Source organism: Candidatus Dormiibacterota bacterium, from assembly GCA_035635555.1.
In the GTDB taxonomy this organism is placed as follows: Bacteria; Acidobacteriota; Polarisedimenticolia; order Gp22-AA2; family Gp22-AA2; genus Gp22-AA3.
This window is the reverse complement of the sequence record DASQAT010000029.1, coordinates 1-55,319: the sequence shown is the minus strand read 5'-3', so window position 1 is coordinate 55,319 and position 55,319 is coordinate 1. Positions and strand designations below refer to the sequence as shown.

Below are 55,319 nucleotides of genomic sequence, written 5' to 3'. Positions count from 1 at the left end.
GAGAACGTGGCAGGCCAGCTCCAGGCCCTTGGCGTGGGCGCGCACCGCGAGGATCCGCATCGTGTCGTCCAGGCAGTCGCGCAGACCGAACTCGATCGGCTCGATCTCGAAGCGCCCCGCCTCGATCTTCGAGAAGTCGAGGATGTCGTTGATCAGGGTCAAGAGGGCGTCCGCGGAGCTCTTGACCATGTCCAGGTACTCGCGCTGCTCGGGCCGGATGCGGCCGTCGAGGAGGAGCTCGGTCATGCCGATGATGCCGTTCATCGGCGTGCGGATCTCGTGGCTCATGTTGGCCAGGAACTCGCTCTTGGCCCGGCTCGCCTGCTCGGCCGCTTCCTTCGCCTTCTGCAGATCCAGCTCGGCCTGTTTGCGCGCCGTGATGTCGGTGAAGCTGCCGTCGGCGTAAGTGTCCGCCCCTTTCCTGTACGTGCCGAGGGTCCTGTCGTACAGCCAGATCCAGGCGCCGTCCTTGCGCCGGATGCGGTACTCGACCTCGAACTTCCGGTTGGCCTCGAACAGCCCGCGGTACGCCTCCTTCACCATGACGACGTCATCGGGGTGGATGCGGGCGAACCACAGGCCGGCGTCGGCGTAGATCTCCTCCGGCGTGAACCCGTACACCGTTTCCACGTTGGGGCTGATGAACACCGTGTGGCCACTCGAGTCGGAGGTCCAGGTGACGTCCGGAATGTTGGCGACCAGCGAGCGGTATTTCTCCTCGCTGCGGCGCAGCGACACCTCGGCCCGCCGGCGCTGGATGATCGGTCCCAGCTGCGTGCCGATCTGGGTCATCACCAGGAGGAGCTTGTCGTCCCGGTCGATCTCCCGGGTCGTGAAGAACTCCAGGACCGCCTCGACCTCCCCGCCGACGATGACCGGGATCGCGAACCCGGCCCGTATCGAGGCCTCCCGCGCCGCCTGCGCCCGGGGAAAGTCCGACTCCAGGGGGAAGTCCCTGACCCAGGCCGGCACCCCGGTCGCCATGACCGCGCCCGGCAGCCCCTCGCCGCGTCTCAGGATCGTCCTCTCGGTCGTCTCACGAAACACGGAGAACCGCGCCGGGTCCTCCAGGTGCCAGATCGGCATCGGAACCAGCTGGTCCGGCCCCTCCTGCGAGCGCATGTACACGTGCCCGACGGGCCATCCGATCAGGCCGCCGACGGCATTCAGGCAGCCCTGCAGCTGCTCCTCGATGGTGGTCGTCTCGTTCGCCAGCTCCGCCACCGTGCGCAGGAGCTGGATGTAGGCGAGCTGCTGCTGCAGCTCGCGCGTCCGCTCCTGGACCCTCTGCTCCAGCGCTTCGCGCGCCCCCTCGAGCGCGCGATCGCGCTCCTGGATCTGGCTGAGCATGTCGTTGAAGCCGTCGATCAAGAGCCCCACTTCGTCGCGACTGTGGCGGGGCGCGCGCACGGCGTAGTTCTTCTCCATCGCGACCAGACGCGTCGCTCCGACGAGGTCCAGGATCGGCTCCGAGATGACCCCCTGCAGCCTGGACGCCAGAAGGAGCGCCAGGATCCCGGAGGCCGCCATCACCACCAGGACGATGACGAGGTAGCGCTGGATGCGCAGCACCATGAGGCTGAGGTCGGACACCAGATAGACGGTGCCGATGCGCTCGTTGTCCATGAGAACGGGTCCGAACAGAAGCAGCCGCCGGGACTCGAAGCGGTACCCGCCGGCTTCGGGTGACCTCGGGATGGCCTCGGCGCCCGCCCCGGGGCGCAGGTAACGCGCGAACAGGACGTCGTCCGGCCCGAAGATCGCGGCGGCGACGATCTGCTGCTTCGCCCCGAGGGTGGCCAGGGTCTCCTCCGCCGCCTTGGAATCCTTGAACGACAGGGCGGCGGTGCTGTTGTCGGCGATGATTCCCGCGAGGGTGGACAGCTCCTGCGCCATCGTCTGCCGCATGGTGACCAGCTCGTACGTCATGAATCCGAGGCAGGCCAGAAGCAGCGCCGCGCAGCTGGTCAGCATCATCAGGAGCGTCAGCTTGCGTTTGATCGAAAGGTCCTTGAACGCGATCACGGCGCCCCCAGCAGGTGCTTCCTGTCCCGGACGAGTCTCCCCAGCTTCAGGATCTTGGAGCTGATCTGGAGATGGGCCCGCGCGGCGGCATCCACGTTGATCTCGAAGCGGACCATGTTCTCGTCCAGCGCGAGCCGCATCACGCCGCCGCTCTGGGCGAAATGGTCGAAGTCGGAGACGGTCAGGACGCTGGCGCCGTGCAATCGCTTCAGCACGTCGTCCACATTGGGGGCCTCGGAGCGCCCGAGGTAAAGCACGTGACACGCGACCAGGTCTTTCGCGTCCTTCACGCCGACGACCTCGACCGGGTGGCCGCTCACGGTCTTGCCGGCCACGGTGTGGACCAGCGAATCCTCGAATTGATCGTCTCCGAGGACCACGAAGACGAAGGGGGCGGCCGGGTCGACGAAGGCCTCGGGAGGCCAGTCGACGAACTTGGCGACGGTGTAGACGAAGCTCGCCTTGACTTCGTGCTCGAAATTCGCGGGCGGGGTGTTCTGGGCCCGCGGGGCTCCGATGAGGGCGGCGCACAGGACGAGACAGGCGGCGGCTCGGCCGGGCGCGCGGATGGGTCCGGGACGGCGGCGTGCCGCCTGAGGCCTCATGATCTCTCCAGGGAGACAGACGCCGACCGCCAACGACAGCGCGCGCCGTCCCCGTGCCGGGCTCGAAGCTCCCGGCTGGCGGCTCGAAATATATGTTCGCGCTCCGGGACCCGCAACGCACGGGGGGAGCGGAAACGTCGGATCTCCGAGGGGTTGCGGTCGCGACACCCCCGGCGTCCGCCGGTGGGAGGCGATCCGATCGCAGTCCTGGGCTATACTGCCCGTCAAAATTCTGGCCGCTGCCCCCTGAACAGGATCAGGAAGCGAGGGACGCGGCGCGGGGGGGGTATGGCCAAGCCCGAGTTCGTCACCCGGAACAGTCCGCGCCTCACGCTCCAGGGGGCCCGCCTCATCCTGGCGGCGGCGGCGCGCCGGGCCGCGGCCATCGGTGTGCCCATGGACATCGCGGTGGTCGACGACGCGGGCCACCTGCTGGCGTTCAACCGGATGGACGGCGCCAAGCTCAGCAGCATCGACATCGCGGTCTCGAAAGCCTGGACCGCGGCCTGCGCGCGCCGGGCCACCCACGAGTACGCCGAGATGGCGGCTCCGGGCCGGCCGGCGTTCGGCATCAACATCGGCAACCAGGGCCGGTTCATGATCGTGGGCGGCGGGCTGCCGATCTTCGTGGACGGCCGCATCGTCGGCGGCATCGGCTGCAGCAGCGGCACGACCCAGCAGGACCGGGACGCCGCGACCGCCGGAATAGGTGCGCTGTCGGCCCGCACGCGACCCGCGCGGCGCAGACCCGGGGCGCGCCGCACCCGATGATCCGGCGCTCCGATCCTCAACCCGGCCGCTTGACCGTCCGAGCGTCGATCGCTAGACTGTAGACTCTTCTCAACGCACGAACGAACGTGGCCGCGGGAGCCGGCATCCCGGACCTCCCCGGGGCGTTTCTTCCGCCGGCCGGAATGGAGACACCGCATGTCCACGATGCCCCAGCCAGGGACGCAGACGACCGGAGCGGCGGTACCCGCACCGGAAGCCGGGTCGATCCCGAGGATCGGCGACGTCGCCCCCGATTTCACCGCGATCACCACGCAGGGCGAGCTCACCTTGTCGAAGTGGCAGGACGGACAGTGGGTGGTGCTGTTCAGCCATCCTGCCGACTTCACCCCCGTCTGCTCCACGGAGCTGACGGAGCTGGCGCGGCGCAACGCCGAGTTCGAGAAGCGCAAGACGCGGCTCATCGGCCTGTCGATCGACTCGATCCACAGCCACCTCGCGTGGCGGCAGAACCTCAAGCAGATCTTCGACGTCCTGATCCCCTACCCGATGATCGCCGACAACAACGCGGCGGTGGCCGTGAAGTACGGAATGATCCATCCGGGAGCGTCCGCCACGGCGACGGTGCGCGCCGTGTTTTTCATCGACCCGAAGCGCGTGGTGCGGGCTCTCGTCTACTATCCGCTCAACGTCGGAAGGAACGTGGACGAGATGGTGCGCATCCTGGACGCGCTGCAGACCGTGGACCAGAACTCCGTGGCCTGCCCGGTCAACTGGAAACCGGGGGACGAGGTGATCGTTCCGCCCCCCAAGACCGAGAAGGAGGTCGAGCAGCGCCTGGCCTCGAACTTCAAGAAGCTCGACTTCTATCTGATGAAGAGACCGCTGTAGGACGGGACGCGGCCCGATCCCGACGGGGGCGCGGAGCCGATGCCGCGCCCCCGTCGCGCGGGGCGTCGTTTCACGCGGAGCCGGTCCCCGTCGACGAGGCCTCCTGCCACATCTCCCGGAACATCTCGATCGATCCCACGGCGTATCCCGCGTAGTGGTTGTTGAAGTAGCCGTAGACCGTCGTCCCGCGACCGAGGAGGCCGCGGAGCGCCGGGATCCAGCGTCGCAGGTCGCGCCGGCGGTCCACGACCAACCTGTCCCGGCGCGTCGTCCTCGCCTCGATCTCCTTGCGGTCTCCGAGCCAGCGGACGTAGGTGAAATCGGCCGTCAGGACGTTCCCCTTCTTCTTCAGGACCTGATCGACTCCGAAGAACCACGGATGGTCGATGAGGGCCAGCGCCGCGCCGTTGAGTCGCAGGACGTCGAGGAACCGGGCGGTCACGAACGTCTTGTTCCGCACCTCGACGGCGTACCGCCGGCCGCGCGGCAGCGAAGGGAGGAAGCGCTCCAGCCGATCGATGAAGGGGTTCGGATCGGGGAACTCCTCCTTGCGGAAATAGCGGAATTGCAGGAGCAGCGGGCCGAGCTTGTCGCCCAGCCGATCCATCACGCGCACGAAGGCGAGGGTTTCCCCGGCGCATCCGTCGAGGAGCTTCTCGTGCGTGATGATCTGCGGGAACTTGGCGGCGAACACGAACCCCGCCGGCGTGCGCTCGCGCCAGGCGTCGACCATCCTCTCGCCGGGGATGCCGTAGAACGTGGCGTCCACCTCGACGGTGTCGTAGCGCGAGGCGTAGTGGGCCAGGTAATCGGAAGGAGGCGTGCCGGGCGGGTAGAACACGCCTTCCCACGACGGGGCGCTCCAGGAGGAGGCGCCGATGCGCAGCCGGCTGTCACCGGGTCCCAAGGCGGCGCGCTCAGACTTCCCGGAGGGCCTTCACGATCTCGCGGCAGAAGGCCGGGAGATCGTCCGGTTTCCTGGAGGTGATCAGGTTCCCGTCCCGCACCACCTCCTGATCGACCACCTCGGCGCCGGCGTGCCGCAGATCGTCGCGGATCGCCGCGTAGCAGGTCAGACGCCGTCCCCTGACGATGCCGGCGGAGGCCAGGACCCATCCGGCGTGGCAGATCGCCGCGACCATCCTCGTCTTCTCGTTCAGCCGGCGCACGAGCGCCAGGACCGCCTCGTCCTGGCGCAGGCGGTCGGGAGCCCAGCCACCCGGCACGACGACGCCGATGAAGTCGTCGCCTTTCGCGTCCGCCGCCGCGACTTCGGCGCGGATCGGATAGCCGTGCTTGGAGACATACTCCTTCGCCTGGGGCCCGACCACGACCGCCCGATAGCCCTCCTCGCGCAGGCGGTACAGCGGCACCCACACTTCCATGTCCTGATAGTCGTTCTCCACGAGAACCGCCACGCTTCCCTTGGCCACGCGCACCTCCCTCGATCGCCGCGCGGGCGCGCGGCCGCTCAAGACCGGGACGGGACGCTCCGTCCCTCGAACTGCTCGATCGCCGCCTTCAGATCGGGGTCGAGGGGGCGGCTCCGGCGGACCGCGTAGTCGTACATCACCTGCACGGTGCGTCCCTCCGCCACGTTCCGCCCCGACCGCTCGTCGCGCAGGAGGTACTCGAATGCGAACGAGGACCGTCCGAACCACGCGACGCGCACGTGGCAGCAGAGGTCGTCCTCGTTCGTGGTGGGACTGCGGAAGTCGCACTCGGCCCGCGCCAGGATATAGTCCAGGTTGCGGCGCGATCGAATCCCCGGAACGGCGCGCCAGTAGGCGATGCGGGCGTTCTCGAAATAGGTGAAGTACACCGCGTTGTTCACGTGACCCATGCTGTCCATGTCCCGGAAGCGCACGTCGACCGGGACCGCCAGCGCGTACCCCTCGGCCTTCGCCGCCCGGCTCACCACATCGCGGCCCCGCCGTCGATGTTGATCGCCTGCCCCGTGATCCCGGCGCCGGTGTCGGAGGCCAGGAACAGGGCCAGGCGCGCCACCTCCTGCGGCGTGATGAAGCGGCCGAGAGGAACCCGCTGCTCCGCGCGCGCGCGGAACTCCGCCGGCGCGATGCCGTCCCGCAAGGCCCCTTCCTCGATCCCGGCCCGCGACATCTCCGTGTCGACCCAGCCGGGGCAGAGCGCGTTGACCGTGATCTTCCGCGGGGCGACCTCGAGGGCGAGGGCCCTCGTGTAGCCGACGACGCCGTGCTTGCTGGCGCAGTAGGCGGTGTACCCGGGCACCCCGAACTTGCCGAGGACCGACGACAGGTTGAGGACGCGGCCGCTGCCCCCCGAGGGCATGTGGCGCAACGCCTCGCGCGTGCAGTAATGAAGACCGGTGAGGTTGGTGGAGAGGATCTCCAGCCACTTCGCGTCGACCTTCTCGTCCTGTCCCGGCGCGTCGCCCGCTGCGATAGGCGTCATCCCGGAGGCGCCGGCGTTGTTGACCAGGATGTCGATCCGGTCCCACACCTCCACGACGTTGCCGATCATGACCTCCACCTCGTCCCTGTCCGTGACGTCGCAGCGGAACGGCACGATGCGGTGGTCCCCCGAGTTCAGCTCCATCGTGAACGACTGGAGGGCCTTGGTGTTGCGCGAGGCGACGGCGACCCTCGCCCCCTCCTTGTAGAACAGCTCGGCGATGCTCCGCCCGATGCCGCGGCCGCCTCCGGTCACCACCGCCACCCGTCCTTCCAGAAGCATCAGCCCCTCCTCTGTTGATGTTCGAATGAGCCGGGCGCGATGCCGGTGCGCAGGCATTCCTGGAGGGCCTCGCGCGTGCTCCGGAAGGCCAGATCGTCCCAGGGAATGCCCCCGGGATCGAAGGCGCGCACCTCCAGCGCCTCCACCCCGCCGCGGATCTCGCCCCCCACGATGTCGGCGTCGTAGACCACGACGATCACCGGCCTTCCGGTGTACGAGTAGACGTTGACGAGACGCGTCAGGCGGATCACCGCACCGATCTCCTCCCTCGCCTCGCGCAGCGCCGCCTCCTCCAGCGACTCGCCTCGATCGACGTAGCCGCCGGGGAACACCCACCTGCCGTAGGACGGCTCGATGGCGCGGCGCAGCATCACGATCTTCCCGTCCGCCCGGCAGATCGTCCCTACGGCGACCTTGGGATCCAGGTAGAAGACGAACCGGCACGCGGCGCACACCAGCCGGGGCGGGTCGTGGCTGAAGACAACCCGCCTCTCGAGCCGGCCGCCGCAACGCGGGCAGTGCGTGTAGGGTCCCGCTCCGTCATCGTGGACGAAATCGTCGGTCATGCCGTCCGCGCCCCCTTGAACAGGAGGCTCTGCCTCTCGAACTTCAACCGGTCCCCTTCCTTCCACACCCTCAGACCGCACAGGTCCCGTTCGACACACGCCTCGAGCATGAGACGCGCCCGCTCCCGGCGATCGGGTGGCGGGTATGCCCGGTCGACCCACTCGTCGAAATCGATGACCAGCGTGATCGGGAGCTCCTCGAAGTCCACGAGACCTGCCGCCGCCGCCATCGATCTGAGATCGCCGCGCGTGAGCGTGCGCGCGTGCGACACGTCGCGCAGACTCTCGATGGTCTCGTGGTAGGTGCGCTTCGACTCGTCGTCGGGCGCGCGCATGTCCTCCACCACGAGGTGACCGCCCGCACGCAGGACCCGGGCCATCTCACGGATGGCACCCGACGGGTCGCTGACGTGATGCAGCGAGTTGCGGCAGACCACCACCTCGAAGGTCGACTCCCGGAACGGCAGCCGGCCGGTATCTCCCTGCACGAAGCGCCCTCCCCTCGACGCGGCCTCCCGGAGCATCGCCAGCGTCAGGTCGATGCCCACCGCCAGAAGGCCCGCCCGCTGGAGCGCCGCCATGACGATGCCGGGTCCGCACGCCACGTCGAGCGCGCGCTCCCCCGCTCGCGCTCCGGTGAACTCGATCAGCCGCCGCAGGCGCCGGGGATCGGTCTGCAGGGGGCTCCGGGCGAAGTCGCGGGCCTGCCGCGCGAATGCCTCCTGGACGATCGACTCGCGGCTTCTCGCCGGGACCTCGTCCTCCATGCCGACCTCTCGCCGAAGGACCCTCATTCTACCTCGACTCCCCCTCCGACCCCGCGCCCGGTGGCATCGGGCAGCGTGCTATAATTCGCGCCTCATGCGGGGCCGCACCTCCGGCGAATCGCGGCGGGGCGGCCCTTTTCCGGAGAGACCCCCGGTGCGACCACGCCAGGACCGGCAGACGGCCATGCTCCTCCTTCTTCTGGCGCTGTTCCACCCTGTCTTCGGCGCGCCACCCCCGCCCGGCAAGAAGGACACCGGCGCGGGCACGAAGCCGCCGATCGAGCTGCACGTGGGCATCCGCGACCTCGTCTACATCGGCCAGCCCCTCGACGAGCTGATCAAGAAATTCCCCGGCGCCAAGGTGCACCCCTTCTCGGGCCAGGACGACGCGACGAACGTACGGATCGCCGAGGCGGGGATCTCGTGCATCGCCGTGGGGAACCCCGGAGAGCTGAAGCTGGCCTCGATCGGCTTCAATCTGGACGGAGTGTACGATGGCATGGCCGAGACGCCCTACCGGACCGGCAAGGGGATCGGCAAGGGATCCACGGTCAACGATCTTCTGGAGGCCTACGGACAGCCGTTCGAAGTGCTCGGGCAGGAGGCGCGAGGCGCCCTGCGCAAGCGTCCCCCGGTCGAATCCTCTGCGGCGCCCAAGATGTACCAGTACAAGAACGAGGACGGAGGCATCCAGACCTTCTTCCTGGTGCAGGACCACCTGGTGCGGCGCGTCGTCGTGAACGATCTGAAGCCGCTCGACCAGCACGTGGTCAAGGGGCGTCCGAAGAAGTGACCCCCCCGGCGGTCTCCCCGCCCGCCGCGCGCTGCCGCACCGTCTTCCTCGCCCAGAGCGCCGCACCGACCGTGGCCATGATCGCCGCGGACGCGATGTACGGGTAGGTGCGGCCGGGACCGTACAGCGCCCCGGCGGCCATCGGTCCGAGGATCCTGCCGGCCGAGTCGAACGAATCCATGATCCCGATCGCGGCCCCCTGACCGCGTTTCGTTCTCTTGCTGATCAGGGAGGCGTTGGTCGGCCGCATGATCTGGTTCCCCACGCCGCCGACGACCAGCGCCGCGGTGAGCGCAACGCGGCCGTTCGCGGCGATCACCAAGAGGAATCCGAGCGCGTTGATCAGGAGCCCGCTCACCAGGACGTTCTCCTCCCCGAAGGCGGCGATCCAGCGACCGAGGAGGAACCCCTGCACCAGGAAGACGGCGATCCCCATGAACAGGAACATGAGGCCCATGTCGCCCGCGCCGAAGCCGAAGCGATCCTGGATGAACCAGGGAAAGATCGATTCGAGGGAGGCCATGGAGAAGGTGACGAAGAAGGCCACGAGGTAGAACGTCAGGAGCGGGCTCGCCACGGCCCTCCACGGTCGGGGGATGACCGGCGGCTCGGGCGACGGCACCTCCGACGAGACCGGCGCCTCCGTCGGATGAATCGCGGCCACGTCCTCTCCCTCGGCCGGACGCGGCCTCGTCCCCAGACTCTCGCGCAGAAGCAGCGCGGCGAGGACGCAGGTCACGAGGTTCAGTCCCGACGCCGCCAGAAACGGGACCCCGTGTCCGAAGCGAGACAGCGACCCGCCGATTCCGGGACCGAATATGAAGCCCAGCCCCATGGCCGCTCCCATCAGACCCATACCGCGCCCGCGGCTCTTTTCGTCCGTGACGTCGGCGACGTAGGCCATGGCCGTCGGCAGCGCCGCGGACGACATGAGTCCCGAGAGAGCGCGCGCGACGTACAGCAGCGTCAGCCGGGACGAGATCCCGAACAGCGCCAGACCGACGGCGTTCCCGAGCAGGCCGGCGACCAGGATCGGCTTGCGCCCCAGGCGATCCGAGAGGTGTCCCCACACGGGCGCGAACAGGAACTGCATCAGGGAGTACAGGGTGAAGAGAAAGGTCGCCTGGGGCACGGTGGCGTGGCTGGCCTCGGCCTGGTAGACGATGTTGGGGATGATGATCCCCACGCCCAGCATCAGCAGGAAGAGCGTCAGGAAAAGGATCGCGAGCGCCCGCCTGTCCAGCACCACTCCTCCGGTTCCCACGCAGGGGGTCCCGATTCTAGGAACCGATTCCCGCGAAGTCAATCACTTCCCGGACGACCGCATCTTCGCCTCCACGCAGGCGGGCCGGGGCGCGCGGCAGGGGCGTGGCTCATGTTCGCTCGCGCGGCGCACGCGGTGCCCCGGTCGCGCGCATGGCGCGGCTCAAAATCGCCACGCCCCTGCCGCGCGCTCCGGCCCGCCTCGCAGGGCTGACGATGACCTCACCGTCCCGTAAAGGACTACTCGCACGACCGCGGGTGCACGAAGTGAGCACCGCGAAGCACTGGGATCCGGATGGGGAGCGGCGGGCCTGCCGCCGGGTCGCGCCGATTTTGAGCCGCGCCATGCGCGTGAGCAAGGCTTGAGTACCCCGCGCGAGTGACATGAGGCGCGACCCGGCGGCAGGCCCGCCGCGCCGACTCGGGATAGCTCGGTCAGCCCCGGTGCTCGCGTTGACGCACCTGCGAGCGGGCGATAGACTGCCTCTCACATGGATCAGGAACGGATCGACGACGTCCTCGTCGTGGGCGGCGGGATCATCGGTCTCTCGATCGCGCGCGAGGCGGCGCTCCTGGGCCTGCGCGTGCGCCTCCTGGATCGGGGAAAGATCGGCGGAGAGGCCAGCGGCGCGGCGGCCGGGCTTCTCAGCCCGCAGGCCGAGGCGGACCGCGCGGGTCCTCTCTTCACCCTTGGCCTCGCGAGCCGCGATCTCTTCCCCGAGTTCGCGGCCGGTGTCGAGGAGGAGAGCGGTCTGGACCCCGCTCTGTGGCGCCGCGGCACTCTCGTCGCCGCGCGCTCCGGCCGGGAGACGGAGGAGCTGGACCGACGCTTCGCCTTCCAGCGGGCGCTCGGTCTGCCCGCGGAGCGGATCGGCGGCGAGGCGCTGCGCCGCATGGAGCCGGCGCTCCATCCCGACTGGTGCGAGGCGCTGTACCTGCCGCGCGACCTGTCGGTGGACAACGTCGTCCTGGTCGAGGGTCTCAGGCTTTCGGCTTCGCGTCTCGGGGTCCGCCTGCAGGAGGATGCGCGCGCCGACAGGCTCCTGGTGGAAGAGGGCCGCGTGGTCGGGGTGGGCATCGGCGGCGGGCGTGCGCGCGCCGGCGCCGTCGTGATCGCCGCCGGCGCATGGTCGGCGGAGATCGCCGGGATCGATCCCCCGCTGCCGTTGCGCCCGGTCCGTGGCCAGATCGTCTGTCTCGGTCCCGCCGCCGCTCCCGTCTTCCCGATCTTCGGCCCCGACTGCTATCTCGTGCCGCGACGCGACGGGCGCGTTCTGGCGGGCAGCACGATGGAGGATGCGGGCTTCGACAAGTCCGTGACGGGAGCGGCTCTCAGGGACCTCAGCGCCGGCGCCCTGGCCCTCGTCCCCGGGCTCGCGACGGCGCCGTTCCATTCTGCCTGGGCCGGTCTGAGGCCCGCTCTTCCCGACGGCCTTCCCGCCATCGGCCGGGCCGCCCCGGGTCTCCTGCACGCCTGCGGACACCTGCGCAATGGAATCCTGCTCGCGCCGGTCACCGCGCGTCTCGTCGCGCGACTGCTCGCGGACCAGGATCCCGGCATGGATCTGTCTCCCTTCGATCCAGGTCGGTTCCAGGACTGGAACGGGGGGGTGGTCGACGCGGAGGTGCCGGGGCCGGTCAGCGGCCCTGCTGGGCCTTCACCGTCTCGCGCGTGCGCCTCTCGTGCTCGACGAGGAAGTCCTTCTTGAGCCTTTCGACCAGGTCGTCGCGTCGATCGTAGAGTCTCTTCAGCCGGCGCGGCTTGGCCCGCGACACGGCGTACGCGACGATGAGCGGGACGGCGATCGTGCTGTCGGCGTACACCACCACCGAGTCGGTGAGCTTGTCCGGGTCGACCTTTCCCCAGGAGACCGCCTCCGCGGGGGTCGCCCCCGACAGGCCGCCGGTGTCCGGCCGGGCGTCGGTGACCTGGATGTAGTAGTCGTGGCCGCGGTCCGCGAGACCGAGGATTTCCTGGATCTGCGGCTCGGTCTGCAGGACGAAATTCTTGGGGGAGCCGCCGCCCAGCATGAGCACGCCGCTCTTGCCCTCCCGCTGCTTGGCCGCGTAGACGATGCCGGCGGTCTCGTTGACGTCCCGCGACACGTCGATGCGCGGACCGACGCCCCGCATGGCCAGCTCGGCGACGTTCATGCCGATCGAGGAGTCGCCGGGCGACGACACGTAGCACGGGACTCCGGCGCGGTACGCCACCGTGAGGACGCAGGTGTCCACGACACCGATCTCCTTCTCACGGGCCGCCAGGTACTTCCCGAGCAGGTAGTGCAGCTCGGCGGTCCCCATCTCCTTGTCGAAGGCCTTCTCCGCCATGACGGCGCGCAGGTAGTTGTCGGTGTCGAGCAGGACGTTGTAGTCGAACAGGACGTCGTAGATGCGGATGACGCCCTCGCGCCGCAGGAGCGTGTCATCCACCTCGTGCGAGCCCCGGTGCAGCGACATGCCGAGCCCGTAGTGCGTGTCGTGGTAGAGGTTCGCGCCCGTCGACGCGATCCAGTCGACGAATCCCGACTGGATGAGCGGGATGATGCACGACCGTCCGACGCCGGCCGGCGTCAGGGCGCCGGAGAGGCTCAGCCCGACGGTGACGTCCTCCTGGAGCATCTTCTCCGTCAACAGACGGCAGGCCTTCTGCAGACGTCCGCCGTTGTAGGCGAGGAAGGTGTCGTCGATCAGCCGATCGACGGTCATGCCGCCGCGGATGGGATCGGGATAAATCCTCTGGCCCGAAAGAAGATTTTTCTTGTGAGCCATCTCCGCCCTTGCTGTTCGGTGATCGCGAGCGAACTTCGTGGAACTGCAACCGATGATAGCACGCGCGATCCGCGCCGCGCAATATCGCGGGCCGTTTCCAGCGCGTTCCATCTCGCGGAGCGCGCGCGCCGGCGCGCGCCGTCAGGTCGGCCGGATCGGGAAGGAGGCGGGCGGGACCCGGAACGATCTCAGGCGGAGAACGACGTGCCGCAACCACACGTCGATTTGGCGTTCGGGTTGGTGAAGCTGAACCCGGTGCCGTTCAAGCCGTCCGAGAAATCGAGCGTCGTCCCGTTCAGGACGAGATAGCTCTTGGTGTCGACGAAGATGCGCACGCCGTTCTCCTCGTAGACCTTGTCGCCCTCGACGGGCTCCTTCTCGAAGGCCAGCTTGTACGACATGCCGGAGCAGCCGCCTCCGACGACCGCGACCCTGAGGCCGTGGCCCTCCAGACTTTCCTTGTGCAGAATGGTCTTGATCTGTTCGGCCGCCTTGTCCGTGACGTGAATCATCGTTCCTCCTGGTAGTCGTTCATCGCGCTGATATCCCGGCCCCGCCGCGCGCCGCCGCGTACAACGGGGAGATGGCCCGCAGCCTCTTGACCGCCGCGTCGACGCGATCGACGACCTCGTCGACCTCGTCCCGTGTGTTGAAGCGGCCCAGACCGAAGCGGATCGATGTGACCGCCTCCGCGTCGCTGAGCCCCATGGCGCGCAGGACGTGCGACGGCTCCTTCTTCGCCGAGGTGCAGGCGGATCCGGACGACACGGCGACATCGTCGAGCGCCATCAGGAGCGCCTCCCCCTCCACGTACGCGAAGCTGAGATTGAGGTTGTGCGGCAGTCTCTCGACGGGGTGGCCGTTGAGCCGCACGTCGTCGATCCGTTCCGTGATGCGGCCGTGCAGGCGGTCGCGCAGGGCGCGCAGACGCACCGACTCCCCGGGCATCTCGGACGCGGCGATCTCGAGTGCTTGACCCATGCCGACGATGCCCGGCACGTTCAGCGTGCCGGAGCGCAGGCCGCGCTCGTGACCCCCTCCGTGCAGGATCGGGTCGAGCACCACACGCGGGTCCCGGCGCCTCACGTACAGAGCCCCGGTCCCCTTCGGCCCGTAGACCTTGTGGGCCGACATCGACAGGAGGTCGACCCCCAGAGCCCGCACGTCCACCGGGACCTTGCCGATCGCCTGCGCCGCGTCGCTGTGGAACAGCACGCCCCTGTCCTTGCAGATGCGGCCGATCTCGGCCGCCGGATGCAGCGTGCCGACCTCGTTGTTCGCGAGCATGAGCGAGACGAGAACGGTGCGGTCGGTGATCGCCCGGCGCACGTCGCCGGGATCGACGCGCCCCTGGGGGTCCACCGGCAGGACGGTCACGCGCGCGCCGCGCGCCCGCAGCGCCTCGACCGGGTCGAGGACTGCGGCGTGCTCGGTGGCCCCGGTCACCAGGTGGTCCCCCTTCGACCGGCAGGCCTCGAACGCGCCGAGGATCGCCAGGTTGTTCGATTCCGTGGCGCCGGAGGTGAAGACGATCTCCTTGGGATCGGCGCCGATCAGCCGGGCCACCTGGATGCGCGCCCGCGTGACCGCCTCCTCCGCCCGCCAGCCGAAGACGTGCGTGCGCGACGCGGCGTTGCCGTAGTCGCTGTCGAAGTACGGCAGCATCGCCTCGACCACGCGCGGATCGACCCGCGTGGTCGCGTGGTTGTCCATGTAGACCGGGACCCCCTTCACTCCGGCACCTCCTGCAGCAGCGCCAGGTCCCTGAGCGTCGTGCGCTCCAGGATCTCCGCGATCTTTTTCTGCACCGCCCGCCCCGGACGGCAGCCGTCGCACGACCCGGACCTGCGGCATTCATCAGGCGTAGCATGCCGGCAGTCGGAGGTCTTCACGGGTCCCTCGAGGGCCTCGATGATCTGCATCAGATTGATTTCGGAGGCCGGCCGGGCGATCTGGTAGCCCCCCTTGATGCCGTGGTGCGAGGCGACCAGACCCTTGCGGGCCAGACGCTGGAGGAGCTTGGCCATCAGGGCCGGAGGTATGTTGTGCCGCGCCGCGATTTCGCGCGCGCTCCGGTACTCCCCGCTCGGCACCGACATCAGGAGTTGGATCGCCAGGAAGCCGTAGTCGGTCCTCTTGGACAGGCGGATCATCCCGGGCCTCCGGTTTTTCTGCTCTAAATGCGACCGTAACGGTCCTATATTACGGTCGGGGCGCGGGAGAGTCAAGTCCGGGATCGGCGGAGCGCGCCGTGGGGCTCGAGACGGCCGATTCGGTGTGACGCCTGGCGTGATACGAGCTGCGCACGAGCGGTCCCGCCTCCACGTGCCGGAACCCCAGGGACATCGCCTGCGCGCGCAGGGCCGCGAATTCATCGGGATGGTAGTAACGGACCACGGGCAGGTGCTGCAGCGTGGGCCGGAGATACTGGCCGATCGTCAGGATCTCCACGCCCGATTCCGCCAGGCGCGCGAAGGTGTCCAGGAGCTCATCGCGGCTCTCGCCGAGTCCCGCCATCAGCCCCGTCTTCACCAGCGGGCGCGCGGCCTCTCCGCGCCAGGCGACTGCGCCGCGCAGAAGGTCGAGGGAGCGCTCGAATTTCGAGCCGCTCCTGACCACGGGGTAGAGCCGCGGCACGGTCTCGATGTTGTGGCTGAACGTGACCGGACCCTCCTGCAGGATCGCGTCGAGCGGAGACGCCACGTCCCGGAAGTCGGAGGTGAGGATCTCCACCTCGCAGTCCGGGTTGCGGTATCGCACCGCGCGGATCACGGCGGCCAGGTGGGCGGCGCCGCCGTCCGGCAGATCGTCGCGGTCGACCATGGTGATCACCGCATGCCGGAGCGACAGGTGCGCCACCGCCTCGGCCACGTGCTCCGGCTCGGCCGGGTCGACGAGCCGCGGGCGGCCGGTGGCCACGGCGCAGAAGCCGCAGCGTCGCGTGCAGACGTCTCCCAGGACCATGAACGTGGCCGTGCGATCCCCCCAGCACTCGTAGATGTTGGGGCAGCGGGCCTCCTGGCAGACGGTGTGCAGCTGCAGCCCTTCCACCATGCCGCGCACCATGCGATAGCCGGGCCCGGTATCGAGACGCACCTTGAGCCAGGGCGGCTTCGGTCCCGACTGCCGGGCGGCCGCGCCGTCGGACATCACGAGGCCTCCTGTATCGACCGCCGTCCTTCGCCCGCGGCCGGACGGCGGCCCGCCACCCGTTCCCGGTCACGCGGCACCATCTCTCTCCCGAAGACGACCGCGAATTCGCCGACCAGCGCCGCCGCCACCTCCTCGAGGGACACGGTCCGATGGATGACGCGCTCCATGGAGGTGATGGCACCGGCGCTCAGGCCGCACGGGACGATCCAGGAGTACGGCTCGAGGTCGGTGCTGACGTTGAGCGCGAAACCATGCGTCGTGACCCAGCGCGACAGGTGCACCCCGATGCTGGCGATCTTCCTGTCACCGGCCCACACCCCAGTCAGACCGGCGATCCGCGACGCGCGCAGGCCGTAGCGGGCGAGTGTCCGGATCAGGACCTCCTCCAGGTCCCGGAGGTAGCGCGCCACGTCACGCCGGTCCGGGCTCAGGTCCAGAATCGGATACCCGACCAGCTGGCCGGGCCCGTGATAGGTGACCTGACCGCCCCGATTCGTGTGGGCGATCGACACACCCCGCTCCCGGAGCGCCGCCTCGCCAGACAGGACGTCCTCGCCGCGGGCATTCCGGCCCAGCGTGATCACCGGCGGGTGCTCGAGGAGGAGGAGGTGCTCCTCCCCGCCCCCCTTCACGAGGCGGGCGTGCTCGTCCTGGATCGCCGACGCTTCGGCGTAATCGACGCGCCCGAGGAACTCGTGGTGGCAGCGACGCATCAGACGATCTCGGTAAACTTCCCATCCTGCAGGATGGTCTTGATGTGCGCCACGAACTGGTCGGCCACGGCTCCGTCGATGAGCCTATGGTCGAACGACAGCGCGAGGTAGACCATGGGCCGGATGGCGATGGCGTCGTCCACCACGACGACCCTCTTCTGGATGGCGCCGACCCCCAGGATCGCCACCTGCGGCTGGTTGATGATGGGCGTGCCGAACAGGCTGCCGAAGCTTCCCGGATTGGTGATGGTGAACGTCCCGCCCTGCACCTCGTCCGGCGTCAGTCGCTTGCCCCGGGCCCGTTCGGCCAGGTCGGTCACCGTCTTGGCGATCCCGGACAGGCTGAGATCGTCGGCGTGCTTCACGACCGGCACGATCAATCCCCAGTCGAGGGCCACGGCGATGCCGATGTTGATGTCCTTCTTGTAGGCGATGGCGTCGCCGTCGATCGAGGCGTTCAGATCGGGGAAGGCCTTGAGCGCCTCGACCGCGGCCTTCACCATGAACGGCGTCGGTGTCAGCTTCACCCCGTGACGCCCCTGGAACGCCTGCTGGTGCTCGGCGCGCAGCTTCATGACGCGGCTCATGTCGACCTCGAACACGGTGGTCACGTGCGCCGAGGTGCGGCGGCTCATCACCATGTGCTCGGCGATCTTCTTGCGCATCGCGCTCATGGGGACGACGGTGACCCGCTCGCCGGGAGCGAACACCGGCGCCGCAGCGCGCGACACGCCCGCGGCCGCGCCGGTCGCTCCGGCCCCCGGTCCGCCCCCTTCGATCGCCTTCAGGATGTCGTTCTTCGTCACCCGGCGGCTCGCGCCCGTCCCCGGGATCCGGGAGATGTCGATGTCGTGCTCCTGGGCGATCTTGCGCACGACGGGGGAGGAGCGCACCCGGCGCAGGTCCTCGACCGAGGCGCCCGAGGCGATGAGAGACGCGGCCTTGGGGACGTCCCGAGCGCCCGCGGGCGGCGCGACCTGCGCCGGCGGGGGCGGGGCGGGCGCGGGCCTCGCCGAGCGCTCCTGGCCGTCGCCGGGCGGCGCGGACGCGCTCTGCCGCGCGGGCGCCGGGGGGGCCGCGGCCTGCGCCGGCGGCGCCGGCTTCCCGGCGGCGGCGACAGCGCCGGCCTCGGTCTCGATCTGCGCCACGACGGTGTTGATCGGGACGGTCTGTCCTTCCTGGACCTTGATCTCGGCGAGCGTGCCGGCCGCCGGCGAGGGGATCTCGGCGTCCACCTTGTCCGTCGAGATCTCGAAGATCGGCTCGTCGCGCGCCACCTTGTCTCCCGGCTTCTTGAGCCAGCGCGTGAGGGTCCCCTCCGCGATGCTCTCCCCCATCTGAGGCATGATCACGTCGACCCGCATGGTCTGCTCCTTTAGTAGGCCGCGAGCTGACGCGCGGCCTTCAGAATCTTCTCTTTGTTCGGAAGAAAGAATTCCTCCAGGGGCGGGCTGTAAGGCACCGGCGTGTCCGGCGCGGTCACCCGGAGCACGGGACCGTCGAGGTACTCGAACACCTCTTCGTTGATGATCGCGGCGATCTCCCCCGCGATCCCGCCTGTGCGCGTGTCCTCGTGGACGACGAGGACCTTGCCGGTCTTCCTGGCCGCGTTCAGGATGGCGTCCTTGTCGAGAGGCAGGAGCGAGCGCAGGTCGACGACCTCGGTCTGGATCCCCGGCTCGCGCGCCAGGGTCTCCGCCGCCTCCAGCGCCTGGTACAGCATGGCGCCGTAGGTGAGGATCGTCAGGTCCCGCCCCTCGCGCCGCACCGCCGCCTGCCCGATCGGCACGATGTAGTCCTCCTTGGGGATCTCCTCCTTGATCCGGCGGTACAGGTACTTGTGCTCCAGGTAGATGACCGGATCCTCGTCGCGGATCGCCGCCTTGATGAGCCCCTTGGCGTCGTAGGCGGTCGCCGGCGCGACGACCTTGAGCCCCGGCGTGTGCACGAAATACATCTCGGGGTTCTGCGAGTGATACGGACCGCCGTGCACGCCGCCGCCGCTGGGACCCCGGATGACCATCGGCACACCCGCTCCCCAGCGGTAACGGTTCTTGGCCGCGAAGTTGGTGATCTGGTCGAAGGCGCAGGAGATGAAGTCGATGAACTGCATCTCGGCGATCGGACGCATGCCCATGAGCGCCGCGCCGATCGCGGCCCCGACGATCGCCGACTCGGAGATCGGCGTGTCGATCACACGCATCTCCCCGAACCTGTCGAGCATCCCCTCGGTGACCTTGAAGGCGCCGCCGTACACGCCCACGTCCTCGCCCAGGATGAACACGCGGTCGTCGCGCTCCATCTCCTCCCAGATCCCCTGCTTGATCGCCTCGACGTAGGTCGTCAGCGCCACGGTCCTCTCCTCCCGTCCTCACCGACGCCCGCGGCGTCAGGCCTGCTCATGATAGACCCCGATCAGGCATTCCTCCGGGTCGGGGTACGGCTGCGATTCGGCCCAGGCGACCGCCTCGTCCAGCTCCGCTTCGATGCGCGACTCCATCGCCTGCAGCGCACCCGCGTCGAGGAGACCGCGCCCCTTCAGGTCGTCCTCGAAAAGCCGGATGGGGTCCTTCCGCTCCCATTCCTCGAACAGGGCCTTGGGCACGTAGCCGGCATCGTCGTGCGCCGAATGGCCGGTCATGCGGAAGGTGACGAACTCCAGGAGCGTCGGCCCCTCGCCGCGGCGGGCCCGCGCGACCGCCCGGCCGACGGCCTCGTAGACCACGCGGACGTCGTTGCCGTCCTGCGACTCCCCCGGCATGCCGTAGCCGCGCGCCCGGTCGGACACGCGCTCGACCTTCATCTGGCGCGACACGTGCGTCGAGTAGGCGTACTGGTTGTTGTTGCAGATGAACACGACCGGGAGCTTCAGGACCGCCGCGAAGTTCAGCCCCTCGTGCCAGTCGCCGCGGCTCGTGGCGCCTTCGCCGAAGAAACAGAACGACACCTGGTCGGTGCCGCGCATCCTGAAGGTCAGGGCACAGCCGGCCGCCACCGGAATGCTGTCGCCGAGGTGCGACACGAAGGCGACCAGACGGTGGCGCAGGTCCCCCATGTGCATGTTGCCGTCGCGGCCGCGCGTCAGCCCGGTCCTGCGCCCCATGTACTGCGCCAGGATCCGCTCCGGCGGCACCCCCTGCATCAGGAACACCGCCATGTCCCGGTGGGACGGCGAGACGATGTCGTCGTGATCCTCGCCCCCGCCGCGCCGCATGTGCATCGCCGCGCCGACCGAGATCGCCTCCTGTCCGCGCCCGACGTACACGCCGCCGACAATCTTTCCCTGCCGGTACAGCTTGCGCTCGATGCGCGTCTCGATCGCCCGCGTCAGCTTCATGGAATAGAGCATCTTCAGGAGGGACGCGTCGTCGGGGACGCCGGTCGCCCCGGTCGCCGGCCGGGCGGGCGCCGCAACGGCCCCGGGGCCGCGCGCCGACGATTTCCTGTCCCTGGCCAGCATCGGTCTCTACTCCGTCCCGTGATAGACGCCCCGCAGCGTTTCTTCGGGCGGCGGGTAGGGGCGTTCGAGCGCCGAGCGCGCGGCCTCGTCGAGCGCAGGGCCGATCTCCTCCCGGGCCGCCCTGAGCTCCTTCTTCGTCGCCTCCCCCTCGTGCAGCAGGAACCCCTCGAGGCGATCGAGCGGATCCCTCTTCTCCCACGCCTGGAGGAGAGCCTTGGGCACGTATCGCATGTCGTCGTGCTCGGCGTGGCCGCGGCGCCTGAAGGCGCGGCACTCCAGGAGCGTCGGCCCGCCCCCCCTGCGGCCTCTCTCGACCGCGCGGCGGGTCGCGGCATACACCGCCAGGACATCGGTCCCGTCGATGCTCTCGGAGGCGACGCCGTAGGCCGGCCCGCGCTCGGCCAGGCTGTGCACGGCGAACTGTCTGTGCGTCGGTGTCGAATACGCGTAGCCGTTGTTCTCGACCACCAGGATCAGGGGGAGGTTCAGGACGGCCGCCAGGTTCAGCCCTTCGTGAAAGTCGCCGGTCGAGGTGCCGCCGTCGCCGATGTAGGTCAGTGCGACGCGGTTCTCGCCGCGCATGCGCGCCGCCAGGGCCGCGCCCGTCATCACCGGGATGAGCGTCCCCAGGACGCTGATCGGCCCGACGATCGACTTGTCCAGGTCGTCGAAATGCAGCGTGCCGTCCTTGCCGCCCGTCGGGGCGTCCGCCCGCGCCAGAAACTGCAGGAACAGGGTCAGCGGCGCGACACCGCGGACCAGGAGCGATCCGATGTTCCGGATCATCGGCGCCAGCAGATCGTCCGGGGCCAGGGCGTACGCCGTCCCGACCGAAATCCCTTCCTGTCCCAGGCTGCTGTAAAGGCCACCGTGGATCTGCCCCTGGCGGTACAGGGCCGACAGCCTGTCCTCGACCAGCCGGTTGAGACAGAGGAAGCGATGGATCTCGCGAAGCTGCTGGCGCGACAGACCCGGGTTCTGCATCGGCCGCGGCGGATCCGGCAACAGGCCGCGAGGGGGCGGCTCGCGCTCGCCACGGGAGGCGGGCGTCTTGCGGCTCCTTCTCAGGACGGTGCTCATGGCACGGCTCCGCGCGGTCCCGGTCAGAGGTTGATGCCCCGCGCATGCAGGTTGAGCGCCGCCTCCGCCATCGCCTCGGAGAGCGTCGGGTGGGCGTGGATGGCCTGGAACAGATCCTCGACCGTGGACTCGAGCCGGAGCGCCAGCCCTCCTTCCCCGATGAGCTCGGTCGCCTTCGGGCCGACGATGTGGATGCCCAGCAGCTCGTCGTATTTTTCCGCCCCCACCAGCTTGACGAAACCCTCCGGCGTCCCCTGGATACCCGCCTTGGCGGAGGCGCTGAACGGGAATTTCCCCACCCGCACCTTGTGACCGCGGGCCCGGGCCGCCTGTTCCGTCAATCCGATGCTCGCGACCTCCGGCTCGGAGTAGGTGCAGCTCGGCACCTGGTCGTAGTTGATCGGCGCGGGGTTCTTGCCCGCGATCGCCTCCGCCGCCACGATCCCCTCGTGAGAGGCGACGTGGGCCAGGGCCGGTGTCGGCAGAAGATCGCCGATCGCGAACACCGAAGGCTCGCCGGTGCGCATCTGCCTGTCGACCTTCACGAAGCCGCGGTCCAGCTCGACCTTCGTCCCCTCGAGGCCCAGGTCCTCGGTCACGGGCCTGCGCCCGACCGCGACCAGCAGCACGTCGGCCTTGAGCGTCTCCTTGCCGTTCTTCTCGGAGTGCACCTGCACCTCGACTCCCTTGTCGAGCACCTTGACGCTCTCGACCTTCGTGGAGACGCGCACGTCGATGCCGCGCTTGCGGAACGCCTTGTGGAGCTCGGCCGAGGCATCCTCGTCCTCCAGGGGCAGGACCCTCGGGAGCATCTCCACGAGCGTCACGGTGCTGCCGAAGCGCGTGTAGATCGAGGCGAACTCCACGCCGACGGCTCCCGCGCCGAGGATCAGGAATGTCTTCGGGACGAACTCCAGGGCCAGCGCCTCCGTGCTCGTGACGACGCGCGTGCTGTCGACCTTGAGACCCGGCAGGAGCTTCGGCACCGACCCGGTCGCGAGGATCACACTCTTGGTCGCCACGACCTGCTTCGAGCCGTCCTTGGCCGCGACCTCCACCTGTCCTGTCCCCTTCAGCCGCCCATGCCCCGCGAGCACCGTGATGCCGTTCTTCTTCATGAGGTACTCGACCCCGCGCGCCTGGCGCCGCACGACGTCGGACTTGTGCTTGTGCGCCGCCTCGAGGTCGAGCTTGACATCGCCGGTCTTGACCCCGAAGCGCGCGGAGTCGCGGGCCAGCTCCAGCACCTCGGCGCTGTAGAGCAGCGCCTTGGTCGGGATACAGCCGATGTGCAGGCAGGTGCCGCCCAGAGCGGGCCACTTCTCGACCAGGGCCGTCTTCAGCCCGAGCTGCGCCGCCCGGATGGCGGCGACGTACCCGCCCGGACCACTGCCGATGACGGTGACGTCGAAACTCATCTGCGATTCGGCCACGTGTGCCTCCCCCCGCGCGCGCCTCGCGCAGCGCCCCCCGCGGCGGCGGGCGCGCGCCTCAGGAAACGGGTTCACGCCGGACGGCGGGAATTATAACCACAAGTGCCCGTGACAACGGGGAAAAGGCCCTCGGCGGGCGTACCGGCCCCGGCCGCGTTGATCGCTCCGGCGGGGGGCCGGTATAATCGCGGCATGACCTTCACCGTGGCGCGTCCCGAGACCTCATCGAGCTCCGAGGACGCAGGGCCCCGCTTCCTGTCGCCCGCCCCTGAGGTGCGCATCACGAACGCCTTCGTCCGCGCCTTCGACAACGTCGTGGCGACGGCGCGCACCTGCTACTCGGGAAGCGGCATCGTGCGCGATGAGCAGGTGCTGGGGGACGCGCAGGCCCCTCCCGAAAAGAAGGAGGAGCGCAGGCGGCGACGCGACTCCCTCGCCCGCGATCTCTACCAGGCGGGGCACCACACGACGCTGCAGCACGCCCACTTCCAGTTCGCGCTCGACAACGTCAGCCGCCAGTTCCTCTGGTCATTCCTGCACAGCCACCCCTTCTACAACTCCGAGCAGGTCAGCCAGAGATATGTCACCGTGAAGCCGGGGCACTACGCCGTGCCGCCCCTGCAGCGCCAGGCGCTCGAGGTGTACGAGGAGACGGTGGCCCGCCAGCAGCGGGCCTACGACGATCTCTGCCGCCTGCTCCTCGGCCCCGCCTCCTCCGCCTATTACGGCCGCTACCCCGCGCGACGCCACTATGGGGCGAAGTACGACAAGGAGGTGCAGAAGAAGGCGCAGGAGGTGGCGCGCTACGTCCTGCCGGTCGCCACCTTCGCCTACCTCTATCACACGGTCAGCGGCCTGACGCTCCTGCGCTACCACCGCATCTGCAGGGAGCCGGACACGCCGCTCGAGCAGCGCCTCGTGGTCGGGCGCATGGTGGAGGAGCTCCTGGCGCGGGAGCCGGCATACGCCGCCATCCTCGAAGGCCCGATCCCGGAGGAGGAGACGGCCGAATGGGAGGCGCTGCGCGCCTCTGGACCGCGGAGGGACGCCCAGCGCCTGGAGTTCCTGCGGGAGTTCGATCGCGACCTGGGAGGACGCGTTTCGGTCCTGGCCGATTACCCGGCGAAGAACGAAGAGACCCTGGCGCGGGCCGTGCGCGAGGTGCTGGGATTGACGCGGGATCGCCTGACGGACGACGACGCGATCGCCGCGGTGATGGACCCGGCCCGGAACCGATACCTGGGCGAGGCTCTGAACCTGACGAGCCTCAGCAAGCTCTCCCGCGCCATGGTCCATTGCCACTACACCTTCCGCAAGAAGATGAGCCACACCGCCGACTCGCAGAACCAGCGGCACAGGATGACGCCGGCGTCGCGGCCGATCCTGCACACGCAGCTGACGCCCGAGCCCGACTACATCACTCCGCTCCTGGTGCGGGAGGACGAGGCCTGTCTCGCGCGCTACCGCGAGGTCATGGAGTCGAGCTGGGAGGGTTTCTCCCGTCTGCGGGCGCTCGGCGTGCAGGACGAGTTCGCCGCCTACGTCCTGCCCAACGCCCTGGCCCTCCGCTTCACGGAGTCGGCCAACCTGCTCGACCTGCACCACAAGCTCGCCATGCGGCTGTGCTACAACGCGCAGGAGGAGATCTGGCGCGCGTCCGTCGACGAGGCCCAGCAGATAGGCTCGGTGAATCCCCGCATCGGGCGCTACCTGCTGCCGCCCTGCAGCCTGCGGCAGATGGCCAAGGCCCGCCCGATCTGCCCCGAGGGGAAGCGCTACTGCGGCGAGCGCGTGTGGACCTACCGCCTCGATGATTACCGCCGCGTCATCTGAATCGCCCGCCCTGGAGATCCTCCCCGGGAGCGTGAGCGGTCCGTTCGATTTCCCGTCCCTGTTCGGAAACGCCGGGACGGTCGAGATCGAGATCGGCACGGGCAAGGGACGGTTCCTGCTGGCGCAGGCCGCGGCGCGCCCGGAGGTCAACTTCCTCGGCGTCGAGTGGTCGCTCAAGTACCTGCGCGTGACCAAGGATCGGGCGGAACGCCAGGGTCTGCGGAACGTGCGCCTGTTCCGGGCCGACGCGCGCCATGTCCTGCAGGCGCTCGTCCCCGACGCCTCGATCACAAGGGTGCACGTCTACTGTCCCGACCCCTGGCCGAAGAAGAGGCATCGCAAACGCCGCTTCTTCTCGCCCGCGGCGCTCCTGCACATCGAGCGCATCCTGGTCCCCGGCGGCTACCTCGACCTGTCCACCGACGTGCGCGAGTACTTCGATGAGATCCGGGTGATGGCGGGGAACAGCGCGGTCCTGCGCGAGGCCGAGGACCCCCTGTTCCCGCCGGAAGGCGCGTCGGGCAGGACGAGCTACGAGGCGAAGTATCTCGATGCGGGGCGGCCCATCAATCGCGCCTGCTACGCTCGGTCGCCGGGTCCCGTCAGGGGATCTCCACGATGATCTCCCCCGATTCGATCCGGACGGCGTAGCAGGCGACCTTCATCTCCGGATCGATGGGCGACACCCCGGTGCGCACGTCGAAGGTCCAGCCGTGCCAGGGACACGAGATGACGGCGTTGTCCTCGAGGTATCCCTCCCCCAGCGGCCCTCCCTGGTGCGGGCAGGTGTTGTCGATCGCGTGCAGGCGGCCGTCCACGTTGAAGATCGCCACCATGTGCTCCTTGACCTGCACCACCTTGCTGGAGCCGGGCGGGAGATCCTCCGCTCGGCCGCAGCGCGCCTTGATCGCCATGGCGTTCCCCTCAGCGGACCAGGTGCTCCTCGATGTTGGTGCTGCCGTACGACGCCCCCGTCGCCGCACGGAGCCGGTGCGCCACCTGGGCGATGGCGCTCTTGACCGCCGGGCTCTTCTCGGGGTCGGTCAGTGGCTCGAGGCGGACGGTCAGACCGGTGTCGCGCGGTGACAGCTGGATGAAGAACTTCTGGGTGTGGCCCGCCTCGACCACCACCATCTCGATGAGAGCCGCGCGGGCGTCCCTCTCGCGGTAGAACCGCTCGGCCTTGATGATCCGTTCTCCGTGACGGGTCACGAACGGCTCGAACACCCGGGCCGCGTCGTCCACGCTGATGCGACCTTCCAGGACGACGTGCGGCACGGCGGGCTCAGGCGAGCTCGCTCTTGATGAAGCGCAGCACGTCCTGCGCGTGCTCGCGCACCTTCACCTTGGGGAACACCCCGCGAATCGTGCCGCTGCTGTCGATGACGAAGGTGGTGCGGTGGATCCCGAGGAACTCGCGGCCGAGGAAGCTCTTGGTGCCGAAGACTCCGTAGGCGGTGCAGACCTCGGCGCCGGGATCGCTCAGAAGGAGGAACGGCAGCCGGTGCTTGGAGGAGAACGTCTCGTGCGCAGCGAGCGGATCACGGCTGACGCCGAGAATGACCGTGTCGCTCTCCTCGAAGTGCGGGTAGGCGTCGCGGAAACCGCACGCCTCCATGGTGCAGCCGGGTGTCGCGTCCTTGGGGTAAAAATAGAGGACGAGATTCTTCTTGCCGACGAAATCCCTCAGGCCGACCCTCTTGCCCCCGGTGCCCACGAGAGTGAAGTCGGGGGCCTTCGAGCCGACCTGGGGTCTCGCGTCCATCTCCATGCGGTGCCTCCTGTCGTTCGCCCGGCCCCGGCGTCAGTCCACCCGGGTCCCGGATGTCGCGGTCCGTGTGTGGGCTGAATTCTATCACAGCGCACGCGGCGAACCGGCCGGCATTGTCCGTGGAGCGGGCGTTTTGCTAGCATGTCGATCGATGGGACCGAAGCGCCGCGGCGAGGCCATGCGTATCGAGCGCGATCCGCTCGGGTCCCTGCCCGTGCCGGCCCGGGTCTACTACGGCATTCAGACGCGGCGCGCGATGCTGAACTTTCCGATCAGTGGCCGGCGACTGCCGCCCGTGTTCATCCGCGCGTACGCCCACGTCAAGCTCGCCGCCGCCACGGTGAATCGCTCGCTCGGTCTTCTCGACGGACGGCGCGCCGCCGCCATAAGGCGCGCCGCCGCGGAGATCGTGGCCGGGCGCCACCTCGACCAGTTCGTGGTGGACGTGTACCAGGCGGGGGCCGGCACATCCCAGAACATGAACCTGAACGAGGTGATCGCCAACCGCGCCATCGAGATCCTGGGCGGGCGGCGCGGGGACTACGCCCGGGTCCATCCGAACGATCACGTCAACATGTCGCAGTCGACGAACGACACCTTCCCCTCCGCCCTGCGCCTCGCCCTCCTCTTCTCCCTCCCCGGCCTGCGGCGTTCGCTTCTCGAATGCGAGACCGCGTTGCGGATCCTGGGACGAAAGCTCGGGCGCACCGTCAAATCGGCGCGCACGCATCTTCAGGACGCCGTGCCGATCATGCTCGGTCAGGAGTTCGGCGCCTACGCCTCGATCCTGCGGCGCGCCCGGACCCGGGTCGAGGAGTCGGCTGCGCCGCTGCGCCGCCTGAATCTGGGGGCGACGGCCGCGGGGACCGGGCTGAACGCGCACCCGCGCTACGCCGGACGCGTGGCGCGGCAGCTGTCCCGGCAGACAGGCCTGCGGCTCCGTCCGGCCACGGACCTGGTGGAGATCGCGATGAGCACCGCCGATTTCGCGCACGTGTCCGCCGCGCTGCGCAACCTCGCGCTCGACCTCGGGAAGATCGCGAACGACCTGCGCCTCCTGGCGTCGGGCCCGGCCACGGGGATCGCGGAGATCGAGCTGCCCGCCGTGCAACCCGGGTCGTCGATCATGCCGGGGAAGGTCAATCCGGTGATGTGCGAGATGCTCAACATGGTCTGCTTCCAGGTCCTGGGGTGCGATCAGACGGTTGCCTGGGCGTCGGGAGCGGGACAGCTCGAGCTGAACGTGATGATGCCCGTGATGGCGCACGCCCTGCTGGAGGCGATCGGTCTCCTCGAGACGTCCGTCGCCGCGTTCACCCGCCTGTGTCTGGCGGGTCTGCGCGCCGACGCCGGGCGCTGCCGCATCCACTTCGAGAGAAGCCCGTCGCTCGCCACGGCCCTCACACCGATGATCGGCTACGCGCGTGCGGCGGAGCTCGCGAAGGAGTCGGTCCGAACCGGCCGCACGATCGTCGAGCTGATCCGTCGGCGGGGGCTCCTCGACGAGGACACAATCCGGCGGGCGCTCGACCCCCGGCGCCTCACCCGCCCCGGCATCCTCGCGGCCGGAGCCCGAGGCGGTCTCAGGCTCCGGAGGGGCCGCGACGGGCGGTCCGGACGAGAGCGGCCAGGCTGATCGCGGTCCACGCCCCCTCCAGGACGATGAACCCGGCCTGGGACGCGTCGACGGCCACGACGCACAGGACCAGGCCGCCGAGCGCGTTCAGCGCGTGATAGACCAGGGAATCGGGCCGCATGCGGCCGGCCTGGTGGGCCGCGTACGCCGCCAGGATCAGCGCCGCACCCAGAAGGGACGCGAACTGCATCATCGGGCAGACCCTCGGCCGTCCATCATCCGGCAGGGGAATCCGTTTCAGGGAGTCGTCCTGGAGCCGCGCTCCACGCGCGCCTGCTCCTTGAGGTCGTCGACGTACGCGCGGATCTTTCCGGCGCGCTCCCGCGCCACCAGCTTGGCCCGGATCGTCTCCTTCAGCTCATCGTAAGGAATCGGGCCCTCGGCCCTCTTCTGAAGGACCTTGACGATGTGAAGGCCGAGACGCGACTCGATCACGTCGCTGGTCTGACCCGGCTGCAGCGCGAAGGCGGTCTTCTCGATCGCGGGCGGTCCATTGCCCCGGACGATCCAGCCGGTGTGGCCGGCGCTCCTGGCCTCGTGGTCTTCGGAGTGCTTGCGCGCCAGGTCGGCGAAGTCTCCGCCCGACTTGACTTCCTTGAGGATCGCCTCGATCTTCTCCCGTGCGGCGGCCCGGGCCCGCGCGTCGGCGTCGGGGGAGACGCGCACCAGGATCTGCGTCACCTGCACCGCCTCCTTGCGGTTCACCTCGACGGGGTTCTGGTCGTAGTAGCGGCGCACGTCCTCTTCCGGGACTTTGATCTCACCGACCACCTGTCGATCCACGAAGCGCGTCACGAGAAGGGTGCGGCGGAGCTGGTCCTTGAAGTCGGCCTCGCCGACGCCGTTTCTCTTGAGGATGCCGGAGAAGGCATCGGCGGTGGCGAAACCTTCCTTAATCTTCTGGAACTCAGCCTCGACGTCGCCGTCGGAGACGGGGGCCTCGCTCTTCGCCGCCTTCTGGTAGAGAAGCTCGTTGTCGATCAGTCCCTCGAGGACCTGGTCGCGGAGCGCCTGCAGCTCCTTCAACCCGACAGGATTGCGGCGACCGCGGAACTGCAGCTGCACGGCGAGATCGAAATCGCGCCTGAGGATCGGGTGGCCGTTGACGCGGGCCATCACGTCGGTTCCGGAGGTCGCCGCCGCGGTCTTTCCCTTTCCCGTGCCGGCGGGCGGGGTGCTCTTCGCCGCGGGGGGGGCCGCCGCCGCTCCCGGCCCGGAGAGGACCGCGGCCCACAGGATCAGCCCCGCGGCGCCCCGGCGGACGGCTCCGGTCCGATCTCTCCGGTCGCTGGCCGTCCTCATGACTTCATCACGATCTCGTGCTCGTATTTCTTGAAGGTCTGCACGCTGATGATGGCCGCGAGCTTGTCGGCGATTTCCCTGAATGTCAGGGCGGGACCGGACTTCGGATCGTGCACGACGACCGGGCGCCCCTCGTCCCCCCCCTGCCGCACGCGCACGTCGAGGGGAATCTCGCCGAGGAACTCGGTCGTGAACTGCTCGGCGGCCCTGCGGCCTCCGCCGTGGCTGAAGATCTCGACCCGCTCGCCGCAGTGCGGGCAGTTGAAGTAGGACATGTTCTCGATGACGCCGAGAATCGGCACGTTCACCTTCTTGAACATCGCCGCGGCCTTGCGCACGTCCAGGAGCGCCACGTCCTGGGGTGTCGTGACCAGGACCGCCCCGGTCAACGGGATGATCTGCGACAACGTGAGCTGGACGTCGCCCGTGCCCGGGGGGAGGTCGATGAACAGGTAGTCGAGCCTGCCCCACAGGACGTCCCCCAGGAACTGCTTCATCGCGCCGTGGAGCATCGGGCCGCGCCAGACGACCGGCTCGTCCTCCTTCAGGAAGAAGGCCATCGACATCATCTTGATCCCGTGCACGGGGACCGGGACGAGCTTGCGGTCCCGGACTTCGGGCTGCGCCTTGACCCCCAGCATCTGCGGGTCGTTCGGTCCGTAGATGTCGGCGTCCAGAAGCCCGACAGACGCCCCCGCGCGGGCGAATGCCAGGGCCAGGTTGACGCTGACCGTGGACTTTCCGACGCCCCCCTTCCCGGAGCCGATTGCGACCACGTTCGCCACCTCCGGGATCAGATCCCCTTCGGTCTCGATGCTGCGGCGGACCTTGGCGCCCATCTTCAGATGGACCGCGCCGACACCGGGAACGTGCGCCAGCGCGTCCTTGACCTCTTTTTCGATCTGAGCCTTCAGGGGGCAGCCGGGGGTCGTGAGATTGACCGTCAAGGACACGCGCTCCCCCTCGATCCTGAGATCCTCGATCATCCCGAGCGAGACGATGTCCACATGCAGCTCGGGATCCTTCACGCCCTTGAGGGCGTCGAGGACCTTCGCCTGCTCGACAATCCCGGTGCTCAAGTCAGTTCTCCTGCTCGTCCGCCGAGGATGCGCCGCGCGGCGGCGACAACGGCGCGGTGGCGGCCGTCTCCTCGCTGCGCGCCCATGGCCGCGACAGACCCGCGAGGTCGCGGGGCACGTCCCCGACGCCCAGGACGAAGACGCGGAACGTGTCGCCCATCCTCCCGGGAAGGATCAGCTCCTTCAGCGCCTCCCTCTCCCGGACCGACCGGACCGCGTCGGCACCCGCGCGCCCGGTCTCCGGCGAGCCAGCCGCCGGCACGGGCAGAAAGTCCAGGGCCCCGAGGGCGAGGAGGAAGCGCGACTGTGTGGTCAGGCCGAGGCACCGCGCACCCCTGGCCTCCGCGGCGCGGCGGAGCGCGGTGAAATCGAGGTGCGCAGTCAGGTCCTGGTCCCCCGGCCGCTGCAGGAACTCCTCGTTGACGCGGTGGTGGTGGTACGACAGGAGAGTGCCGCGCCGGCGCTGCGGAGCGTACAGGTCCTGCGCCTCGTGGCCGTAATCCACCACCACGAGATACCCCTTCTTCATCAGACTCACCGCCCAGGTGATCCAGCAGGGGGCGGCGAGGTTGATGTCGGCTTCCTGCCCCGGCTCCAGGGTGAGAGCCGACTCCGCGAGAAAACGCTCGAGCGCCGGAGCCGACAGCGGGAGAAGCGTTTCGTGCAGCCCGCCGTCGCGCACCACGACGTGGATCTCGCGCGGCCCGTCCGCGGACCCCACCACCCGGTGCACCGGGAAGGCGTCCAGGACCTCGTTGGCGAAGAGGCAGCCGACGAGCGGGGCGCGGCCGTCGAGTCCCTGCTCGTCCACCCAGGACAACGGGATCGAGGTGCGCCCCTTCAGTCTCGAGCGCTGGCGCTCCTGGAGCGCCCGACTCGGCTCGACCAGGAGGTAACGCAAGGCGGCGGCGAAGGCCCCGTTCCTGGCCGCCTCGCGCAGGAAATCGGACGCGAAGTATCCCTCGCCAGGCCCGAACTCGACGAAGTGCCAGGGCTCGGGCCGTCCGGCGCGACGCCACATCTCCTCGGCCTGCCGCGCCAGGAGCGCCCCGAACGCGGCGTGGATCCCGCTGCTCGTGACGTAATCGCGACCGCCCCCCCCTCCGACGCCCCGTGTGTAGTACCCGAGCACCGGGTGATACAGGCACAGCTCCATGAAGCGCGCGAACGGGATCGGCCCGCGCGCCGCGATCTCGGCGGCGATCTCGGACTCCAGGCGCAGGCTCACGTCGGGGAGAAGCATCGCTCAGGTTCCCGCGGAGGCCGGGGTCCGGCGTCCGGGTGGGTCCGTCCCGCGCCCCGCCCTCGCCCGCTCCTGCACGAGTCTCTGGACCTGCATGATCCCTTCGATCAAGGCCTCCGGCCGGGGGGGGCAGCCGGGGATGTAGACGTCCACCGGGATGATCTCGTCGACCCCCTGCACGACCGGATAGGAACGGAACATGCCACCGGATGAGGCGCAGGCGCCCATCGAGATGACCCACTTCGGCTCCGGCATCTGGTCGAAGATTCGCTTCACGGCGGGCGCCATCTTTTTCGTGACCGTGCCCGCCACGATCATCAGGTCGGCCTGACGCGGGGAGAAGCGCAGGGCCTCGGCCCCGAAGCGCGCGACGTCGTAGCGCGGCGCCACCATCGCCATCAGCTCGATGGCGCAGCAGGCGAGCCCCATCGGCATCGGCCAGAGGGAGTTCTTGCGGCCCCACGCTACGTAGTCGGCCAGCCGCGTGGTCATCACCCACTGGTCGAGGGCATGCCTTTCCTCCATCTGCGCGTGATCGCCGCGCGGCGGCGCCGGCGTCTCCATCATCGTGGCGCGCCCTGTCCGGCGCCCGCCGACCCGCGCACTTCCTCCTGCGCGCGCGTCAGCCGCGCCCACTTCTTGATCGGGTCCGGTCTCGTTCCGCCCATGGCCAGGAGCTTGTCCTTGGGGAAGATCATCTGCTCGCGGCTCAGCCCGACCGTCTTGTACTCCTTGGTGAGGAAGATCGCCTGCTCCGGGCAGACCTCCTCGCAGTAGCCGCACATGATGCAGCGCAGCATGTTGATGTCGAAGATCCTGGGTCCCTTCTCGACGCCCGTCGTGATCTCCTGGGCCTCGATGTGGATCGCCTTGGGCGGGCAGACGTACTCGCACAGGAAGCAGGCCACGCACTTGACGCGGCTCTCCTCGTCCCGCACCAGCGCCGGCAGGCCGCGGTAATTCTCCGGCAGCCGCCAGGTTTCCTCCGGGTAGCGCATCGTGACCTTGGGGCGGATCATGTGTCGCAGGGTGATCCACATCCCCTTCAGGATCGACGGGATGTAGGTCTTCTCCAGGAGACCCGGACGCCCCGGGCGCTGGACGGGCCGGCCTACGACCGGCACGTCGCGACCTCCCTCTCCATCGTCTCCTGATGGCGGTCCAGGGCCTCGTGGATCGCCTGCTCCGCCAGGACGGAGCATTCCATCTTCGATTCCGGCAGCCCGCCGAGCGCCCGGACGACGTCCCGGTTGGAGAGCCGGCGCGCCTCGTCGACGCTCCGGCCCAGAAGGAGCGTGGTCACCATGCTGCCCGCCGCGATCGCCGCGGTGCAGCCGAACGCCTTGAATCGCGCGTCCGCGACCCTGCCGTCCTCGATCCTCATGCTGATCTTGAGGACATCCCCCGTCGACTGATCGCCGACCTGGGCCACGGCTGCCGTTCCGCGAACCTCGCCGACGTTGCGCGGGTTTCTGTAGTGGTCGAGCACGATGTCGCTGTACTTGAGAGAGCCGTTCATCGGATCACCCGGGCGCGCGGAACGCATCAATCCTTCATGATCCTAGGGGGTGCGTCCATCCCTGTCAAGGCAACGAGCCGCGCGCCCCCGCGGCCATCGATTCGATCGCCAGGCGCGCGGTGGCGCGGATGTCCTCGCTCTTCCCCGCCCGCGCCGCGCGCTCGAGCGCGGCCCGCGCGGTCCCGTCCCCCAGGAGCGCGAGGCCCCGGATGGCGTTGAGGGCCGGCGCCGCGTCATCCGCGGCCGCGGGCGCCCCGCTCCGTGCGGCACCCGGCGTCCAGGTCTCGAGGATCTCCACCAGGACCGTCTCGCCTGACGCGTCCCCCAGCCTCGCCAGCGAGAGGGCGGCGTTCCAGCGGACGTCCTTGCCGGCATCGCCGAGGGCCCGGCGCAGGACCGGCGCCGCCTGGGGGTCCCGCCGCTCCCCGAGGCCGAAGACCGCCATCTTCCGGACTCCTTCGTCGGAGTGCGCGGCGGCCACGCGACGCAGATCGGCGAGCGCCTTTTCGCCGCCGACCTGCATCAATCCCCAGGCGCAGTAGAGTCGCGTGTCGCCGTCGGCGTCGTCGAGCCCCTCCCCGAGCGCGGCGGCGGCGCGCGCGTCGCCGGTACGTCCGAGCGCGAGCGCCAGGTAGCGCCGCAGCTTCAGGTCGCCCGAGCGACGGGTCTCGTGGAACGCGGCGGCCATCTCCGGAATCGGGGCCGCCGCGCCCTCCGCGGATCGCAGGAGGAGCGACAGGTCGTAGCCGGATTGCCAGCGCTTGGGATCCCCGACCCAGGGCAACAGGAAGCCCCCCGTGCCTTTCAGATCGTCGAGCGTCGCGCGGGGATCGGGCCGGCGCGAGCGCAGCACCTGGAGCCCGAAGAAGACGGTGACCAGAACCGCCACCAGCGCGAGCGGGACGACGAAGAACTGCAGGACGACCCTCCAGTCCCCCTTCTGGTCCCCGGCGCCGGTGGCGCCCGCGCTGCCGCTCCCCTGACTCCCCGTATCGGCCATCCTCGTCACCTCAGGCCGTCCGAACGCGACGGTCAACCGACTCCTGCACGTGGATGTCGAAGACGCCGTGCGCCGGGTTTCTCGGGAAGCCGCGGTGCACGGCGCCGCAGCCGTAGCACAGGGTTGCGTCTCCCAGCGAGTAGTACAGGAGGAGATCGATGAGCGTGGCCGCGACGAGGCTCAGCCCCCAGGTCGGGACGCTGAGGACCGCGGCCACGACGAAGACCCACAGTCCCGCCTTCTTGTTGAAGTCCTTCTGAACGTAGAGCCGGTCCACGCCGCAGCGCGCGCAATGCGACAGCAGACCCCAGTCCGCCGCGGCGTCGCGCGCGACACCCTGCGCCGTCTGGCCGCAACCGGGACAAACCGCCGGCCGGGCGTCCTGGGCGAGCGACTGCACGACCTCGCGTCCGCACTCGCACACGTAGGCCACGGTGCGCGGCCTCGGGGAAGATTTCGACCGCATCACATCGGTCCGGCCCCGGCCACCGTGAGGTAACGGGCCAGGAACTCTCCATAGACGACGAAGATCATGGCCATATAAAGGATACCGGTCGCCGATTGCGTGGACCGCAGGCGGGCCGTCTCGCGCACCATGTACGCGAACGCCGCCGGTCCCAGAATCCCGAAAAAGACACGCTGCCAGAAGAAGAATCCGCGGTCGACCGCGGTCAGGCGCAGGAACGGCTCCAGACCCTCCGGGAACCGCGCTCCCGCCCCGACCAGTCCGACCAGGAGGAGCGCCGCCCGTACGGCGACCGCGATTCCGAAGAAACCCGCGAACGTCGAAAGGTGCGAGACATCGAGCCGGGTGCGCACCAGATACCAGTGTCCCAGAAGCATGCCGACCGTCACGGAACCGATCAGACCGGCGGCACAAAGGGCGTTGACGCCGAAAATCCATTTCGCCCCCCCCTCCCCCGCGGCCAGCCAGCCGTCCGTCGCGGTCGCGACGAGGGCCGTGGCCGCCGCCGATGCCAGGAGCCCGCTCCACGATCGGCCGCGGCGCAGGAGGAGGAGCGCCGCGAGGTAGCCGCCGACCAGAATCATCGCGAGCCCCGCGAGGACCCGGCCGACAAACGTGGCACCCGGAGAGGAAAGCCGGTAGGGCGCCGCAAGACACAGGAGGACGAAGGCCACCCCGGCGTTGAGCACGAAGAAGAACCGTCCGAGCTCGCGGAAAGGGGCCATCAGGAGCGCCGCCAGGATCCCGGCGGCGGCGCTGGTGAAGAATCCAATCGCGATCCCCGCCGCCACCCATGCCCTCCGGAGCGGGCAAGCATAGCACAGCGGGACGAACTCCCGGCCGCGCCGCGCCGGGAGCGCCCTCCAGGGCGGGACGGCGCTCTATCCGCCGATCTGCCACATCTTGCGCGGCAGGCGTTCCCGGTAGAACCTGTTCAGATCGAGGCAACCCCCCGGCCCCTTCGCTCCGACCGACGTCGCGATCGCCCGTGCGATCTCCTCGTCCGGGCGGCCGTCGCGCAGCAGGGCCGCGACGTCGGTCTCCTCGCGCGCGAACAGGCAATTGCGGATCTTGCCGTCGGCCGTCAGGCGGATCCGATCGCAGTCGGCGCAGAACGGCTCGGTGACCGGATTGATGAACCCGATATCGCCCACGCCGTCCTGCAGGCGGTAGACGCTCGCGGGAGCGGAAGGCCGATCGCGACCCGCGGGCAGGAGCGTCCGGATCGATTCGATCCGCTGCTTCACTTCGCGACCCGGGACCAGCCGATCCGACTCGAAGGGATCGCCACCCCCGAGGGGCATCATTTCGATGAACCGCACCTGGTACGGATGACGCAGAGCCAGATCCACGAAGTGCTCGATCTGGTCGTCGTTGACGCCGCGCACCAGGACCACGTTGATCTTGATCGGGATCGCCCCGAGCCTCTCGAGCTCGCCGAGCCCTCCGAGGACGTCGGCGAGCCCCTCCCGGCGGCTGACGGCCTCGAAACCCTCGGGATCGAGCGAGTCGATGTGGACGTTGAACCGGCGCACGCCGGCGTCGAGCAGGGGCCCGGCCATCGACCGCAGCAGTATCCCGTTGGTCGTGACCGCCAGGTCCTCGATCCCCTCGATACGCGCCAGCATCCGCGCCAGGACCGGGAGGTCCCGCCGCAGGAGGGGCTCTCCACCGGTGAGACGGATCTCCCGCACCCCCTGCGCCGCGAGGATGATGGCGAGGCGCTCGATCTCCTCGAAGCTCAGGATGCGTTCCTTTGGAAACCAGGGGATGTCACCCGCCGGCATACAGTACAGGCAGCGCAGGTTGCACCTGTCGGTGACCGAGAGGCGGAGGCTGCGCGCCACCCGCCCGTAGGCGTCGACGAGCACGCCCGCGAAGCCTCGTTCCGCCCGGCTTGCAGTCATGCGCCGATTATATCCCCCCCTGCGGTCCGGGGACGGGCCTGCGGTCCCGGCGGCGCCGCGGGCCGGGACGTGGCGCTTCAGGGAAGGGAGCCGTCCGGGACCGGGTCGGTCCCGGGATCCGTCTCCTCGGCGGCGTCGGGGGCCGGCTTGCGGAGCAGCAGGCGCTCGACCACGCGGCCGCGCACGAGATGCTCGCGCACGATCTCCGCCACGTCCTGCTGCCGCACGCCGCTGTACACGACTCCGTCGGGGTAGATGATCACGTTCGGTCCGTGACTGCACAGGCCGAAACAGATGCACGGTGTGTCCTTCACGGAAGCCGGCAGGGACTGGCGCACGAACTGCCTGCGGAACTCCTGGCGGATTCTCTCGGAGCCCCGCTCCCCCCCGCAGCGCGGCCCCGTGCAGATCAGGATGTGCTGCTTGAAGGGGAGGTTCACGCGCGGCTACTCGATTTCCAGGGTCGCCTGCAGCTGCAGACAGGCGTTCGAGGGGAGCTCCGCGACGCCGACACCGAGCCGGGCGTGACGTCCCCGATCGCCGTACACCTTGACGAACACCTCGGAGGCGCCCTCGAGCACCTCGAACGCGTCGAGAAACCCCGGCGCCACGGCGACGTAACCGATCACCTCGACGACCCTCTTCACGCGGTCGAGGTCCTCCACGGCCTGCTTGGCCGTCGCCAGCACGCTCAGGGCGGCGAGACGGGCCGCCTCCTTCCCCTCGTCGACCGTGACCTCGCGCCCGATCTTGCCGGGGAATTTCAGGCGTCCGTTTTCCTTGGGGAGCTTGCCGGAGATGTAAAGGAGGTTCCCGCTCCGCACGCTTTGAACGTACGTCCCGAGAGGCTTGCCCACCTCCGGCAGGCGGAATCCGAGGGTTTCCAGGTTCTTCTCGATCTCTCCTGCCATCCGGTGCCCTCCTGCCGGCGGCCGCGGCCTTGTCCGCCGAAAGACGTCGCTTCGACGAGCCGTGTCTGCATCAATACTAGCATCGAGCGACGCGCAATCGAGAGAATTCGTTTCGCGCGCACCGCCCGCGGCGGCGCGCTCCGCTCCAGCCGAGGAGACCGTTTCGCCGCGTCCGGCCGCGCGGAGCCGGGTGCCGCGAAGGATTTTGCTTTTGACATGTCGGAGCGGCGTGCGCTAACATCCGTCGATGCGGCACCCGACACCCCAGGCAGCCACGCACGCCGTCGGTGTCATCCCGGCCCGCTACCAGTCGTCCCGTTTCCCGGGAAAACCCCTTGCCCTCATCGGCGGCCGGACGCTCGTCGAGCGCGTCTTCGAAAGGGCGCGCGCGGCCAGCCGCATCGCCCGCCTTCTCGTGGCGACGGACGACGACCGGATCGCCTCGGCGGTGCGCGCGTTCGGTGGCGACGTGGTGATGACCTCCGCGGCCCACGCGTCCGGCACGGATCGCCTGGCGGAGGTCGCCCGGTCCCTTCCCGCCGACGTGTTCGTGAACATCCAGGGGGACGAGCCGCTGCTCGATCCGCTCGATATCGACCGGCTGGTCGAGTGTCTCGACGACGATCCGTCCTCGAACATGGCGACCCTCGCCGACCCGCTTCTCGACCCGGAGGAGGCGCGCGATCCGAACATCGTCAAGGTCGTGTGCGACGCTTCGGGCCGTGCGCTCTACTTTTCGCGCAGCCCGATTCCCCATGTCCTGGCGGGGACGGAGCGGCCGTGGCTTCGCCACGTCGGACTGTACGCGTACCGCCGCGGGTTCCTCCTGGAGTTCGCGTCGTGGAGCCCCGGCGTCCTGGAGAGACTGGAAGGGCTGGAGCAGCTCCGGACGCTGGAGCGCGGCCATTCGATCAAGGTCCTGCGCGCGCGCGGACGTTATCACGGGGTCGACACCCCCGACGACGTCTCCGCGGTGGAACGGGCGCTTCGGACGTCCTCATGAGGAGTTGAACGTGCCGACCAAGTACATCTTCATCACGGGGGGTGTGGTCTCCTCCCTGGGCAAGGGTCTGGCGGCGGCTTCGATCGGCCGTCTCATGGAGGCCCGCGGCTTCGGCGTGACGTTGCAGAAGCTCGATCCCTATCTCAACGTCGATCCCGGGACCATGAGCCCCTACCAGCACGGGGAAGTGTACGTGACCGAGGACGGAGTGGAGACCGACCTCGACCTGGGGCATTACGAGCGCTACACCTCCAGCGTGTCCACCCGCGATCACAACTTCACGAGCGGCCGGATTTACGAGCAGGTGATCGCCAAGGAGAGACGCGGCGACTACCTGGGTGGCACGGTGCAGGTCATCCCGCACGTGACGGACGAGATCAAGCAGAGCATCCGCAAGATATCGAAGGGCGTCGACATCCAGATCGTGGAGATCGGGGGGACGGTGGGCGACATCGAGTCGCTGCCGTTCCTCGAGGCGATCCGCCAGTTCCGGCTGGAGGCCGGACGCACCGACGCGGTCTTCGTCCATCTCACTCTGGTGCCCTACATCGGCGCGTCCGGGGAGCTGAAGACCAAGCCGACGCAGCATTCCGTGCGCGACCTGCGCGCGATCGGGATCCAGCCCGACGTCCTCATGTGCCGGACCGACCGTTTCATCCCCAAGGAGATCAAGAAGAAGATCGCCCTGTTCTGCAACGTCCCCGAGGAGGCGGTCATCACGGCCAAGGACGTGGAGACCATCTACGAGGTCCCCCTGGTCCTCGCGCGGGAGGGACTGGATGCCATTCTCCTGAAGCTCCTGGACCTGCCCTATCGCGACAAGAACATGGACGACTGGGTGCGCATGGTCGAGAAGATCAAGAGCCCGGCCGGCGGCGATGTGGCCATCGGCATCGTCGGCAAGTACGTCACCTACGAGGATTCCTACAAGAGCCTCAACGAGGCCCTCTGTCACGGCGGCATCGCCAACGACGTGCGGGTGAAGCTGCGCTGGATCGAGGCGGACAACATGACCGACGGGCAGCTGGAGGAGGCGATCGCCCCGTGCCACGGGATCCTCGTTCCCGGCGGCTTCGGCATCCGCGGCGTCGCCGGCATGCTCGAGGCGATAAGGCACGCGCGGGAGCGCAAGATCCCCTTCTTCGGCATCTGCCTGGGTCTGCAGTGCGCGGTGATCGAGTTCGCGCGCAACGTCTGCGGCCTGAAGGACGCCGACTCCGCCGAGTTCAACCCGGGCACCCCGTATCCGGTGATTTACAAGCTGCGCGAGCTGGAGGGAGTTGAGCGCATGGGAGGGAACATGCGCCTCGGAAAATGGCCGTGTGTCCTGGAACCGGGATCGCAGGCGCATCGCGCCTACGGCAGGGCGGAGATCAGCGAGCGGCACCGCCACCGCTACGAAGTGAACAGGGAGTACCTCGACGCCATGCTGAAGAAGGGAATGCGGGTCAGCGGCGAGACCCCCGATCGCCGTTTCGTGGAGATCGTGGAGATCCAGGACCATCCGTATTTCCTGTCCTGCCAGTTCCATCCCGAGTTCAAGTCGAAGCCGATGCTCCCCCATCCGCTCTTCAGGAGCTTTATCGGTGCCTGCAGGCAGTTCCGGCAGACCCAGCGCTGATCGGGGCCCCGAAGGGACCCGCCGGGTGGCGATCACCCGGGATCTCGCCGTCGGCGACGGCGCGCCCCTGGCGTTCATCGCCGGCCCCTGCGTAATCGAGGGGGAGGAGCACGCCCTGCACATGGCCCGCGCCCTCGCGAAGCTCGCGCGCGACTGCGGCGTCCCGTACATCTTCAAGTCGTCGTTCGACAAGGCCAACCGCGGCTCGATCGAGTCGTTCCGCGGTCCCGGCCTGAAGGAGGGGCTGCGCATCCTGAAGGCGGTCAAGGCGGAGGTGGGCGTGCCGCTCCTCTCGGACATCCACGAGCCCGGCCAGGCCGACGAGGCCGCCCAGGTCCTGGACGTGCTGCAGATCCCGGCTTTCCTCTGCCGGCAGACCGACCTGCTGGTCGCCGCCGGCCGGACGGGTCGCGCGGTCAATATCAAGAAAGGGCAGTTCCTGTCGCCACCGGAAATCCGCCACGCCATCGACAAAGTGCGCTCCACGGGGAACGACAAGGTGCTGGTCACCGAGCGGGGCACGACGTTCGGGTACCAGAACCTGATCGTCGACTTCCGGTCCCTCGTCGTCATGCGACGCTTCGGATGTCCCGTGGTGATGGACGCGACTCATTCGGTGCAACATCCCGGGGGGCTGGGAGACAGGAGCGGAGGCGACTCCGAGTTCATCCCGTTTCTCGCGCGGGCGGCCGCCGCGGTCGGGATCGACGCGCTGTTCTGCGAGGTGCATGACCATCCGGAGAGGGCGAAGAGCGACGGGCCGAATTCCCTGCCGCTCCCCGCGGTCGAGCCGCTCCTCCGCCAAGTGATGGCCATCGACGCCGTCGTCAGGGGGGCCCGGTGACACGGACCATCGCGCGCGCGGTGCTCGAGCTGGAGGCCCGCGCCATCCTCGATCTGGTGCCACGACTGGGCGAGGGGTTCGACCGCGCCGTCGAGACCCTGTTCGCCTGCAAGGGACGGGTCGTGGTGACCGGCATGGGCAAATCGGGTCTCATCGGCGCCAAGATCGCCGCGACGTTCAACAGCACCGGGACTCCGTCCCTGTTCCTGCACCCGGCGGAAGCGGTCCACGGGGACATCGGCATGGTCGTACCGGGGGACGCTGTGCTGGCGCTGTCACAGAGCGGCGAGACCGAAGAGATCCTGCGACTCCTTGAGCTCATCAAGCGTCTCGACGTCGGCCTGATCGCGATGACCGGCAGTCCCGCCTCGACGCTCGCGCGCCACTCGCGGATCGTCCTGGACGTGCGCATCGAGCAGGAGGCCTCCCCTCTCGGCCTCGTGCCGACAGCCAGCACGACGGCGGCCCTGGCGATGGGGGACGCCCTGGCGATGGCCCTCCTCGAAAGACGCGGCTTCACGCTGGAGGATTTCGCCCGGAACCACCCGGGCGGCGACATCGGCCGCAAGGTCGTCACCGTGGCGCAGGTCATGCATTCCGGAGACAACGCGCCGCTGGTGCGGGTCGGCACGCCCATGCGGGAGGCGATCCGCACCATGAGCGACAGGAAGCTCGGGATGGCCTGCGTGGTGCGGGAGGACGGAACGCTGGCGGGGGTGATCACCGACGGTGATCTGCGCCGACATCTCGGGCGCGGCGAAAATCTGCTGTCGATGACGGTGGACGCCGTCATGTCGCGAGGTCCGGTCACCATCGGCCGGCAGGAGCTGGCCGTGGCCGCGCTCAACGTCCTGGAAGCGCGGAAGATCACCTCGCTGGTCGTCATCGACGCGCAGGATCGGGTCGAAGGGGTCCTGCACATTCACGATCTGTGGCGCACACAGCTCTTCTAGGAGCGGGGCCGGGCCGCCTCCGGCGACGGAGAATAACGCCATGAGGTGCCGCAGGCCGTTCGCTCCGCGTGCGCGCCGCATCTGCCTGCTTCTCATGGACGTGGACGGTGTCCTGACCGACGGGCGGATCTCCTTCATCGAGGGGACCGCCGAGGCCAAGACTTACGACGTGAAGGACGGGATCGGGCTCTCCATCGCCAGGAGGATGGGGCTGCGCACCGGAGTGCTTTCGGGCCGCGGCGGCGCCGCCGTGGTCCGCCGGGCCGAGGAGCTGGGTCTGCACGAGGTGCATCTTCGCGTCCGGGACAAGCTCCAGGCCTACGATCGAATCGTGCGCCGGTTGAAGCTGAGCGACGCCCAGGTGTGCTACATCGGCGACGACCTGACCGACCTGGCGGTTTTGGGCCGGGTCGGCATGCCGGTCGCGGTGGCGGACGCGCGTCCCGAGGTGCTCCGCCGCGCCCTGTTCGTGACGCGCGACCCGGGCGGGCGCGGGGCGGTGCGCGAGGTCGTCGACGCGATCCTCAAGGCTCAGGGGAAGTGGGAGGAGGTCATCGAGTGGTACGATCCGGCGCGCTCCGGTGCGCGGCGCGCCCGGGGCGCACGGCCGGCGGAGGAACAGCGGTGAACATCCTGGTCTATCTCGTCGTCTTCTTCTTTTTCGGGGTCCTGTTCGTCCTGGGAGTCCTGAACAGCTCCGATGTGACCGTCAACCTCTGGCTCTGGCACATCGGGCCGGTCCCCATGGGCGCGGTGCTGGCGACGGCGGCCATCTTCGGAGTGGCCTTCACCTGCGCCATCGGCGTGCTCGACGGCATCAAGATCCGGATCACCAACAGGCAGCTTCGCAAGCAACTGCAGCGTCTGGAGGAGGAGAGTGACGCCCTGCGCCTGCAGATGGCCCGCCATCAGGGGCCTGTCGGCGGGCATCCCTCCGCGACGGAGGGATAGAACCCCGATGGCCGCGCCTACTCCATCTTCGCCTGATTGGAGCCTCCGCCGGCACCGCCCCCGGGATCGGTCGTCGGTGGCGGCGCGTTGAGCGGCGGGATCGGGTTGTCCATCAGGCTGGCGGCGCTGTTGACGAGGATCGCCGTTTCGTAGGTCCTCGTCACGGACCCGGTCGGGGTCTGGAAGGTGACGACCGCGGTCTTTCCGTTCAGCGTGATTGCGGGTGCCCGGCTGTCGACGGTGGGATCGCTGAGCACGAACCCGGGCGACCATTGTCCCTTGATCAGCGTCGTGAAGTAAATCCTGGTCGTCTGCTCCGCTCTCGCCCAGACCAGATACGGCTTGCCGAACTGATCGATCACCAGGGCGGGGCTCTGGTCGCTGTAAACCAGCGGGACCCCGGGGTTGACCAGGGCCGGTTCGGTCCAGCCCTTGCCGTCCCAGGTGGAGAACGCCAGCTGCTGGATGTTTCCGAAGTTCTTGGGCCAGACCACCCAGGGGTAACCCGTCGCCGGCGAGACCTGGATCACGGGCGGACCGTCGCCGTAACTGTCCCCGAGCGGATTGAGCACGAGCCGGGGCGAGAGGTGCGGCCGCACCTGCGTCCAGACGATGGCCGACTTGCCCCCGCCTCCGGTCAGGTAGAAGTAGCGCTTGTAGTTGCCGTGTGAGTCGACCTGGACGCTGACCTCGGCGACCACGGTGGAAGGCAGGACCAGGAGCGCCGCGACCGCGAACCAGAACCGGATGCCGCGCAGCACGCTCATCGGATCACCTGCCCTTTCCTTGTTCGATGAACTGGTCGAACTTTTCAACTTCCTGGAATTGCCGGTCGATCTGCGATCGCAGGAATTTCAAGCGGCCGAAGTAGACCTTCTCCTGCACCTGGTTCCTCGAGATCCGCGCCATATCCCAGAGGTGATAGGCGGTCTGGAAGAGGATGTCCACGAACCTCTCCTCTCCCCCGTGGGCCATGAGCTCCGCTTCCTCGAAATAATCGCGCGCCCGGACGTGCTCCTGCTTGAGCAGATGAATCTGCCCGAGGTACAGCAGGGCGAAAGTCGAGCAGCGGCGGAACCCCTCCTTGCTCGCGACCTGGAGCGCTTCCTTCAGCTCGCGGATGCCCCGGTCCATGCGACCGATCATCGCCTGGCAGAAGCCGATGTTGATGCGGATGAGAGTGAGGTCATAGCGGCTGGCCCTGTCCTCCAGCCGCTCACGCGCCTCGCGGAATCCGTCGAGCGCCTTCTCGTAATTGCCGTCCACGAAGTGCAGGCGCCCGATGCGGTGCAGCGCATACCCTTCGTACTCGGCGTTCGCGTCCTTGCGGGCAATCGTCAGGGCCTTCTCCGATTCCAGGAGCGCCAGATAGCGGTCCCCCTTGTCTTCGTGCGCGTCGGCCAGGCAGCCCAGAACCGCGCACTCGGTGGTCGCGGAAATCTCCTTGTGGCGTCTCAGAATGAGCCGGAGCTCGGTTTCGGCGAGGCTGATTTTCCCCATGCGCAGGAGGGTCCGGGCCAGATTGAATCGCGCCCGGGCCAGGGTCTCGGGATCGACCTCCCCCTCCACCCCGTCCTCCAGGCGCGCCAGGGCCGTCTCGTAGATGGCGTAGGCCCGGGCATGATTCCCCTGGTCCCATTCACGGTTGGCCTCTTCCCTCAGGTCGACGTAGGTCGAGGAGGGGGCCGGATCGAACGGATCGACCCGCTCCAGGTCGAGGACGTCGGAGAAGTTCTGGATCGGGACGTTGAAGATGTTCGCCAGAAGGCACAGCTTGTCGAAGGAGGGGTAGCACTTGCCGCGTTCGTAACGTGACAGCTGGGAATTGTCGATCTCGCCGCCTCCGGTCTTCGCCTTGTCCTCCACACGGCGCAGTGACAAGCCGTATCCGATCCTGAGCCGGCGAAGATAGTTCCCGAGCCGGGTGCTGCCCCGCAGTTCCTGTTCCATCTCCATGTTCCCCCGACGCCTGCGTTGCGTCGCCCCAGATTCAATCGCGTGCATGCGGCTCATTGGCTCGTCGGCGCTCTGCAAGTTCCTGAAAGGTACGGGGGAGCGACGACTGCTGCAATAGTGCCGCTATATGAAAGTTCCGTCAAGAAACATTTGTAATCGCCTTGCGGATGATCTGCAGCATGGGATATCTTACTCCAGGAACGAGAGATAGTCGAATTTCCAGGACCCGGACGTGGCCGGCGCTCTGCTTGACAATTGTGCACCCTGTCCCTACCGTACCCGGGGTCGATCGAGGGCGATGCAGAACGACAGCCTGCCGCGCGAGGGAATCCTCTCCACCACGACCCTTCCTGGCCTGATGTACTCCATCCTGCGCCGGAAGGAGACCGGTGTCCTCACCCTCACCGGGGATACCAGCGAGAAGTCGATCTACATCCACTCGGGCCGGCCCGTGTTCGCCACGTCCAACGATCGCGACGATCGGCTGGGACAGATCTTCTTCAAGGCCGGCCTCGTCAGCCTCGAGGGGTTGATGGGCTCTCTCGAACGGGCCGCCGAGGAGGGCAAGCGCCTGGGCACCGTCCTGGTCGAGCAGGGACTGATTCAGCCTCACGACCTCGTCGAAGGCGTGCGCAACCAGGTCCGGAACATCGTCTGCAGCCTGTTTCTCTGGACACGCGGACGGTACCGTTACCGCCCCGGCGATCTGCCCACCGACGAGGTGATCACCCTCAAGCTGAGCGCGGGGAACACGATCCTTGAGGGAATCCGCCGGATCGACAGCTGGGAGCGCATCTGGGAGGCGGTCGGCGACCTGGACATGCGGTATCAGACGGCCCCGGGGCTGGAGGACATGAGCCGCGACCTGACCCTGTCCCTGGAGGAGTGGACGCTTCTGTCCCATTGCGAGCGCCCGGTCACCCTGCGGGAGCTCTGCCGCACGTCGAGCGTGAGCGACTTCGAGATCTGCCGTCTGCTCTGGGCTCTCCTGACGCTCGGCATCACCATCCGTATTTCTCCGGCGGCCTGAACACCCGCTCAGTCGACGAATGTCTCCAGCAGATCCCGCGCCGTGAGGGTGGCGGCGCCGATCCTTCCCACGACGACGCCGGCCGCCCGGTTGGAGAGGAGCGCCGCCTCTTCCATGCTCGCGCCGGCGGCCAGGGAAAGAATAAGCGTGGCCGCGACGGTGTCCCCCGCCCCCGTCACGTCGAACACCTCGCGTCCGGTCGCCGCGATTCGCAGGTTTCCTCCTTCCCTGCGCACGAGGAGCATGCCGCGCTCGCCCCGCGTGATCAGGACGTAGGGGCTGTCGAGGAGATCCAGCAGTTTGCGGCCGACGGCGTCGAACTCCGCCTCGGTACGGGCCGGGAGGCCCGCCGCCTCCATCGCCTCGCGGGTGTTGGGCGTCACGACGGTCGCGGGCCGGTAATGCGGGAACAGACGCACCTTCGGGTCCACCACGACCGGCAGGCGCCGCCGCGCCGCCTCGGGGAGGATCGCCTCAAGCAGGTCCGCCGAGACCCCGCCCTTGTCGTAGTCGGAGACCACGAGACCGTGGGCGCCCGCCAGCGCCGACAAGGCCTTCTCCTTGAGACGTCCGGCAACCGCGGGGTCGAGGGGGGAATCCACTTCGCGGTCGACCCTCACGACCTGCTGATTGTGCGCGATGACCCGCGTCTTCACGGTCGTGGGCCGACCGGCGGCAACCACCAGCGCGTCGGTCGGGATGCCCGTGTCGCGGCAGAACGTCTCCAGCAGGTCGCCCTGGCGGTCGTCGCCGCGCACTCCCGCGGGCACGGCCCGCGAGCCGAGCGCCACCAGGTTGTTCACGACATTACCGGCGCCACCGAGGCGGAAACTCTCGCGCTCGAGGCGGACGACCGGTACGGGGGCCTCGGGGGAGATGCGCGATACGTTCCCCCAGAGATACTGGTCGATCATCAGATCGCCGACCACCAGGAGCGAGATTTCGGGGAAGCGCGCCGCCAGCGCCGTGGCGCGCGCCCGGTCGATGCCGGGATCCCGGCTCTCCTCTCGGCTCAGGGACGATCCTCGGGCAGGACGGTCGCTTCTTCGACGAGCATGATCGGAATGCCGTCGACGATCGGGTAACACCGGCGGCAGGACCGGCAGACGAGTCCGGTTCCGTCCGGGGTCAAGGTGACCTCGGTCTTGCACATCGGACAGGCCAGAATCTCCAGAAGGCTCGGATCGACCGTCATGACGCTCCCGTGGGACGCCTCGATTTATAGCATCCGGTCGAAAATCTTGTCAAACGGCCTGGGCCGCCGGCCCGCCGGTGTAAGATCCCGGGGTCGATGGATGACAGGACCCGCCGCCTCGAGGACCACGACCACGTGCTCCTCATCCGCCTCGGAGCGGTGGGCGACGTCCTGCGGACGCTCCCCGCTCTGCACCTGATCCGCGCGAGCTATCCCGCCGTGCGCGTCGCCTGGCTCGTGGAGGACCTGTCCCGCGATCTCCTTCTCGGCCATCCCGAGATCGACGAAGTCCTGCGATTTCCGCGCCGCGAGCTGCGCGACGCCGCGCACCCCCGGATCCTGGCGGGTCTCCTGGCCGGCGTGGCTCGCGACCTGCGCCGCCGGCGCTTCGATGTCGCGCTGGATTTCCAGGGAAGCCTCAAGAGCGGCCTGCTCGCCCTCCTGTCGGGCGCTCCCCGCCGCGTGGGATTGTCGCCCGGGCACTGCAGGGAGCTCAGCTGGCTGTTCACCAACGAGTGGGTGCGCCCCCACGAGCGCCGCCTGAACCGGGTCGAGCGGAACCTGCTCATTGCCGAGGCGATCGGCGCCCGCGGGGACACCATCGAAATGATCCTTCCCGAGCGACCCGACGAAGGGCGCGCCGCCGAGGACCTGCTGCGCTCCCTCAACCCGCGAGGGCTCCCCGTGGTCGTGCTCTCGCCGGGCACGAGCCGGCGCCAGAGGCACAAGCGCTGGCCGGCGGAGCACTTCTCCAGACTGGCCGGGCGGCTGGCCTCGGACGCCGGAGTCCTGGTCCTCGTCGTCTGGGGTCCCGGGGAGGAGGAGCTGGCGCGCTCGGTCGCCGCGTCTTCGGGCGGTCGCGCCGAGGTCGCCCCACCGACCTCGCTCCGACTCCTGGCCTCCATCCTGAGGCGCGCCGCCCTGTTCGTCGGCGCCGACACAGGGCCGATGCACCTGGCCTGGAGCGTCGGATGCCCCGTGCTCGCCCTGTTCGGTCCGACCGACCCGCGTCTCAACGCTCCGCTGGGCGGCGTCCACGTCGTCCTGCGTTCGGGGCGGCGCACGTCCGGCATCACCCCGGACATGGCGTACGAATCGGCCCGGCGGATCCTCGCGATCCCGGCCGCGCACCGGCAGACGCCCCGGCTCCTGAGGTCCTCCCTCGCTCCCCGCGCGGCGGTCGCCGTCCGATGACGTCGATCGATCCGTCGGGCATCCGGCGCATCCTGATCCGCGTCAACAACTGGATCGGCGACGTGGTGATGATCTCCCCCGCGGTGCGCGCCCTGCGGGCGCATTACCCTGGCGCGAGGATCGCCCTCCTGGCGAAGAGCTGGGTGATCGACACGCTGCGGGGCGATCCGGTCTACGACGACCTCATCGAATACGACAGCGCCGGCCGCCACCGCGGCGTACGCGGCCGTGTGCGGCTGGCGGCCGCGCTGCGGCGCCAGCGTTTCGACCTGGCGGTCCTGTTCCAGAAGGCCTTCGAGGCAGCGGCCCTGGCGTTCCTGGCCGGAGCCCGCCACCGGGTCGGTCTCGCGACGGACCGTCGCTCATTCCTCCTGACCCACGCGCTCGAGCCGCCGCCCGCGGACACGCATCACCTCGAGGTGTTCCTGGGGATCGCGCGTGCCCTCGGGTGCCCGATCGAGGACCCGTATCCCTCGTTTCACCTGAGCCAGGTCGACCGGGAGCTGGCCGCCACGCTTCTGGCGGAGGCCGGCCTCTCCGGCCACGCGCCGCTCCTCGCCTTCCATCCCGGCGCCTCGAAGGAACCGCGCGCGTGGCACCCGCAGCGCTTCGCCGAACTCGGTCGTCGCCTGGCCCAGACGCACGGGGCCCGTCTCATCCTGTTCGGCAGCGCGGCCGAGCACGGTCTCCTGAGACAGATCGCCGGCGACCTGCCGTCCGGGCGCGTGCTCGTGCCGCCGCCCGGACTGTCGATCAAGACGAGCGGCGGCATCCTGGAACGCTGCCATCTCTTCGTGGGAAACGACAGCGGCCCCATGCACGTGGCCGCCGCTCTCGGCGTGCCGACCGTCGGCATCTTCGGTCCTGGAACACCCCGTCGCACGAGGCCGACGACCCGGGGCGGGCGCGTCGTCACGGTCGGCGGCGACTACCCCTGCTCTCCCTGCCGGCAGGACTTCTTCCGCGAGTGCCCGCCGGCGCCTTCAGGAAAGCCGTTCTGCCTCGAGGAGGTCGGCGTCGAGGAGGTTGAGCGGGCGGCGGTCTTGCTACTGGAGAGGCCCCGCCAGGCGGTCCTTTGAGCGCCGCACGGCGTGGCGCCAGCGGATCCGCCTGGGACCGAGCCGCGACCGATAACGCGAGAGCGAAGTCACGAGTCGACGCAGCAGCGCCCGGTCGCGACCCGCGTAGCACCGCAGAAAGAGAAGCTCTTCGCGCCTGGATAGCCGCAGACGGGGCGCGATCCATTTCTCGTACGATCGCAGCAGGCGGGCCAGGTTTCTGAAACGCTGCCGCGGCGAGACGGCCGGCAGGAAGCGACCTCGGTCGAGATCGACGACGTTCAGGACCGGCTTTCCCGCGCCGCGCTCCAGCACGAGGTTGCCGACGTTCAGATCGGCGTGCAGGAAGCCGGCCTCGTGCATCCGCCGCAACAGGCCGGCGCATTCCAGGAGGATCTCGCGCCGCAAAGGGGGCCCCGGCGCCTCACCCGCCAGCTCCAGGAGGTTGCGCGCGCCCGTCAGCTCGCGGTTCACGATGGCGTGAGCCCGGAGCGGTCCGAGGACACGTCCCGCGCCGGCCGCCAGGATCTCGGGCGTCGCCACGCCGGCCGATCGGAGGCGGTCCGAAGTCCACACCTGGTCCAGGGCGCGACGACTCCCCAGGTACAGGCCGCCGAGGAGCGGCCCGAAGAGGCCCCCGCGCAGCGCCCGCTTCCCCACCGCGGCTTTCCCGGCCAGGGTGAAGCGGGACAGGCCTCCGCGACCGGAGCCCGCTTCGAGGGGGGCGCGCGGCCGTTCCTCGAACAGGAAATCGGCCTGTCCACGCGCGATCGCTTCCGCACACTCGCGCCCGGCGACCCAGAACGCCGCGGGCGAGCGGACCTCGACATAGTGTGGCGTGGGCTCGCGCGGCACGCGGCGCATCGGGTCTCCCGCGGGATTCACACTTCGTCGGCGGCCGGCTGCGGCGCGCGCTCGCGACCGAAGACGTGGGCCACGAGGATGCCGATGAGGTACAGAAGGATCATCGGTCCCGCAAAGACGCACTGGGTCACGACGTCGGGCGTCGGCGTGATCACCGCCGCGACGATAAAGATAATCAGGATGGCGTATTTGAAATTCCGCCACAGGAAGCCCGCGGTGATCAGCCCGAGCCGGGAGAGGAAATACACCACGGTCGGCAGCTCGAACACCAGCCCCATGCCCAGGATCATCTTGCTCTCGAAGGCGAACAGGCTGCTCACCCGCAGCGCCGGCGTGAAACCCTCCGCGACGCTCAACAGGAACTTGCACGCGACCGGGAACGCCACGCCATAGCCGAACGCGCCGCCGAGGACGAAGAACACCGTCGCGAAGAGCACGAACGGTACGGCGTAGCGCCTTTCCTTCGGATACAGTCCCGGCCGGATGAAGGCCCACACCTGGTACAGGATCACGGGCGCCGCGAGAAACAACGACGCGAGGAACGCCACCTTCATGTACAGCATGAACGGCTCGGCGAGATCGAGGTAGACGGGCTTGTTCTCCCCCAGAAAGGGGCGGATGGGACGGATGAGATAGTCCAGGATGTTCCGGGAATAGCCGAGGCAGAGCGCGAATGCCCCCGCGATCGCGAAGACTGACCGCATCAGCCGCTTCCGGAGCTCCTCGAGGTGCTCCAGGAAGCTCATGGTCGGGAGATCAGCCCCGGTCGTCCCGCGTCTTGGCATCGATGGCCGCGGCGGCCCCCTGCTGGTCGGCGGGATCGGCCGGCGTCTTCTCCTTGGGAGGCGCGGAATCGGACCGCGTGACCTCGGCATCGAGGGTGTCCCGCAGATCGGTGGCCGCCTTGCGGAATTCAGCGACCCCCTTGCCGAGAGTGCGTCCAAGCTCCGAAAGCTTCTTCGGTCCGAAGATCAGCAGGGCGATTGCGAAGATGACGAGTAACTCGGGACCGCCTATCGAGCCGAACATCTCTTGTTCCGCCTCCCGAGGATGGGCGTCCCTTCCGATGACGCTCTCCCCGTTTCCCCTCTCCCGCCGGGCGCTCCGTCTCTTCGCAGCATCTTAGCACCATCGTCCGCGACGATTCCGGCGGACGGGCGTCATTCCGCCGACGGGGCGTGCGCCGCCTCCATCCCTCGTTTCTTTACACCGGCCGGATCGGGCACTATAATTGAGCCACAGCACGTTCAAGGAGAGACGCAGTGCGGCGGAAGACGATCCTCGGGGGGCTGGCTTTTGTGATCGCGGGCGGCCTCGCCGGGGGGCTGCTCGGCGGGCGCGCCGCATCGGTTTCCGAACGGACCGGGGAACAGCTCGCCACCTATACGCACCTGCTCGGACTCCTCCAGGCCCGGGCGGCGGAGCCGGTCGAGCCCCGCGTGGCGATCGAGGGTTCGATCCGCGGCATGCTCCGCACGATGGATCCTCATTCCAACTATCTGGACCCGGACGACTACAGGCACATGCTCGAGGAGCAGTCGGGCAGCTTTTCCGGTCTCGGAATCGTCATCTCGAAGCCCTCCAATGACAAGCCTCTCACCGTGATCTCCCCGCTCGAGGGGACGCCGGCGTGGAATGTCGGAATCAGGGCGGGAGACGTGATTTCGCAGATCGAAGGGGTGGACACGCTCGACATGACGATCGATGATGCTCTGAAGCGCCTGAAGGGGCCGAAGGGAACGAAGGTGTCGATCACGGTCACCCGGCCAGGCGACACCGAGGTCCTGCACTTCACGATCACGCGCGATGACATACCGACCAACAGCATCCGCCAGGCGTTCCTGATCCGTCCCGGCGTGGGGTACATCAAGATCGAGAACTTCACGCGCACCACGGACCGGGAGCTCGACGAACGCATCCGGACCCTCGAAAAGCAGGGGATGACGCGCCTCATCCTCGACCTGCGGCGCAATCCGGGCGGTCTTCTCGAGCAGGCGGTGCGGGTCGCGGATCGCTTCCTCAAGAAGGACCAGATGATCGTCTACACGCACGGACGGATCAGCGGCGCGGATCAGGAGTACCGCGCCTCGGGCACCGGCGAGCGTCTGGACCAGCCCCTCGTGGTCCTGGTGGACAAGTTCAGCGCCAGCGCCTCGGAGATCGTGGCCGGTGCCATCCAGGACCACGACCGCGGGCTCATCGTCGGGGAGACGACGTGGGGCAAGGGCCTCGTGCAGACGGTCTACCCCCTCAGCCAGGACGCCGCCCTGGCCCTGACCACCGCCCGCTACTACACGCCGAGCGGCCGCCTCATCCAGCGCGACTACAACTCGCTCGAGGACTACCTGTCCCACGACGAAAGCGACGAGGAGCTGATCCACCTCTCCAAGGACATCCGCCGGACCGACGCGGGCCGCACGGTGTACGGAGGGGGCGGGATCCACCCGGATGTCGTGGTCGCGGACCCGACCCCGCCCTTCGTGGACCAACTCGAGCGCGTGCGTGTCTTCTTCGATTTCGCCGTGGATTATAACGCCAGGCACAAGGGCGTCCAGCGGACCTTCGAGATCAACCCCGCCGTGATGCAGGAGTTCCAGGAGTTCCTGACCGGGCGAAAGCTCAAATGGACTCCCGCCGACATCGAGTCCAACTCCGATCGTCTCAAGGGGGAGATCAAGGAGGCTATCTTTTCGGCGCTCTGGGGCCTGGAAGAGGCCTACAAAGTGCACTCCGAGAGCGACCTCCAGCTGCGCAAGGCGCTCGATCTCTTCCCGCAGGCCGAGAACCTGGCCGCGCTCGCCGACCAGAAGGCCGCGGCCGAGCGCTAGACACTTCGGTTCAGTTCCTCGTCGCCAGATGCAGGATGTCCGGGAACGGCCGCCTGTGGAAGGCCCGGATCTCGATGCGGCGATCGCGTGGCGCCAGGGTCTCGAAGGTTCTCAGGTACTGCCAGGCCAGGCGCGCCGCCTCCCTGTATCTCCTCTCGGCGGCACTGTCTGCACCGCTCAGTCTCTCGAAGAGATGATGCCGCGCCCACTGGCGGAGCGGCTCGGCCACCCATCGGCGCCCCGTCTGCCGGCCGAGAAAATGCATCACGGCCAGGTATTTCGTGACGTTTGCGTGGTGCTCCAGCTCGAGGAGGGTCACCGCCCGCCCCTCCGAGGCCCGGCTCGCCAGGGTGACCAGGTGGTCGATCTCCTCCACCAGGACACCGAACTCCAGGACGTTGACGTCTCCGAGGCCCCGCAAGGGGTTGAACCGTTCCAGGTGGCGGACGAGGGAATCGGGGCAATAGAAGGCGGCCCGCAGGGAGCCTGACGACTCGCGCACGAGGATGCGCGCCCCGGTCCGATCCCCCTCCCCGGCGACCCCTGCGTAAAGGCTGCGGAACCCCTCGTCCCCCACGATGAAGGGGGCCAGGTCACCGATGAGCGGGGGGATGCCGTAGGTCCTTTCGATCAGCGACTTGAGCACTTCGACCAGAGGTTGCACGGTGTCCATCCTGTCCACCGGCCCAAAAACCGCCCGGGGCACGGGGACCCAGGTTCTGCCAATAAATATAGCCTCCTGGACTCCTGCCCACCACTTGACACGCCACCAGGGTCCTGATTACTATTAGCACTCGATTGAGTCGAGTGCTAGCAATGCCCGGCGAATCAACACCTCACTCCCGATCAGGAGGGAACGTACGATGAAGGTCAAACCTCTGCACGACAAGATCCTGGTGAAGCGGATCGAGCCCGAGGAGAAGGTCAAGGGCGGCATCATCATCCCGGACACGGCCAAGGAGAAGCCGCTCGAGGGCAAGGTCGTCAACGTGGGGACGGGCCGTCTCGACGAGAACGGCAAGCGGATCCCCCTCGAAGTGAAGGTCGGCGATCGGGTGCTCATCGGCAAGTACGCCGGTACCGAGGTCAAGATCGACGACATCGAGCACGTGATCGTCCGCGAGGAGGACATCCTCGGAGTCATCAGCTGAAAGGGGCCTCGGGCCCTCTGTCGCACCGCATCGAGACAATTCCCAAGGAGGTCACAGAACCATGCCAGCAAAAGACATCATTTATGCGGAGGAATGCCGTCAGGCGATTCTCCGCGGAGTCAACAAGCTCGCCGAGGCCGTCAAGGTGACGCTCGGGCCCCGCGGGCGGAACGTCGTGCTCGAGAAGAAGTTCGGCTCTCCGACCAGCACCAAGGACGGAGTGACCGTCGCGAAGGAGATCGAGCTCGAGGATCCGAAGGAGAACATGGGCGCCCAGCTCGTTCGTGAAGTCGCGAGCAAGACGTCCGAGGTCGCCGGGGATGGCACGACGACCGCCACCGTCCTGGCCCAGGCGATCTATCGCGAGGGGGTCAAGGCGGTCACCGCCGGCGCCAACCCCATGGACCTCAAGAGGGGGATCGAGAAGGCCGTCGAGAAGGCGATCGAGGAGATCAAGAAGCTCTCCAAGCCGGTCAGCGGCAAGGCGATCGCCCAGGTCGGCACGATTTCCGCCAACAACGACGAGACCATCGGCGAGATCATCGCCCAGGCGATGGAGAAGGTCGGCAAGGACGGCGTCATCACCGTGGAGGAGGCGAAGGGCCTCGAGACCTCCCTCGAGATCGTCGAGGGGATGCAGTTCGATCGCGGCTACCTGAGCCCCTATTTCGTCACCGACGCCGAGCGCATGGAGTGCGTGCTGGAGAACCCGTACATCCTGATCCACGAGAAGAAGATCTCCAACATGCGCGACCTGCTGCCTCTGCTCGAGCAGGTGGCGAAGAGCGGTCGTCCTCTCCTGCTGATCGCGGAGGACGTCGAGGGCGAGGCCCTGGCCACGCTCGTGGTCAACAAACTGCGCGGCACGCTCCAGGTCTGCGCGGTGAAGGCGCCCGGGTTCGGCGATCGCCGCAAGGCGATGCTCGAGGACCTCGCGATCCTCACCGGCGGCAAGTGCATCACCGAGGACCTCGGCATCAAGCTCGAGAACGTCAAGATCGAGGACCTCGGCCAGGCCAAGAAGATCACCGCCGACAAG

At 68.6% G+C, this 55,319-nt stretch carries 63 protein-coding genes (1 of these 63 running past the window's edge); 19 read left to right on the top strand and 44 right to left on the bottom strand.

The window, feature by feature from the left end; all coding sequences use genetic code 11:
* Both VEW47_08025 and VEW47_08020 read right to left on the bottom strand, forming a co-directional pair.
* Positions 1-2,025: the 5' portion of a response regulator gene (locus tag VEW47_08025; GenBank protein HYS05126.1), read on the bottom strand. It extends 1,653 nt beyond the left edge of the window; the window shows 2,025 of its 3,678 coding nt (coding positions 1-2,025); it begins with the start codon at positions 2,023-2,025; its stop codon lies off the left edge, out of view.
* Positions 2,022-2,630: a YfiR family protein gene (locus VEW47_08020; GenBank protein HYS05125.1), complete on the bottom strand. Its 609-nt coding sequence runs from the start codon at positions 2,628-2,630 to the stop codon at positions 2,022-2,024. Before VEW47_08020 ends, VEW47_08025 begins: the two co-directional genes overlap by 4 nt.
* A 288-nt stretch (positions 2,631-2,918) precedes the next feature.
* Here VEW47_08020 and VEW47_08015 point away from each other — a divergent pair, with 288 nt between their 5' ends.
* The gene (locus VEW47_08015) at positions 2,919-3,401 is read left to right on the top strand and encodes a heme-binding protein (protein ID HYS05124.1); all 483 of its coding nucleotides are present in this window, start codon (positions 2,919-2,921) and stop codon (positions 3,399-3,401) included.
* Positions 3,402-3,557: 156 nt separating this feature from the next.
* Complete coding sequence (locus tag VEW47_08010) at positions 3,558-4,250, top strand: peroxiredoxin (GenBank protein HYS05123.1); 693 nt, start codon at positions 3,558-3,560, stop codon at positions 4,248-4,250.
* Positions 4,251-4,320: 70 nt separating this feature from the next.
* Here VEW47_08010 and VEW47_08005 read toward each other — a convergent pair whose 3' ends face one another.
* The 6 genes from VEW47_08005 to VEW47_07980 are packed head-to-tail and all read right to left on the bottom strand — an operon-like array spanning position 4,321 to position 8,325.
* Positions 4,321-5,157, bottom strand: coding sequence for a DUF72 domain-containing protein (locus VEW47_08005; GenBank protein HYS05122.1), 837 nt, complete (start codon positions 5,155-5,157; stop codon positions 4,321-4,323).
* A 10-nt stretch (positions 5,158-5,167) separates the two neighbouring features.
* Positions 5,168-5,683, bottom strand: coding sequence for a type 1 glutamine amidotransferase domain-containing protein (locus tag VEW47_08000; protein ID HYS05121.1), 516 nt, complete (start codon positions 5,681-5,683; stop codon positions 5,168-5,170).
* A gap of 38 nt (positions 5,684-5,721) precedes the next feature.
* Complete coding sequence (locus VEW47_07995) at positions 5,722-6,168, bottom strand: thioesterase family protein (protein HYS05120.1); 447 nt, start codon at positions 6,166-6,168, stop codon at positions 5,722-5,724.
* Positions 6,165-6,965 carry an SDR family NAD(P)-dependent oxidoreductase gene (locus tag VEW47_07990; protein ID HYS05119.1) on the bottom strand — a complete coding sequence of 267 codons (801 nt, stop codon included), beginning with the start codon at positions 6,963-6,965 and terminating at the stop codon, positions 6,165-6,167. Before VEW47_07990 ends, VEW47_07995 begins: the two co-directional genes overlap by 4 nt.
* Positions 6,965-7,531, bottom strand: coding sequence for an NUDIX hydrolase (locus VEW47_07985; GenBank protein HYS05118.1), 567 nt, complete (start codon positions 7,529-7,531; stop codon positions 6,965-6,967). Before VEW47_07985 ends, VEW47_07990 begins: the two co-directional genes overlap by 1 nt.
* Positions 7,528-8,325 carry a class I SAM-dependent methyltransferase gene (locus tag VEW47_07980; GenBank protein HYS05117.1) on the bottom strand — a complete coding sequence of 266 codons (798 nt, stop codon included), beginning with the start codon at positions 8,323-8,325 and terminating at the stop codon, positions 7,528-7,530. The genes VEW47_07985 and VEW47_07980 overlap by 4 nt, the downstream gene beginning before the upstream one ends.
* Positions 8,326-8,452: 127 nt before the next feature.
* Here VEW47_07980 and VEW47_07975 point away from each other — a divergent pair, with 127 nt between their 5' ends.
* The gene (locus VEW47_07975) at positions 8,453-9,091 is read left to right on the top strand and encodes a hypothetical protein (protein ID HYS05116.1); all 639 of its coding nucleotides are present in this window, start codon (positions 8,453-8,455) and stop codon (positions 9,089-9,091) included.
* Here the strand turns inward: VEW47_07975 and VEW47_07970 are convergent.
* Entirely contained in the window at positions 9,069-10,337 is a 1,269-nt protein-coding gene (locus VEW47_07970) for an MFS transporter (GenBank protein ID HYS05115.1), read from the bottom strand. The genes VEW47_07975 and VEW47_07970 overlap by 23 nt on opposite strands.
* A gap of 508 nt (positions 10,338-10,845) precedes the next feature.
* On the opposite strand from VEW47_07970, the gene thiO reads away from it, so the two are divergent.
* Complete coding sequence (gene thiO / locus VEW47_07965; protein HYS05114.1) at positions 10,846-12,063, top strand: glycine oxidase ThiO; 1,218 nt, start codon at positions 10,846-10,848, stop codon at positions 12,061-12,063.
* Here the strand turns inward: thiO and speY are convergent.
* The 11 genes from speY to lpdA form a co-directional block, all read right to left on the bottom strand.
* Positions 11,993-13,126, bottom strand: coding sequence for a deoxyhypusine synthase (gene speY, locus VEW47_07960; GenBank protein HYS05113.1), 1,134 nt, complete (start codon positions 13,124-13,126; stop codon positions 11,993-11,995). The two genes, thiO and speY, sit on opposite strands and share 71 nt — an antisense overlap.
* 188 nt (positions 13,127-13,314) lie before the next feature.
* Entirely contained in the window at positions 13,315-13,638 is a 324-nt protein-coding gene (locus VEW47_07955; GenBank protein ID HYS05112.1) for an iron-sulfur cluster assembly accessory protein, read from the bottom strand.
* A 19-nt stretch (positions 13,639-13,657) separates the two neighbouring features.
* Positions 13,658-14,860, bottom strand: a complete 1,203-nt coding sequence (locus VEW47_07950; protein ID HYS05111.1) for an IscS subfamily cysteine desulfurase — start codon at positions 14,858-14,860, stop codon at positions 13,658-13,660.
* Entirely contained in the window at positions 14,857-15,279 is a 423-nt protein-coding gene (locus VEW47_07945) for an Rrf2 family transcriptional regulator (protein HYS05110.1), read from the bottom strand. The genes VEW47_07950 and VEW47_07945 overlap by 4 nt, the downstream gene beginning before the upstream one ends.
* Before the next feature lie 49 nt (positions 15,280-15,328).
* Positions 15,329-16,276: a lipoyl synthase gene (lipA, locus tag VEW47_07940; protein HYS05109.1), complete on the bottom strand. Its 948-nt coding sequence runs from the start codon at positions 16,274-16,276 to the stop codon at positions 15,329-15,331.
* Positions 16,276-16,992 (bottom strand): lipoyl(octanoyl) transferase LipB, encoded by a 717-nt coding sequence (gene lipB, locus VEW47_07935; GenBank protein HYS05108.1) that lies wholly within the window; start codon positions 16,990-16,992, stop codon positions 16,276-16,278. The genes lipA and lipB overlap by 1 nt, the downstream gene beginning before the upstream one ends.
* Positions 16,992-18,356 carry a dihydrolipoyllysine-residue succinyltransferase gene (gene sucB, locus VEW47_07930; GenBank protein ID HYS05107.1) on the bottom strand — a complete coding sequence of 455 codons (1,365 nt, stop codon included), beginning with the start codon at positions 18,354-18,356 and terminating at the stop codon, positions 16,992-16,994. Before sucB ends, lipB begins: the two co-directional genes overlap by 1 nt.
* Before the next feature lie 11 nt (positions 18,357-18,367).
* Positions 18,368-19,345, bottom strand: a complete 978-nt coding sequence (locus VEW47_07925) for an alpha-ketoacid dehydrogenase subunit beta (GenBank protein ID HYS05106.1) — start codon at positions 19,343-19,345, stop codon at positions 18,368-18,370.
* A gap of 36 nt (positions 19,346-19,381) precedes the next feature.
* Entirely contained in the window at positions 19,382-20,452 is a 1,071-nt protein-coding gene (locus VEW47_07920) for a thiamine pyrophosphate-dependent dehydrogenase E1 component subunit alpha (protein ID HYS05105.1), read from the bottom strand.
* Positions 20,453-20,458: 6 nt separating this feature from the next.
* Positions 20,459-21,532, bottom strand: a complete 1,074-nt coding sequence (locus tag VEW47_07915) for a thiamine pyrophosphate-dependent dehydrogenase E1 component subunit alpha (GenBank protein ID HYS05104.1) — start codon at positions 21,530-21,532, stop codon at positions 20,459-20,461.
* Positions 21,533-21,555: 23 nt separating this feature from the next.
* Positions 21,556-22,965 (bottom strand): dihydrolipoyl dehydrogenase, encoded by a 1,410-nt coding sequence (gene lpdA / locus VEW47_07910; protein HYS05103.1) that lies wholly within the window; start codon positions 22,963-22,965, stop codon positions 21,556-21,558.
* 192 nt (positions 22,966-23,157) lie between these two features.
* Here lpdA and VEW47_07905 point away from each other — a divergent pair, with 192 nt between their 5' ends.
* Both VEW47_07905 and trmB read left to right on the top strand, forming a co-directional pair.
* On the top strand, positions 23,158-24,798 hold the full coding sequence (locus VEW47_07905) for an FAD-dependent thymidylate synthase (GenBank protein ID HYS05102.1): 1,641 nt from the start codon (positions 23,158-23,160) through the stop codon (positions 24,796-24,798).
* A 31-nt stretch (positions 24,799-24,829) separates the two neighbouring features.
* The gene (trmB, locus tag VEW47_07900; protein HYS05101.1) at positions 24,830-25,420 is read left to right on the top strand and encodes a tRNA (guanosine(46)-N7)-methyltransferase TrmB; all 591 of its coding nucleotides are present in this window, start codon (positions 24,830-24,832) and stop codon (positions 25,418-25,420) included.
* Here the strand turns inward: trmB and VEW47_07895 are convergent.
* Genes VEW47_07895 through bcp form a run of 3 tightly spaced genes read right to left on the bottom strand, consistent with a single transcriptional unit; the run spans position 25,401 to position 26,569 of the window.
* Positions 25,401-25,712: a Rieske (2Fe-2S) protein gene (locus VEW47_07895; GenBank protein ID HYS05100.1), complete on the bottom strand. Its 312-nt coding sequence runs from the start codon at positions 25,710-25,712 to the stop codon at positions 25,401-25,403. The two genes, trmB and VEW47_07895, sit on opposite strands and share 20 nt — an antisense overlap.
* A 10-nt stretch (positions 25,713-25,722) precedes the next feature.
* On the bottom strand, positions 25,723-26,076 hold the full coding sequence (locus VEW47_07890) for a hypothetical protein (protein HYS05099.1): 354 nt from the start codon (positions 26,074-26,076) through the stop codon (positions 25,723-25,725).
* 7 nt (positions 26,077-26,083) lie between these two features.
* Positions 26,084-26,569 carry a thioredoxin-dependent thiol peroxidase gene (gene bcp, locus VEW47_07885; GenBank protein ID HYS05098.1) on the bottom strand — a complete coding sequence of 162 codons (486 nt, stop codon included), beginning with the start codon at positions 26,567-26,569 and terminating at the stop codon, positions 26,084-26,086.
* A 151-nt stretch (positions 26,570-26,720) separates the two neighbouring features.
* On the opposite strand from bcp, the gene VEW47_07880 reads away from it, so the two are divergent.
* On the top strand, positions 26,721-28,205 hold the full coding sequence (locus tag VEW47_07880) for an aspartate ammonia-lyase (GenBank protein ID HYS05097.1): 1,485 nt from the start codon (positions 26,721-26,723) through the stop codon (positions 28,203-28,205).
* Here VEW47_07880 and VEW47_07875 read toward each other — a convergent pair.
* The 13 genes from VEW47_07875 to VEW47_07815 all read right to left on the bottom strand — a co-directional run bounded on the left by VEW47_07875 (position 28,153) and on the right by VEW47_07815 (position 37,632).
* Entirely contained in the window at positions 28,153-28,398 is a 246-nt protein-coding gene (locus VEW47_07875; protein ID HYS05096.1) for a hypothetical protein, read from the bottom strand. The genes VEW47_07880 and VEW47_07875 overlap by 53 nt on opposite strands.
* A 44-nt stretch (positions 28,399-28,442) precedes the next feature.
* Positions 28,443-29,507, bottom strand: coding sequence for a peptidylprolyl isomerase (locus tag VEW47_07870; protein ID HYS05095.1), 1,065 nt, complete (start codon positions 29,505-29,507; stop codon positions 28,443-28,445).
* A complete protein-coding gene (locus VEW47_07865; protein HYS05094.1) occupies positions 29,504-30,586 on the bottom strand; it encodes an Mrp/NBP35 family ATP-binding protein in 1,083 nt (360 codons plus the stop codon). Before VEW47_07865 ends, VEW47_07870 begins: the two co-directional genes overlap by 4 nt.
* 1 nt (position 30,587) lies before the next feature.
* Positions 30,588-31,829, bottom strand: coding sequence for an SAM-dependent methyltransferase (locus VEW47_07860; GenBank protein ID HYS05093.1), 1,242 nt, complete (start codon positions 31,827-31,829; stop codon positions 30,588-30,590).
* A gap of 3 nt (positions 31,830-31,832) precedes the next feature.
* Positions 31,833-32,354: an NADH-quinone oxidoreductase subunit B family protein gene (locus VEW47_07855; protein ID HYS05092.1), complete on the bottom strand. Its 522-nt coding sequence runs from the start codon at positions 32,352-32,354 to the stop codon at positions 31,833-31,835.
* Positions 32,355-32,392: 38 nt separating this feature from the next.
* Positions 32,393-32,953 (bottom strand): NADH-quinone oxidoreductase subunit I, encoded by a 561-nt coding sequence (locus VEW47_07850; protein HYS05091.1) that lies wholly within the window; start codon positions 32,951-32,953, stop codon positions 32,393-32,395.
* Positions 32,941-33,375: an iron-sulfur cluster assembly scaffold protein gene (locus tag VEW47_07845; protein HYS05090.1), complete on the bottom strand. Its 435-nt coding sequence runs from the start codon at positions 33,373-33,375 to the stop codon at positions 32,941-32,943. The genes VEW47_07850 and VEW47_07845 overlap by 13 nt, the downstream gene beginning before the upstream one ends.
* A 37-nt stretch (positions 33,376-33,412) precedes the next feature.
* A complete protein-coding gene (locus tag VEW47_07840; protein ID HYS05089.1) occupies positions 33,413-34,348 on the bottom strand; it encodes a HEAT repeat domain-containing protein in 936 nt (311 codons plus the stop codon).
* Positions 34,349-34,358: 10 nt separating this feature from the next.
* Complete coding sequence (locus VEW47_07835) at positions 34,359-34,781, bottom strand: hypothetical protein (protein HYS05088.1); 423 nt, start codon at positions 34,779-34,781, stop codon at positions 34,359-34,361.
* A gap of 32 nt (positions 34,782-34,813) precedes the next feature.
* Positions 34,814-35,605 carry a hypothetical protein gene (locus VEW47_07830; protein HYS05087.1) on the bottom strand — a complete coding sequence of 264 codons (792 nt, stop codon included), beginning with the start codon at positions 35,603-35,605 and terminating at the stop codon, positions 34,814-34,816.
* A gap of 90 nt (positions 35,606-35,695) precedes the next feature.
* Positions 35,696-36,721 carry a GTP 3',8-cyclase MoaA gene (moaA, locus tag VEW47_07825; GenBank protein ID HYS05086.1) on the bottom strand — a complete coding sequence of 342 codons (1,026 nt, stop codon included), beginning with the start codon at positions 36,719-36,721 and terminating at the stop codon, positions 35,696-35,698.
* A 77-nt stretch (positions 36,722-36,798) separates the two neighbouring features.
* Positions 36,799-37,161, bottom strand: a complete 363-nt coding sequence (locus tag VEW47_07820; GenBank protein HYS05085.1) for a (2Fe-2S) ferredoxin domain-containing protein — start codon at positions 37,159-37,161, stop codon at positions 36,799-36,801.
* A 6-nt stretch (positions 37,162-37,167) separates the two neighbouring features.
* Positions 37,168-37,632, bottom strand: a complete 465-nt coding sequence (locus VEW47_07815; GenBank protein HYS05084.1) for a RidA family protein — start codon at positions 37,630-37,632, stop codon at positions 37,168-37,170.
* Between the two features lie 247 nt (positions 37,633-37,879).
* On the opposite strand from VEW47_07815, the gene kdsB reads away from it, so the two are divergent.
* Genes kdsB through VEW47_07785 form a run of 6 tightly spaced genes read left to right on the top strand, consistent with a single transcriptional unit; the run spans position 37,880 to position 43,004 of the window.
* Complete coding sequence (gene kdsB, locus VEW47_07810) at positions 37,880-38,635, top strand: 3-deoxy-manno-octulosonate cytidylyltransferase (protein ID HYS05083.1); 756 nt, start codon at positions 37,880-37,882, stop codon at positions 38,633-38,635.
* 10 nt (positions 38,636-38,645) lie between these two features.
* Positions 38,646-40,256 carry a CTP synthase gene (locus tag VEW47_07805; protein ID HYS05082.1) on the top strand — a complete coding sequence of 537 codons (1,611 nt, stop codon included), beginning with the start codon at positions 38,646-38,648 and terminating at the stop codon, positions 40,254-40,256.
* 25 nt (positions 40,257-40,281) lie between these two features.
* On the top strand, positions 40,282-41,100 hold the full coding sequence (kdsA, locus tag VEW47_07800; GenBank protein HYS05081.1) for a 3-deoxy-8-phosphooctulonate synthase: 819 nt from the start codon (positions 40,282-40,284) through the stop codon (positions 41,098-41,100).
* Positions 41,097-42,053 carry a KpsF/GutQ family sugar-phosphate isomerase gene (locus tag VEW47_07795; protein HYS05080.1) on the top strand — a complete coding sequence of 319 codons (957 nt, stop codon included), beginning with the start codon at positions 41,097-41,099 and terminating at the stop codon, positions 42,051-42,053. The genes kdsA and VEW47_07795 overlap by 4 nt, the downstream gene beginning before the upstream one ends.
* 40 nt (positions 42,054-42,093) lie before the next feature.
* The gene (locus tag VEW47_07790; GenBank protein HYS05079.1) at positions 42,094-42,681 is read left to right on the top strand and encodes an HAD hydrolase family protein; all 588 of its coding nucleotides are present in this window, start codon (positions 42,094-42,096) and stop codon (positions 42,679-42,681) included.
* The gene (locus tag VEW47_07785) at positions 42,678-43,004 is read left to right on the top strand and encodes a LapA family protein (protein ID HYS05078.1); all 327 of its coding nucleotides are present in this window, start codon (positions 42,678-42,680) and stop codon (positions 43,002-43,004) included. The genes VEW47_07790 and VEW47_07785 overlap by 4 nt, the downstream gene beginning before the upstream one ends.
* Before the next feature lie 17 nt (positions 43,005-43,021).
* On the opposite strand, the gene VEW47_07780 is transcribed toward VEW47_07785, so the two are convergent.
* Together VEW47_07780 and VEW47_07775 are read right to left on the bottom strand one after the other, a co-directional pair.
* Positions 43,022-43,771: a hypothetical protein gene (locus tag VEW47_07780; protein ID HYS05077.1), complete on the bottom strand. Its 750-nt coding sequence runs from the start codon at positions 43,769-43,771 to the stop codon at positions 43,022-43,024.
* 4 nt (positions 43,772-43,775) lie between these two features.
* Positions 43,776-44,954 carry a helix-turn-helix domain-containing protein gene (locus VEW47_07775; GenBank protein HYS05076.1) on the bottom strand — a complete coding sequence of 393 codons (1,179 nt, stop codon included), beginning with the start codon at positions 44,952-44,954 and terminating at the stop codon, positions 43,776-43,778.
* A 304-nt stretch (positions 44,955-45,258) separates the two neighbouring features.
* Here VEW47_07775 and VEW47_07770 point away from each other — a divergent pair, with 304 nt between their 5' ends.
* Positions 45,259-45,990 carry a DUF4388 domain-containing protein gene (locus tag VEW47_07770; GenBank protein HYS05075.1) on the top strand — a complete coding sequence of 244 codons (732 nt, stop codon included), beginning with the start codon at positions 45,259-45,261 and terminating at the stop codon, positions 45,988-45,990.
* 8 nt (positions 45,991-45,998) lie between these two features.
* Here VEW47_07770 and VEW47_07765 read toward each other — a convergent pair whose 3' ends face one another.
* Positions 45,999-46,919, bottom strand: a complete 921-nt coding sequence (locus VEW47_07765; protein HYS05074.1) for a PfkB family carbohydrate kinase — start codon at positions 46,917-46,919, stop codon at positions 45,999-46,001.
* A gap of 83 nt (positions 46,920-47,002) precedes the next feature.
* Positions 47,003-47,185, bottom strand: a complete 183-nt coding sequence (locus tag VEW47_07760; GenBank protein ID HYS05073.1) for a Trm112 family protein — start codon at positions 47,183-47,185, stop codon at positions 47,003-47,005.
* 96 nt (positions 47,186-47,281) lie between these two features.
* Between VEW47_07760 and VEW47_07755 the strand changes: the two genes are divergently transcribed.
* Together VEW47_07755 and waaF are read left to right on the top strand one after the other, a co-directional pair.
* A complete protein-coding gene (locus tag VEW47_07755; GenBank protein HYS05072.1) occupies positions 47,282-48,379 on the top strand; it encodes a glycosyltransferase family 9 protein in 1,098 nt (365 codons plus the stop codon).
* Positions 48,376-49,458: a lipopolysaccharide heptosyltransferase II gene (gene waaF, locus VEW47_07750; GenBank protein HYS05071.1), complete on the top strand. Its 1,083-nt coding sequence runs from the start codon at positions 48,376-48,378 to the stop codon at positions 49,456-49,458. The genes VEW47_07755 and waaF overlap by 4 nt, the downstream gene beginning before the upstream one ends.
* Here waaF and VEW47_07745 read toward each other — a convergent pair.
* Genes VEW47_07745 through tatA form a run of 3 tightly spaced genes read right to left on the bottom strand, consistent with a single transcriptional unit; the run spans position 49,426 to position 51,330 of the window.
* Complete coding sequence (locus tag VEW47_07745; GenBank protein ID HYS05070.1) at positions 49,426-50,301, bottom strand: lipopolysaccharide kinase InaA family protein; 876 nt, start codon at positions 50,299-50,301, stop codon at positions 49,426-49,428. The genes waaF and VEW47_07745 overlap by 33 nt on opposite strands.
* Positions 50,302-50,318: 17 nt before the next feature.
* Positions 50,319-51,047 (bottom strand): twin-arginine translocase subunit TatC, encoded by a 729-nt coding sequence (gene tatC, locus VEW47_07740; protein ID HYS05069.1) that lies wholly within the window; start codon positions 51,045-51,047, stop codon positions 50,319-50,321.
* Between the two features lie 10 nt (positions 51,048-51,057).
* Positions 51,058-51,330, bottom strand: a complete 273-nt coding sequence (gene tatA, locus VEW47_07735; protein HYS05068.1) for a twin-arginine translocase TatA/TatE family subunit — start codon at positions 51,328-51,330, stop codon at positions 51,058-51,060.
* A gap of 233 nt (positions 51,331-51,563) precedes the next feature.
* Here tatA and VEW47_07730 point away from each other — a divergent pair, with 233 nt between their 5' ends.
* On the top strand, positions 51,564-53,129 hold the full coding sequence (locus VEW47_07730; protein ID HYS05067.1) for a S41 family peptidase: 1,566 nt from the start codon (positions 51,564-51,566) through the stop codon (positions 53,127-53,129).
* 10 nt (positions 53,130-53,139) lie between these two features.
* Here VEW47_07730 and VEW47_07725 read toward each other — a convergent pair whose 3' ends face one another.
* Positions 53,140-53,793: a hypothetical protein gene (locus tag VEW47_07725; protein HYS05066.1), complete on the bottom strand. Its 654-nt coding sequence runs from the start codon at positions 53,791-53,793 to the stop codon at positions 53,140-53,142.
* A gap of 199 nt (positions 53,794-53,992) precedes the next feature.
* Here VEW47_07725 and VEW47_07720 point away from each other — a divergent pair, with 199 nt between their 5' ends.
* Both VEW47_07720 and groEL read left to right on the top strand, forming a co-directional pair.
* On the top strand, positions 53,993-54,280 hold the full coding sequence (locus VEW47_07720) for a co-chaperone GroES (protein HYS05065.1): 288 nt from the start codon (positions 53,993-53,995) through the stop codon (positions 54,278-54,280).
* Positions 54,281-54,341: 61 nt separating this feature from the next.
* The coding region (groEL, locus tag VEW47_07715) for a chaperonin GroEL (protein ID HYS05064.1) at positions 54,342-55,319 on the top strand (978 nt) is incomplete at its 3' end.

Bases quoted from the DNA above. Each gene is read 5' to 3' on its own strand.
- VEW47_08020 (HYS05125.1), bottom strand. From the start codon at position 2,630: ATGAGGCCTCAGGCGGCACGCCGCCGTCCCGGACCCATCCGCGCGCCC.
- VEW47_08015 (HYS05124.1), top strand. From the start codon at position 2,919: ATGGCCAAGCCCGAGTTCGTCACCCGGAACAGTCCGCGCCTCACGCTC.
- VEW47_08010 (HYS05123.1), top strand. From the start codon at position 3,558: ATGTCCACGATGCCCCAGCCAGGGACGCAGACGACCGGAGCGGCGGTA.
- VEW47_07990 (HYS05119.1), bottom strand. From the start codon at position 6,965: ATGCTTCTGGAAGGACGGGTGGCGGTGGTGACCGGAGGCGGCCGCGGC.
- VEW47_07985 (HYS05118.1), bottom strand. From the start codon at position 7,531: ATGACCGACGATTTCGTCCACGATGACGGAGCGGGACCCTACACGCAC.
- VEW47_07980 (HYS05117.1), bottom strand. From the start codon at position 8,325: ATGAGGGTCCTTCGGCGAGAGGTCGGCATGGAGGACGAGGTCCCGGCG.
- thiO (HYS05114.1), top strand. From the start codon at position 10,846: ATGGATCAGGAACGGATCGACGACGTCCTCGTCGTGGGCGGCGGGATC.
- speY (HYS05113.1), bottom strand. From the start codon at position 13,126: ATGGCTCACAAGAAAAATCTTCTTTCGGGCCAGAGGATTTATCCCGAT.
- VEW47_07955 (HYS05112.1), bottom strand. From the start codon at position 13,638: ATGATTCACGTCACGGACAAGGCGGCCGAACAGATCAAGACCATTCTG.
- VEW47_07945 (HYS05110.1), bottom strand. From the start codon at position 15,279: ATGATCCGCCTGTCCAAGAGGACCGACTACGGCTTCCTGGCGATCCAA.
- lipA (HYS05109.1), bottom strand. From the start codon at position 16,276: ATGTCCGACGGCGCGGCCGCCCGGCAGTCGGGACCGAAGCCGCCCTGG.
- lipB (HYS05108.1), bottom strand. From the start codon at position 16,992: ATGCGTCGCTGCCACCACGAGTTCCTCGGGCGCGTCGATTACGCCGAA.
- sucB (HYS05107.1), bottom strand. From the start codon at position 18,356: ATGCGGGTCGACGTGATCATGCCTCAGATGGGGGAGAGCATCGCGGAG.
- VEW47_07920 (HYS05105.1), bottom strand. From the start codon at position 20,452: ATGCTGGCCAGGGACAGGAAATCGTCGGCGCGCGGCCCCGGGGCCGTT.
- VEW47_07915 (HYS05104.1), bottom strand. From the start codon at position 21,532: ATGAGCACCGTCCTGAGAAGGAGCCGCAAGACGCCCGCCTCCCGTGGC.
- VEW47_07905 (HYS05102.1), top strand. From the start codon at position 23,158: ATGACCTTCACCGTGGCGCGTCCCGAGACCTCATCGAGCTCCGAGGAC.
- VEW47_07895 (HYS05100.1), bottom strand. From the start codon at position 25,712: ATGGCGATCAAGGCGCGCTGCGGCCGAGCGGAGGATCTCCCGCCCGGC.
- bcp (HYS05098.1), bottom strand. From the start codon at position 26,569: ATGGAGATGGACGCGAGACCCCAGGTCGGCTCGAAGGCCCCCGACTTC.
- VEW47_07880 (HYS05097.1), top strand. From the start codon at position 26,721: ATGGGACCGAAGCGCCGCGGCGAGGCCATGCGTATCGAGCGCGATCCG.
- VEW47_07875 (HYS05096.1), bottom strand. From the start codon at position 28,398: ATGATGCAGTTCGCGTCCCTTCTGGGTGCGGCGCTGATCCTGGCGGCG.
- VEW47_07870 (HYS05095.1), bottom strand. From the start codon at position 29,507: ATGAGGACGGCCAGCGACCGGAGAGATCGGACCGGAGCCGTCCGCCGG.
- VEW47_07860 (HYS05093.1), bottom strand. From the start codon at position 31,829: ATGCTTCTCCCCGACGTGAGCCTGCGCCTGGAGTCCGAGATCGCCGCC.
- VEW47_07855 (HYS05092.1), bottom strand. From the start codon at position 32,354: ATGGAGGAAAGGCATGCCCTCGACCAGTGGGTGATGACCACGCGGCTG.
- VEW47_07845 (HYS05090.1), bottom strand. From the start codon at position 33,375: ATGCGTTCCGCGCGCCCGGGTGATCCGATGAACGGCTCTCTCAAGTAC.
- VEW47_07840 (HYS05089.1), bottom strand. From the start codon at position 34,348: ATGGCCGATACGGGGAGTCAGGGGAGCGGCAGCGCGGGCGCCACCGGC.
- moaA (HYS05086.1), bottom strand. From the start codon at position 36,721: ATGACTGCAAGCCGGGCGGAACGAGGCTTCGCGGGCGTGCTCGTCGAC.
- VEW47_07815 (HYS05084.1), bottom strand. From the start codon at position 37,632: ATGGCAGGAGAGATCGAGAAGAACCTGGAAACCCTCGGATTCCGCCTG.
- kdsB (HYS05083.1), top strand. From the start codon at position 37,880: ATGCGGCACCCGACACCCCAGGCAGCCACGCACGCCGTCGGTGTCATC.
- VEW47_07790 (HYS05079.1), top strand. From the start codon at position 42,094: ATGAGGTGCCGCAGGCCGTTCGCTCCGCGTGCGCGCCGCATCTGCCTG.
- VEW47_07780 (HYS05077.1), bottom strand. From the start codon at position 43,771: ATGAGCGTGCTGCGCGGCATCCGGTTCTGGTTCGCGGTCGCGGCGCTC.
- VEW47_07775 (HYS05076.1), bottom strand. From the start codon at position 44,954: ATGGAACAGGAACTGCGGGGCAGCACCCGGCTCGGGAACTATCTTCGC.
- VEW47_07770 (HYS05075.1), top strand. From the start codon at position 45,259: ATGCAGAACGACAGCCTGCCGCGCGAGGGAATCCTCTCCACCACGACC.
- VEW47_07760 (HYS05073.1), bottom strand. From the start codon at position 47,185: ATGACGGTCGATCCGAGCCTTCTGGAGATTCTGGCCTGTCCGATGTGC.
- VEW47_07755 (HYS05072.1), top strand. From the start codon at position 47,282: ATGGATGACAGGACCCGCCGCCTCGAGGACCACGACCACGTGCTCCTC.
- waaF (HYS05071.1), top strand. From the start codon at position 48,376: ATGACGTCGATCGATCCGTCGGGCATCCGGCGCATCCTGATCCGCGTC.
- VEW47_07745 (HYS05070.1), bottom strand. From the start codon at position 50,301: ATGCGCCGCGTGCCGCGCGAGCCCACGCCACACTATGTCGAGGTCCGC.
- tatC (HYS05069.1), bottom strand. From the start codon at position 51,047: ATGAGCTTCCTGGAGCACCTCGAGGAGCTCCGGAAGCGGCTGATGCGG.
- tatA (HYS05068.1), bottom strand. From the start codon at position 51,330: ATGTTCGGCTCGATAGGCGGTCCCGAGTTACTCGTCATCTTCGCAATC.
- VEW47_07720 (HYS05065.1), top strand. From the start codon at position 53,993: ATGAAGGTCAAACCTCTGCACGACAAGATCCTGGTGAAGCGGATCGAG.